This is a genomic window from Candidatus Nitrospira neomarina (assembly GCF_032051675.1).
Lineage (GTDB): Bacteria > Nitrospirota > Nitrospiria > Nitrospirales > UBA8639 > Nitrospira_E > Nitrospira_E neomarina.
On record NZ_CP116968.1, the window covers coordinates 1,671,291 to 1,728,961 of the forward strand.

Sequence of the window (57,671 nt, forward strand, 5' to 3'; positions counted from 1 at the left end):
TCCGCGACACGGCGGCTGAGTCGAAACCAGGACCCCACCCAACCGGTTATTGATAGCCTTCTCGCCAACCAGGGAGACGATGTGGTGTTTGAACCCATGGCCCACCTTATGAAATCTTTCTCGTTGATGGGTCGACCTACCGAATTGGGTGTCCGTGGACAAGGGTTTGTGTTTACCAACAATACCCGATTCAATCACGGATCATTGAGCGTGGAAGCTTCCCATAATCTGACCTCCACCACTGCACTCCTCATTCGCTATTTTTTCGGGCCCGATTTATTTTTAGGAAAAAATGAGGTGCGGCCGATTGAGGAGTCTGAGGGAAATTCCCCACAAGTAAAAAATGAAGAGCTCACCACCAATTATTGGGCTGGAGGGCTTGCTCAACAAATCCCCGGTGTCGACGATCTGCGGCTTATTCTCTTTGGCCGCTATGGATTGCGTGACTACGATCAACCCTTTCGACAACGGGATACTCGGTTTTGGACGATCGGGACGCACGTGGAATGGGCGCCCACGCAGAAGATCGAGTTGGCGCTGGGCTACCACTATGAACGAGGATTGGCTGATGGGCGAAAGCAGCCGGAGCTACAAGATGATATCTCTTACTTCAATCATTTCGTGACCGGAGAATTCGAATATGCGATCACAGAACGTCTTCGCTTAGAGATGGGACTTCATTATGAATTTAACGGTTGGACCACCGGTATCCAGGGGGATGAACGCAAGGGACAACATGAAAATGTGATCCAGGGCGACATGGCCTTTCGGTATCGGGTGAACGAGGTCCTTCAAGTAACGGCGGGGTTTCAGAGGTCACATCGAAAAGAGAGTTTTGAGAAAGGGTTAAAAAACCTGAACACGTGGCTGGGCGCCAGGTTGGCATTTTAATGTTTAACGATAGGAAGAATGATCCTCTCACCAACCCAGAAGATGGGTCCTTCAAAAACTTTGGTCCGTTTTTGTGTTCCGTGAGTGCACCCTGTCTAAATGAGTTTTATGCAAGAGGGTGCTATCTTGTGACGCACCCACTTCGTCAGGGCTGTCATTCCACAAAAGATGTCGGGCTGAAGAGACTTAAAGGTAGGGGCGGGTCACTGAGCATTGATATACCCACTTGCCGATTTCAAACGAAAAGACCACACCCCTCCCAACAGGAGAGGGAACTTTAGAACGATCAGCGACGGCAGATACCCAGGCTAATGTCGAACGAACCAAAAATTTAGAGTAGCCTCAAGCAGGGCTTCATACATCGTTTAGCTTCATGCGGATATGGTTCACCCACATCAGGAATGCCGGAACAGTCATGGCTCTATCTTTGTGTTGGATCCTGCTGACTGCATCCTTTTCGCAGAGCGAAGAACCCCACAAACAACCAACTCCTCCCATAGATGATCCTTTCTTGCTATGGCGATTGGATGCAGTCAGAAAAAAAACCAGAGAAATTCCTCAAAATATATGGGAGCGGATTCGAAACGGTCAGAAGTGGACCTGGAATGAATATCCTGATCAAGTGCTTATTCAGGAAGAAAACCTTATCAAATGGCCTCGGTATTTGTCCGCTGCCCTCAATACGCCCGAGTGGTTGGACCTGGGTTTTACCAATCGAGTTCGTCGAGAAGGATTTGATTACCCTTTTAAGGCCGACCAGAAAGGCAATACCTGGGCTTGGGATCAGCGAACCCGCTTTCGGGCCACCACAAAATGGAAGGTTTTCCGGGCGCAGCTAGAGTTTCAAGGAGCGAATTCCGGTGAAAAGGCCGATACAGACATCGTGGGTTCTTCCACGTTTAATGCGGCCAATATCCAACAATTGTTTGCGTCTATGACTCTCCAAAATTTCCTGGGGACCGGCCTTCGAACGGATCTTCACGTCGGGCGCATCAATATGGATATCGGGTCAAGACGTCTCGTCGCTCGTTCTCGTTTTCCAAATAACGCCCAATCCTTTGATGGTATTCATTGGAGAGTAGCTGAGACCAATCAGTGGTTTGTCCGCGCCTTTTTTTCGGAAGTTGTTTCCGATAACAACAACACGAATCGCTTTGGCTTGTTTACGAATGAGGGTGATTATTTCTGGGGACTTTCGTATGAAAACTCGCACTTTTCCTGGGCCAGGACCCAACTCTACTATTTTGGCAGAGATGAAGAGGAGAAGGACGGAGGAACCGAACGAAGGCATTCAACCTTAGGAATCCGGGTCTACCAACCACCGGAAATTGGAGAATATGATTATGAAGCGGAATCTGCCTGGCAATTCGGCACATTGGACAACATGGATCATTTTGCCTATTTTCAACATATCTCACTTGGTTATACCTTTGCCTTTCCATGGTCACCCAGGATTTTGGCCATGTACGATTACGCCAGTGGCACAGAAAATCCTAATGGGAACCAAAGCCATACATTCGATACCCTCTTTGGTGCGCGCAATTTTGAATATACTTCAACCAGTCTCTTCGGCCCTTTCTTTCGTTCCAATATCAGCTCGCCGGGCATCCGGCTGATCACTCACCCACTCCCAACCTTGGATATCAATGTGAAATACCGGGCCTGGTATTTGGCCCAATCCCGAGATCAGTGGGTCAACTCCGGCATGCAAGACCCAACGGGAGCCGCAGGAAATTTTCTGGGGCAGAATGTGCAAGTCAGAATTCAATGGCGTCCTTCCCCAAGCTTTACCCTAGATGCCGGCTATGAACACTTCTTTAAGGGCTCTTATATTACAAATCAGACTGATGTGCCAGGAAATCCTCCAGCCAATGATACCAATTATTTCTATGTTCAAACCGAAGTCAGATTTTAGGATCCTGGTAAGGACAATCGGAAAAAAAGCCATTTTGGGGAAGTCGAATTTTTTCCATTCCGGATCTTAATCCGGAACATTTACTTCATTGTCTGTAACCGGTCCTTGCCTTTCATTCCTACTCCTCACCCTCATCTCACAACCCCATTCACCAGTCAGGGCCCATCAGGCCATGGATAAATCGTTGGCATTTTCCCTTGAGTTCTGAGCTTGGACAATGGAAAATACCGTTCCTCTCGATTTCTCCTATCCGGGTACAACCCGGAAAATGGATAGAACATAAAACATAAATTGATGGATTTTTTTGTCATTTCTCTGTATAAACCCAGGAACGTTCGTCGTGAAAATGCGAGTACAACCCCCACATACCTCTTTCAGGAGAGGGTCAGAGCTGCTGCTATGCCTGATGTTGGCGATGATCTTTGGGTGCGATCGCCCCGAGGCGGAATCCACCGCAATGCCCCCAGAAGTGTTGGTTGCGGAGGTGATACAAAAGGACGTTCCGATTTATGGGGAGTGGGTCGGGACGACAGTTGGCTATGTGGATGCGCAGATTCGCGCCAGAATTCAGGGATATCTCCTGTCCCGGCATTACACGGAAGGATCAGTGGTCAAAGCCAACGATCTCCTGTTTAAAATCGATCCACGACCCTACAAGGCAACCCTGGATCAGTTGAAGGCCGAACTCATCAGGGCGGACGCGGCCTATCAAAAGAGCCTGCTTGACATCAAGCGGAACACCCCTCTTGCGGCGGAAGGGGCCATCAGCCAGAAGGAACTGGATGATGCCATACAAGCCGGCACGGCAAACCGGGCCTCGGTCGCCTCCGCGCGCGCCAAATTGGACAACGCGCAACTCAATCTTGATTGGACCAGTGTGACCTCTCCGATCAGCGGGATAGCGGGTATCGCTACCGCGCAAATCGGTGATCTCATCGTCGAAAATACGGTGATGACGACGGTCTCTCAAGTGGACCCGATTAAGGTCAATTTCCCCATTAGCGAGAGGGAATATTTACAATTTGCGGACCGGATCGCGAAAGCCGGGAGTAAGGCCGAAGCACAACGATCCAACAAACACCATCTTGAGCTGGTCCTTGCCGACGGAAGCGTCTACCCGCACAAGGGGAGAGCCGTACTCGCTGATCGCCAGGTTGATGGCAAAACCGGAACGATCACCATCGTCAGTTATTTCCCAAACCCTACCCATCTTCTACGCCCCGGCCTTTTTGCCAAAGTGCGTGCTTCTATCGAAACCCGGATAGGAGGACTCTTAGTTCCACAGCGGGCCGTCAAGGAACTTCAGGGTACATATCAGGTCGGAGTAATCGGAGCCGAGAACAAGGTGGCTTTTCGAAAAGTGATTCCCAGTCACAGGATCGGATCACTCTGGCTGATTGACGAAGGCCTGAAACCCGGCGAGATGGTCATCGTTGAAGGACTGCTCAAGGTTCGTGATGGAATGGAGGTCACACCCAAATTGATTCAGGCCGAAACACAACCCGGCTCCGAGAGTTCCCCCGAACAACACGGCACAACCCAATAAGTCTCATGGCCAAATTCTTTATCGACCGCCCGATTGTGGCCATCGTCATTTCGATCATCATGGTGGTGCTTGGCCTCGTCTCCATGGTGCAACTTCCCATCGCGCTGTTTCCCAACATTGCCCCTCCTGAAATCATGTTACAGGCCACGTATGTCGGCGCGGATGCCGTCACCCTGGAGCAGTCCGTGGCCACTCCCATCGAACAGCAGATGGCCGGAGTAGACAATTCCATTTATATGTATTCCATGAACGCCAACAACGGCCAGATGACGTTGCGCGTGGATTTTGACGTCGACACGATACCCAACGATGACCAGATCCTGACGCAGATGCGTTACATGCAGGCCGAATCGCAATTGCCTGCAGACGTGAGAAACTATGGGGTCACGATCAAAAAGGCCACCACCAGCCCTCTGGCGATTTTCAGCCTCTATTCTCCTGGCGGCACGTATGACGAAATCTTCCTGGCCAATTACGCCTACGTCAACATCAACGATTCCCTTGCGAGGGTTCCCGGTGTGGCGCAGGTCTTGATCTTCGGGGCGGGTCAATATGCCATGCGCTTCTGGGTAGACCCCGACCATCTGGCTAAACTGGAAATCACGGTAGCCGAGATTCTGGATGCCATCAAGAAACAGAACACAGTCAACCCTGCCGGTCAGATCGGTGGGCAGCCCGTTCCCCAGGGACAGGAATTCACCTATACGGTCCTCGCCCAGGGTCGTCTGGCCAACGAGGAGGAGTTCGGGCAGATCATCGTGCGTGCCAACCCGGACGGCTCCATCATCCGGTTAAAGGATGTGGCGCGTATCGAACTCGGTGCGCAAACCTACAGCCAGATCGGCCGTCTGGACGGACAGCCCAGTGCGGCCATTGCGATTTATCAACTTCCTGGCTCAAATGCCATCACCACTATGGATCAAGCCGAGAAACTGATGGCAGAGATGAAGCTGCGGTTTCCTGATGATCTGGAGTACAAGATCGCGCTCGACACAACCCTGGCGGTGCGAGAGGGCATTAAGGAAATCGTACATACCCTCTTCGAAGCGGTGATCCTCGTGATTATTGTGGTCTTCCTCTTCCTTCAGGGATGGCGGGCCACCCTCATTCCGCTCATTGCGGTTCCTGTTTCTCTTATCGGGACATTCACGGTATTCCCTCTATTGGACTTCTCGATCAACACGCTGTCATTGCTGGGGCTGGTCCTGGCCATCGGACTTGTCGTTGATGATGCCATCGTCGTGGTCGAGGCAGTCGAACACCATATCGAGAAGGGACTGTCCCCGAAGGATGCCACCCGGAAAGCCATGGATGAGGTCTCCGGACCGGTCATTGCGATCGCTCTAATCCTCTCGGCGGTTTTCATCCCGACGGCCTTCATTCCGGGGATTACCGGAAGCTTCTATCAGCAGTTTGCACTCACGATTGCTCTATCAGTCATTCTTTCCGCCTTTAATGCGTTAACACTCAGCCCGGCGCTCTCTGCCATGCTCCTGCGTCCCAAAACCCCTGCACGAGGACCATTGGGAGCCTTTTTTGAGTGGTTTAATAACCGGTTTGAACGGGCCACCACCGGATATGTTGGGTATTGCCACCATCTCATTCGCAAGGCCGGACGGTCCATGGTCATACTGCTTGTGTTCATTATTGCCGCAGGGTTTTTGGGAACACGCCTTCCCACCGGCTTCCTTCCGACGGAGGATCAGGGATATGTTTTCCTGAACCTCCAACTGCCGTTAGCGTCCTCCCTGCAACGGACAAATGAAGTCGCCAAGAAGGTCGAAGCTATTCTGCTCGAGACTCCCGGCATTCAACACGTAACCACCGTCGTGGGGTACAGTTTGTTGAGCAGTGTGACGACCACCTATAACGGATTCTTTTTTGTCACCCTCGCTCCATGGGAGGAACGCACCAAACCGGAGGAAAAACTTGCGGCTATTTTCAAGGATGTGAACCAGAAACTTGCGGCATTACCTGAAGCGATGGCCTTTCTTTTCCCTCCGCCGGCCATCCCTGGCGTGGGGACCTCGGGAGGCGTTTCCTTTGTCCTGGAGGATCGTTCCGGACAGGATGTGGCCTTTCTTGCCCACAACCTCGAAAATTTTATGGAGGCTGCCCGTCAACGACCGGAAGTCGCTTCCGTGAATACCACCTTTATCCCTGCCGTGCCTCAAGTGTTTGCCAAAGTTGATCGGGACAAAGCGCTCAAACAAGGGGTGCAACTGGAGGATGTCTATAAAACCCTCCAGGCCTTCATGGGGGGGGTGATGGTGAACTATTTCAATCGGTTCGGCCGGGTCTGGCAAGTGTATGTGCAGGCGGAAGGAGACTTTCGGACCAATGCCGAAAACGTCGGTCAATTTTACGTACGAAATACGTCCGGTGAAATGGTCCCACTCTCGACCCTTGTCACCATGGAAAAAGTTTCCGGGCCCGAATTCACCATGCGCTTCAACGGCTACCGGTCCGCACAAATTTTCGCGTCCGGGAAACCGGGGTATACCTCCGGTCAGGTCATGGAGGCCTTGGAGGAAGTCTTTACCGAAACCATGCCACGTGAAATGGGCTTCGATTACATGGGCATGTCATTCCAGGAAAAGGCCGCGGCTGAGGGAGTACCGGCCAGTGTGATTTTCGGCTTTTCCCTCCTCTTTGTCTTTCTTATTCTGGCAGCCCAGTATGAGAGTTGGGGTCTCCCCTTCAGTGTGCTTCTCTGCACGCCGATTGCCGTGTTCGGAGCGTTTGGAGCTCTGTGGGCACTTGGAATGGAAAACAACGTGTTCACGCAGATCGGCCTCATCATGCTCATCGGCCTGTCTGCAAAAAACGCGATCCTGATCGTGGAATTCGCAAAAATGGAATATGAAAAAGGTCGTTCTCTTGTGGAGGCCGCACTTACGGGAGCCCGGCTACGGCTACGGCCGATCCTGATGACCTCGCTGGCTTTTATCCTGGGAGTGGTTCCTCTGGTGCTCTCATCCGGATCAGGAGCACACGGGAGAATTCTTCTCGGGGTGGCCGTGATCGGGGGTATGATCGCCGCCAGCTTTATTGCCATTTTTCTTATCCCCGTTGCGTTTTATGTCGTGGAACGGCTCATGCACCGTCATGACGGGGAACTCCCGCCTGGACCTGAGGGACCGGAATCCGATGACTTCCGGTTCTTGGAAGATGAAAGTTCACTTTCAATAACTTCACCACACAAAACCGGACAGGCTCCAATTCATCTTCATGGAGAGCACTGATATGCAAAAATGCAGAGCGATGCTCCTGAGCCTCCTGGTCGCCTTCGGCTGCACCATGGGGCCGGATTACAAGCGGCCCGATGTTCCGACCTCCGATTCCTGGCGGCTCGCACCGGACACATCTGAATCCATCGCCAATATACCCTGGTGGGATTTGTTCAAGGATGAAGAACTTCAGAAACTCATCCATACCGCTTTAGAGGAGAACCTTGACCTGCGAGTTGCGGCCGCTGCGGTTGAGGAGTTTCACAATCAACTCGTCATCGCTCAATTCGACCTTGTCCCTTCCTTGGATTATTCCGGCGATGGCTTGTTCTATCACAACACCAATAATGGACTCTCCACTGGAGGCGGATCGATTCTCCCCGGGCAAGCCGCTGGAAGAAGCGGACGCGGGAACCTTGACTATTCGAGGGAATCCTTCATGGGAGGCATCAAATGGGAAGTCGATCTTTGGGGAAGGATCCGCCGGAACGTCGAAGCCACCAGAGCGGAATTACTGGCACGAGTAGAAAACCAGCGCGGGGTTGTCATTGCGCTGGTCAGTGACGTGGCCCAATCCTACTTCACCCTCCGTGCTCTCGATCTTCAGGTGCACATTGCCAAACGCACCCTCAAAGTCTGGGACGAAGCCGTGAGACTCAGTCGGTCGCAATATGAACACGGGTATGCTTCGAAGTTGGATCTGGATCGCTTCGAGGCCGAACAGGCCGGCACGAGAGCACAATTGGCTAATCTGGAGCAGCAGGGGGTTCAAGCAGAGAACCGGATCAGCGTCCTGTTAGGACACCGGCCGATGGCTATCCCCCGCGGGTTTGCGCTCACGGAACAACCTCTGCCACCTGACATACCGGTCGGATTGCCTTCCAGTCTCCTGAGTCAGCGCCCCGACATTCTGGAGGCGGAACAGAAACTCATCGCGTCCAACGCCAATATCGGTGTGGCCCAGGCTCTACGCTTTCCTCAATTCAGTATCAACGGCGGTGGTGGGGTGGCTGGTTTTCAAATAAACTCCATGGGAACCGGACCGTTCGCCACGGTTGGAGTGGCAGGCACCTTGACCGGTCCTCTTTTCAATGCGACAGCACTCGGCTACGGGGTGGGAATTGCGACCGCTCAAGAACAACAGGCCCTTGCCCGGTATGAGTTGGCCATTCTCAATGCGTTTAGAGAAGTTGAGGATTCATTGATCACGATCACGAAAACCCGCGAACAACGTGAGGCGCAGGAATCCCAGGTTGCATCCCTTAAGTCCGCGTTGAATTTCGCGGACAAACGATACCGTGGAGGGTTTGCCTCCTACCTGGATGTCTTATCGGCACAACGGGACCTCTTTCAGGCCGAACTAAGCCTGGTTTCAACCAGGCAGCAACACTTAAGTTCCATCGTCCGGCTTTACAAAGCCCTCGGTGGCGGTTGGACCCCTTCCGAAGGAGAACAACAAGGAAGAGAGCTCTCTCGTTCTGAAATGCCCAGTGCCCGTCCCCTCCAAACCGGCATAAACTAAACCTTGGACTGCTCCAGGAATCGGCACATGGTCAGAGAGGGTCCAGGGGAAAGAAAGGACTAAGGATAAGAACACGCAGTTTTTCCGCAAGGATCATTCTCCTGTTTTGTAAACAGGAAGCCACATTCAAGAGTTATTGAGATTCTCCACCTGCAACAACAGGATATAGCTTCTTCATTGCCTGAATAGGTGGAAGAGGTGACAGACCGTTCATACCGTTCCTTCGAAAAATTCTTGGGTTCTCAGCATCACCCACATACTGGTGTCGCCAGGTGCAGCGTGACGGCCACATATCGCGCATCGGCAATGGCTTTTTCTTGGGGAGAATTTTTACCATCCCGGGAAAATGCATTACGGACTGACTTCTATCATGTCGTATGGCTGTTCATTCCTGGCCTGGAACATAACTCATTGAAAGGGAGGTGAATGTTCAAACGGGTCTTCTTGTTTTTCATGCTGTCGATGGTAGGCTGGCTTTCCTCTGTCAGCCAGGCTCAGGAGGCCGGCTATGATTATCCTGATGTGAGTCCCTATGCCGCGACAGTGATTGGAACTCCGGTGGCGCTGAAAGCCGACCTTCCCAAACATATCCCCATTGAAGATCGGGAACTGACCGTCTTTCCAGATCGTGCTCTCCCCGATATTCTCTGGTATGGGGAGAATATGCGTTATTCATTGGTGTCCCAAGACAAACCCTCGCCGTTGATATTTGTCATCGCCGGGACCGGCGCAGGGTATAATTCTGAAAAAATGCAGGTTCTGCAGCGAGCATTTTTTCAGGCCGGCTTCCATGTTCTCTCCTTATCCTCGCCTACCCATCCCGACTTTATCGTCTCGGCCTCCAGAACCGGAATCCCCGGTCACCTCCTGGAGGATTCACAAGATCTGTACCGAGTCATGCGATTGGCCTGGCTGGACATTGAACACGAAATGGAGGTCACAGAGTTTTATCTTACGGGTTACAGTTTGGGCGCAGCCCAGGCGGCCTTTGTGTCCCGGCTTGACGGCGAACAGAAAGATTTCGATTTCACAAAAATTCTGCTGATCAATCCGCCGGTGAGCTTATACACCTCGACTACCATCCTTGATGACCTGTTGGCGAACAATATACCCGGCGGAATAGATAAATTACCGGATTTTTTCGACAACGTGTTTCATACCTTTTCGGAAGAATACCAGCATGGGGAATTCGTGAGCCTTAGCGGTGATTTTTTATATTCAGCCTATAAAAACCGGCATCTTCCTGATGGGCTCCTGGCTGCACTCATTGGCACCTCGTTTCGCCTCTCATCCGCCAATATGATTTTTACATCTGACGTCCTGACCAATTCGGGATATATCAAACCGAAAAATCTGGTGTTGTCGACGACCGACTCGGTGACGGACTATTTTAAAGTGTCCAATCATGTGACATTTTTGGATTATTTTCGTGAAATGTTTTACCCGTTTTTTCAAGCCAGATACCCCGGGATGACGGAACAGGGGCTCATCGCTAACCTGAGTTTGGCCACACTGGAGGAATATCTAAGACACACCCCGAAAATCGGACTGCTGCATAATGCGGATGACATCATCCTCGCGCCCGGGGAATTACATTATCTCAAGACAATATTCGGACCGCGGGCCAAAATTTATCCCCGCGGAGGACATTGCGGCAATCTGGATCACAGGACCACCCTGAATTATATCGTGGATTTCTTTCGGAACCCTCTCCCCCTACACATGGTCCAGCAACCTGAAACCATGCTCCCGACGCCAGGATCGATGGCTGGTGGCTACCCGGCCCATCAGGCAAGGGGACAGAACGATCTTTCTGTCCCTCGCATCCCACAGAGAATTTCGTACCCATCCTCTCTCGACTTCCAATCTCAACTCGATCAACAAATACAGGACTTAGAAAGCAGGCTTCAAGAATCTCATGCCTACCTTCAGGCCGCACAAGCCCAAGCGACAGCTTCAGAAAATAATCCTGACGCTGCGCTAATAATGGTTAATACCCGCAGCGCGCAGGTCGCTGAAGGTGGAAGGATTGAACCGGCGAAACGGCCAATAGAGGACGTCGTGCATCCTGATGCCAGATATCTCGTGGATATCTATGATCCCATTGAAGAGTTTAACCGGGGAACGTATAAGTTTAATGCACAGTTTGATGAATATATTTTTCTGCCTGTGGTGCATGGGTATGAAGCCGTCATGCCGGATTTTTTCGAGGATCGAATCTCCAATTTTTTCTCGAATATTGCCGACATCCGTAATTTGATCAACGCGATGCTTCAGCTCAAGGGGGAAGCCACACTCAACACCTTGGGACGCTTCCTCATCAATTGCACGTTCGGGTTAGGAGGATTTTTCGACCATGCCACTCCGTTAGGATTGCTTCAACAAACGGAGGATTTTGGCCAAACGCTCGGGCATTACGGACTGAACCCTGGCGCCTATGTCGTGCTTCCCATTTTTGGACCTTCATCCTTAAGAGATACGACCGGTCTGCTAACAGATTCCGCGGCCAGCATCTTCTATTTGTACACTCCCTTGCATTTAAATTATCATTATGAACGTAGTGTTCCCTTCAGTCTGACATGGGGAGTGGATATGAGGCATCAGTTGAGTTTTCGGTATTACCAAACCGGCTCTCCGTTCGAATATGATCTGATTCGGTTTCTCTACACCAAATATCGGGAGTTGGAAATTGCCAAATAGCCCGGTATGCGTCCCTTTGCAGGTTCATCACGTTCTTTGTAAGATGACGGCATGCTGATTCACTCGCTGCAAAGGAAGACCCTCACGAATCTTGGTCGAGCATGCCTGCTGCTGTTTCTTTTGGGTTATGAAGGAGGCAGTGAAAGAGCTTATGGAGATTCTTTGAATGATGATCTCGTCGATCTTACGGGAGGAGTCATTCCCTTGCTCTCCTATGATCCCGGAGGAAGTTTTTCTGGCGGCGGCGAATTGTTTTCGGGAGGAAGGCTCTCCTCTCGTGGCGATGTCCGGTATCTGGTCAAATTAAAAAATCAGACCGGCGATCCTATTGAGGCCGACTCCCTGATCCTCGTCGTGGACAAAATTCAAGAAATGGCACGGCTCCGTGATGTGACCACCAGCCTCGATATTCAAGGAACCGATGGGAATACTGCAGATGGGAAACCATATTTTCGGGTTCCTGTTGATGGCCAGGCAGAACTCTCCCCATACGGTGAAAGTGAATCCTTCCCCATCGAAATCAAGAATCCTGATCTTCTTCGCTTATACCCTCCGGTTTTACGGGTCCGGGGAATCCGGAAGACCGCCTCTCATGCGTATCAAGGTGCGTTACAGAACCTGGTTCAGGAAGGTGTCGTGACCCCCGAAGAAGCCAAACAATCGATAGATCAATCGCAATAGACGCAACGTGTAAAATCAGGCCCGTTGAAAATCCGCAGGACTCACGAGGGGATGAGAATAGTGGACCAACATATTCAAGTCTTGAGAATCAGCCTATTCGGTGTGGCGCTTTTCTTCCTGGTCAGCATCGGAACTGTGCCGGCCTCATACGGAGGAAGCCTGAATGAACCCAACCCCGTAAGCGGACATTCCATTTCTCTGGACGAAATCACGTCTGCGGATGTCCTGGCCCGGGTTCAGCTGCTTCGTGATACCCTGGAATTGATCCGGTTTGAAATGGGAAAACCGTTGGCAATCCAATCCGAAGCCATCGTCACCAATGTCCACCCCCATGAAGCCTATTTCCAGGCCCTTACGCTCTTTCATAAAGCCGACCGTCTCGCGCTGGAACTCACCGGGAGTACAGGAATTTCCCCGGAACCCACCTCCCTCTCCACTCTTGCACCCTTGCATATCTGGAAATTGGTGAACGCGAGCTACCTTCGTATTCTGGCCATCAAGGAGGAACTCGGTCTGAAGGAAATGATTTCAGAACGCCCCGAAGATCCCTCGACCAGTCTGACAGAAACCGGACGGGCCATTGTGCAAGCCAACCGCCAAATCAACTTACTGCAGGAGCGACACTTCTCACCCAGTGATGTGTCACAACAAGTGCTTCTGGCCAGTCAGTATGCAAAACGGTTGCTGGCCCGGTTTCCCCAATCAAAGGAGGCTTCGGAAACTCCCCCGCTCGAAAGGGGCAAGCAGCCGGTCGATGTCTTCCTCCGCCTGGTTGAATGCTATGCCATTCTGGAAACAATTGCGCATCAGTCCGGCATACCTGTTCTTCATCTTGATCTGCCGGCCGCAAAAAATGTCAGCCATTCCCGGCAATTGGAACCAAGCGACGTCTATGATATGGCTACCCTTCTGGTCTCGGATTTGGCCTATCTCCACGCGCAACTCAAACAAATTGATGTTCCAAGATCTATTCCATATCCAGGGCGCATGTTCCCTTCACATGTCTACCAACAAGCTACCGTGCTTCTGCATCAGTTGAAGACACTGGAACAATTAGTCGCAACCGATCCGGAATGGCTCTCCCGATAGAAAATTGATCGTTTCTTTCAATCATTACTTCCATCACCCGCTTGGGACCAAGGCGCACCAAACTCCAGAACTTCTTGCCAAAGGCGGTTGCCCGACAGACGGCACCAAGGTAGAAGAGTGCGGTCCCTTTAACAGGGGCCACGTTTTTTCCCGGAGAAAAACGGGCAGAGCCCCAACCGAAACCACTTCAGGGATCAAACGGTGACAGGCTCGGCACTACACCAAGTCGCTGTCCTCAAGGATTGCTCTCACAATGGCCGGGAGGTGAGTAGCATGGTCGTGCCCTTCCTATGCCTCTGACCCCGGATATTCAATTTCCGCAGAAAATGTTTCCTGCCCCTCAGCCCCGGCAGCCCCGGTTGACCACCACGTGGATGAAAACCGGACCGTACCCTTGGCAGCGTCACGTACCCGAACAAGAAAGCGATGGAACAAGCATAAAAGCTTGCGCAGGCCACCTCAAAAATCATCGCCCCTTATCAATCTCGAAACGAAAACAGAATTTCAACTAAATTTCGACATTCCCAACATCTCATAATGATAGATCATGTCGTTATAGGTGATCGGTTGGTTCGATCCTTATTCAGGCAAACAGTCTATTTAAGCCATTCGGGGTGAGATTGAACCTGCATTTGTAATACCTTCAATTGAGCCAGGAGCCCACCTACCTGTTGATACACATGGGAAGGCAAGATAGGACCATGAAGTCTGACCGGGGGCGGTGGAGGAATATGAGGAAGGTGGGCATGGAGATACGCAAGTTCGGATATGACCAGGGTTGCTAAATCGTAGACATCATTCGACTGAATATCGGGGCGATCCAGGTTCTGGGGGGCCAACGTTAACATTTTAATATTGGAGTCCTGAGCGATGTTTCCTAACACCATATAGCAATCAATGAGATGGTCATAGCTATTCCATGACTTACGCCCTCGCTCAAGGGAAGGGAGAGGAGCCGGGGCGGGAGCGGAAGGAAATTGACGCAACAGTTGTGTAGTGTATTCGATGCCCAGACCGACCAATTCTGCAGCATCTTTCGGAGAAAACTGATGCATCAGTAAAAGGTTGAGTTGGGTATTCGCCAATCCAATAATAAAAAAGACTTGATTGGGGGTAGTTTCACCATCGGCCAGAGCCTCACTGTTCGTCAGGGAAAGCCCTAATTGCTGTTTAAGAGACAGGATTCGACGCAAAGAGGTATCGATCATTTTCCAGACATGATAGGGACGGATATCGCCCGGATCCTCTTCTGTTCCCTCGACCACCGATTTCTCAGTGAGTTCTGTGACCAACCTGGCCACTTTTTGATTAAGAGTTTTGGCTTGAAAGAACACCTCGTGCGGAGTTGCATTTTCAACCAGGAGACCTATTTCACGACTTTTGGGTTTTCCCATTTCGAAACGAATGTCGTCCAGTTCTTTCCGCACCAATTGCACCCGTGCGAACACATCAGCCGGGGTGATGGATTCAATAGAAAGTTCATGACCACTCACGGGAGGAGGAGTGGTGATGTCCTTGGTCATTGCAAGGCTTATCATGGGAAAACTGTTTAAAACCGCTATAATCACTCCAACTTTGAGAATGGGTACTGGCTGAATTGTGAAATGCATGAGTTGTCGCCTTTTGTGAAAGCCCCGACCTCTTCCATTGAGTTTTCCCAAGGGATTCGGTAGGGGGCCGTGGTCCATGTTGCTTGCCTTAATTGATGATTCTTCTTTGAACACGCTCACCCCGGCATTGACGGCAATCCCTTTCAGCTTCAAGCCGCATCTGGGGATCACCCCGAGTATTTCAGCCCGGCCGTTGGCAGCCCCATCCATCCCAACACCGGTGGTCCCCTGTTACATTTTCGATGTTGCGTTGTTTCCTCTTTACCTCCATAGGACGATACCAAAAATCCAATTCTCTCCACATCATTTTTATTCGCCGGGGTTCAATGTGTGGTCACCAAATAGTCGACCCCATAGTTCTGTCCGCACTATTTTTGTCATACGGCTGCATTCCTTTATCGTGGTTTGTCGGAAGAGGATTTAGAAGATCCACTAAGATTGGTAAAGGCCTTCTTAATTTTTCCCCACCAACCCCCTTTGATATCTTCGAGAGCCTGAGCGGTTTCCTGTCGCCCCTTCAAGGCCTCAACGCAAGGGTTTTGTTTCATCGTCCCCATGGTGGTTCCGGCAATTTGCGGAATCGCAATCACCCATCCCACCGGAGTGACCAACCCCAACAGTCCCCATCCGCCGCTTTCGGCTATGCGGAATTTATCACTTGACACATCCGGATCTGAAAGCGGGCCGGTGATGCGAACCGTGTGAGCCAGACTGAATAAACTCGGGTCTTTGGGTCGTGGAGTCAGGAGGACGTCCAGGATTTCGTCCGCCAGATTCAATTTTCCAATCCCCGCGATCGTCAGGCGATGAGAGTCGATGAGGATATCATCACTTTTTACCACTCCCTCTTCAATATCAAAATACCCGACAGTACAATTTAATTTGGTGACCGATTCACTTTCCCATGCGGTGGTTAAGGCTGTCGTGATCAAATCGGCCGCCCACAAATCAATGTATTTTGTGGCCAGTTCAAGTGGACCATCGACCAGCTCAAATCGTCCACTGGCTTGTTCCAATACTTCATGTAACGTATCTCCACGACCCTGTAGTGCCAGCATGATGGATTGGGATTGTCCCTTCACCAGATCGGCGCCCTCGAATGATCTGGCGACACGTTCATAATCCAGGCCATGGATTTGCAGATTTATCTCAAGGGTCGGAACGTATTGGGTTCCGTCGAGGACCAGTTTCCCTTCAACTTCCCCTCCCCAAAGATTTCCGGTTACCGGTTGCAGGGCAAGCAAGCCCTCTTCAAGGGCAATCTGAAATGAGGCATGGCCCAGATCCTCTGTGCCCTTTCGAATGTGTTTGATTTCGACATCAAGTCCGAGATCAATGGCCCTGAGATCCTCAACCGGAAAAACCAAATCCGGAATCGACTTGAGCGTGGAAGCCTTTGGTTTTTTTCTCATGCCTATGGTATCGCGCAGGACATCAACCGCCGAGGATCCGATGCCTTTCACCGAATCCCCAATGGCTTTGAGCGTCGATCTTTTATTTGGTACAGAGGCCTCAACCGAAGGTGTTAATACGGCATCCAGGACAACATTCTCTGCGGTGAGTTTTCCCCTCACACGCGGGCGAGTACTATTCGTTAAGAGTGTCACATGGCCACTCACATCGCTTCCGGCTAGAGATCCTTCCAAATCGGTGACGTGGTATCCCACAGTAGACCTCGTGACCAGACCGGTTAGGTCCAAGGGACCGATATCGGGTAAGCTGGCTGCCGTCAGAAAGTCCAAATCCCTGAGATTATTTCCTTTCATGAGAATCTGCAGCGTAAATTCTTCGGTTGGATGAGGAAGAGTAAGGTGTCCGCTCAATTCAATTAAAGTCTCTGGGACATCCAACCGGACATTCAGGGGCCACACTCCCCTGTCTTTCAGAAGGTCCATCATCGAACCGGTTGACGATCGAAGGCGAAATGCTGTGCTGTCAAATACCCCCTCGGCATACAGGCGTAACGGTCCACCATCCCTCGTTTCAACTTTCAAATTTGAAATCACCTGCACCGGGGTGGGATGATCATCCTCTCGATGAAACCTGACCGAGAGTTTTTCCCCGTCTACTCGAACAGTAGAATGGTTCAGCATGTCCGAAACCGTGTGACCCACACTGGAAAATTCGGCATCCAAGTTCACGACATTCTCGGTGGGATCTACGAATCCCACCTCGGGGAAAAGATGTTCGTACCGCACATGGTCAAGGGCCACGTTGCCTGAAAGGGTCGGAATCGTCCGAGTGGTATCCAATTGAAATCCGCCATGAAATTTTCCGTATGCGGATTGCTGATCCAGGATCGTTCCTTGAACGGATTCCACCTTCAGCCGACCCGCCTGTAGTCCGGCCGTAAAGGTCAGACCGGCCACATTCAGTTTTCCAATTCGAACTTGGTTGATCACCATGTTCAGATCAACATCGATCGCGCGCATCCCCTCAGATGGAATGGCACTCTCACTCTCATCCTCCGGCCGGGAAAGTTCAGTCCAATCGATTTGCTTCGATGTGAAAATCCCCGTGAGATAAGGCCTGGACTTTTGAAAATTCATTTCCAGAATTCCCGACAAATCGCTGTTTCCAAACCGACTGCGGAAATCACTCACTTCGTACCGGTCACCTTTCTTAGTCAGCTGAGCCATGAGAGCAAACGGACCAACAGGAGGAAGATCGGGATCAAGCTCACTGAGCCGACGTCCTTTGAGGGAGACAGCCAATGCCCCGGTCAGATCAGGCCCGACAGTCTGCAAAAAGCCTTTGGCTTCCAGAAAAGCCCCGCCCGCTTGAGCGGATATCGACAGGGGCCAAGTCGTTCCCGGTGTAGCCAGGTCAATCAAAGAAGTAGCAGCCAGCTTCAGATTCACAGCCCTTTCCCGATACGCACCGTGAGCAACCATGGTGACCGGTCCGCCTTTCTTCACACGCAGGGATCCCTCTTGCAAGACAAGAGGCGTTCCGGCTTCAGGCGTTGGATCGGAAAACCCGAAGGTGGTGCGACGGTTTTGAAGATTCACCGTCAGCGACTTGAAGAGTTCCGGCAACTGGACACCACTCCCGCTAGCGGTGAGATCAAAGTCGGTAGAGCCTTCGATATTCATCGCTCCCCCAAGAGCCCGAAGAGCAGATCCATAGTTCAAGGATCTCACCTTCGCTTGAAGCGTGGATTGAGCCTGAGGCGGCTTGAGGTCGACCGTTAACCGGGCTTCCCCCATCCCTCCAAAACTTTTAATTTGAATAGGATCAAGCAGAATCTGATCTTCCCTCATACCGGCAGTAAGAGACAGCGAACCAAGATCCGTCTCGCCGAGTCTGAGCTTTGCGACAGTGACATCCAGATCGATATCCACAGACGGAGACGTGGGAGGAGCGGACACCGGTTCTTCCGGGTAAGGGGCCTGTTTGGATGAGTGTTGAGGTGTAAGAGAGGTCAAGTCATGTATCTGTAAGGCATTAGAGGTCAATCGACCGCTTATTTTCTGACCTTCATCTCCATTTTGTATCCGCAATTGTCCGGCAAGATCCGAGGCCCCCAACGTTCCACGGAGATCATTCAAGTTGATGACATCGGGATTCTTCTCGACATGAGCGGCGAGCATGACCGGGGGAGAATCGGGAAGGTCAATCTGCAGAAGTTCATTCAGCACACTCAAACGGTCCCCTTTAATCTGGACCTGAAGTTCAAACGCCTGGTCGGAGTTCGCTTCTCCAATACTTCCTTTTATCGATGCAGATGCTCCGGTTGTAGACAGAAGGCCTTCGACCGGCCAGGCGTCGGTCCAGGTAAACACATCCATGATCGGGCCGCCCATAAGCTCAATCCTGACAGGGCTGTCGTGGTAGGCTCCTTCAAAGGCAAATGTACTATGCTGATCGTCGGGAGCCATGATCAGCCCCCGCTGAATCCACACGTCAGTCGTTTCCTCAGCAGGGTATGGCCGGTACAAAATCCGGGAGCGTTCGATGATTATTTTCCCTCTTTCCGCGAAAGTCATGATGACGGAGGGAACGGCCCGTGAAAACGTGCCCGGTTGGGTGTCTTCCTGGAAGGTCCAGTTGTCCCGATCTTCGGCGCCTTCTTCCAAAAGAAGTTCCGCTCCTTCTAACGCGATATTCTCAACTTCCAAATGGCGCCGGAGAAGGGGTCCCAAGGACAGCCCAATTTCAAGTCGGTCGGCTCGAAATAGATGTGGTTGAGAAGACCAGGGAGGGTTAGCAACATGGACATCTTCGAGAGTTAAGATGGGTTGCAGCGAGAAGGTGAGTGAGATCGGTCCTTCAAGTTTTACGGGTCGCCCCATGGCTGCGGAAAAACCCGCTTCCAAAGACCCCCGATAGACGTCTTCTTCATAGAAGGGAAAAAGGATATAGGCGACGGCAATGAACACCCCAATCACCACAATACTCCCAAGCCCAAACCACAGAAAGCGACGACGCATGGGTTCCTTTAATGATTGCCTGTTTGACGTGCGCTCATTTTTCAGATCACAACAGCCTGCAACTCGAAAAGCATGGATCTCAACATGTTAAACAATTAAACTTCTTGGCATGAGTTTTTTCGGCTCATTTTGCTCCCATACCGTCACACATCTTCAAGAATTCCAGACAGGTCACAGGCAAAGAGACCCACAAGTGCGAAAGCGAACAAAGCCAGGGAGTTGGGTTGTCAGAGAAACAACGTCATACACGCAGCCCGCGAGAATAAGATGCCAGCAACCTCTTTTGGAAGGCAATCAGGGAGCACTGAACACGATGCGCCTCAAGGCCCCCTCTCCTAACCGCCGATCAATACCCCGATAAAGAAAAAATCCCATAAAGGCCAGCCCCACACATAAGACCTTAGCGAAAATGAGAGAAAGATCCTTATGTTCCCACACGTCCATGAAAGCCGCACCCAACGTACCACTCTCCCGAAACGCATGAAACAATTTTTCAGCAAATAAAACCAAAAAGGTGCATCCACTATACACCATGGTCCGATACAGAGCTGCCGCACCAAGGGAATACCGGGCATCAAACCTGCTGCCGGCCCGGGTTTTACCCAATAGCACCACAATCTTTGCCACGATGAGTGCACCGACCAGCGCGCTTGAAAAGGCATAAAACTCAATATGATAGCCTTCCAGCATCAGTTTCTTGAGGGTCAGGATGACACCGAAACAGAAGAAAAAATACAGGGTCACTAAACCGACTTCTTTCATTTCATGTTTGACCGTTGAAAGCATCCCCATGAATTATTCTCCGTGAAAGTACGCGTCTATGCCATCAAGTTGAATCGGACTCCCTACGATCATTCGAATGGCCATCAGAAAACTCGGATGAACAATGCCATTGAGTGGAGTGTTTTTGGCGGCCCATGACCACCACAGCTATTTTGAAGTGTGTCTCTGCACACAGCGAAAAATTACCCCTGCGAATGGCAACTTATGAAATTGAGCCAGGTGAGATTGTGGGGAGAAGCAACTTCATGGCCTCGGCTATCTCGCGACTGAGATCCTCAAGGTTCTGACTCATGGCCTCAACCAGCGCTTCATAATCCTGGCTTGTCGGATGATGGGTCACCCGCGTTTTCCTTGTGGTGAAGACTGTGGCTTCATCCCCACCCAAAAGGCTCCACCGTGCCGACAAGACGGCCTCCCCTCCCCTGGTACCATCGAACTGCAAGATATCCACGACAATTTGGAAATCCACGGGAGTTGTTCTTCTCCACGGAAACTGTTCGATTCGATCCGTCGAAAGAATGACTGAGAGATTTTCCGCCAGGACGTGAGACACATTTTCGCTCAACGGTTCAGCCCATTTATGGAATTCGGCCAACTCAACCTCATGCCCCCCGGATTGAGTCACAATTTGCGGCCGGTCCAAATATTTTGGAAGTGTGACCGGTCCCAACCCAAAGGACAGGCTTGAGCCTTTCGTGTCTGCTAGGATTGAATTGGAGGATGGCGACAGGGCTCGCAACAAATAAAAATGCGAAGGTTGACTGGTCCCACACCCGAGCACAGTCAGAAGGATTACGCAGGCCACGATGATACGGAAACCATGTATGATGCTGTTCATGTCCACCTCATTCAATGTTTCCCTTTGACTAATGCCTCAGGATGTTGTTCAAGATAATCGGCCAAAACCCGGATAGAGCGGGCGGCCGCAGACAGCTCCTTCAGGGCACTGTTCATATTCACTGCAGCAGGTGAATTGGGATCAGCGACCTGCAACGCTTTCCGAACGGTTACCAGCGTCTCATCTAAACTGGTTGCCAGAGTGTCAACTTGCCGATCAAGTCCCTCCGTAAGTCGTTCCACATTGCCCAATGCGGTATTGAGGTTGCGGACGGCATTTTGGGTCTCAGAGGAATTGACCAGACGGTTGCCGCCTTCGACGGTTTCCAGGATTTCCTGGGCAATTTTATCAAGAGGCAACCGTCGGACTTCTGCCATCACATCGGTAACCGTTCGTCGCAATTCATCCATCGCTGCGGGTATGGCCGGAATCTCCGGATATTTTCCGGACATAATCAGCTCTTTCTCGGGAAGATTCTTGTGAAAATCGAGCCCGACGAACAACTGCCCGGTCAAGAGGCTCCCGGTCACCAGTTGAGCTCTTAAGCCGCGTTTCACCATATGCTTCATGATCGCGTAGTTATCCTCTAATACGTGTGCCTGCACGAGCTGTGGGGCGGTAATGCGTTCCGGCTGGATATCGATGAGCACGGGAATTTTAATGTCAAGCGTCTTGGGGTCCAGCTTAACCGCGATATCGGAGACGACCCCGATTTTAATTCCCCGGAATTCCACAGGAGCCCCGACGCTCAAGCCTCTCACTGATCCATCGAAATTGATCACAAACGGACGCGTCATGACATACTTCTCGTCCTGGATACTGGAATAATTCTTGAAAAGTTTAAAGGCCGTTCCGGGTCGACTGGGTTCACCCGACCCACCTGCGGTGGCCGGAGTATCGAACGCGATTCCACCCGTGAGAAGGGAGGAGAGCGACTCCACTTTCACATCAAGACCTTCTGCCCCCAGTGATACCTCAAATCCGCTTAACTGCCAGAATCGGCTGGTATCCCGTACCCGCAGATGATGCGGGGCTTGAATGAAAATATCGATCAAGACACCCTCGCCTTCGGTGTCCAAGACATAGTCAAGAACACGGCCAACCTCTATATCGTGATAAAAGACCGGGGCGCCAGGTGCACTCGATCCCAGATTTTCCGCCTGCAATTGGAATTGGGCCCCTTTGTCTTCTCGTGTCACTCCAGGTGGTTTCTCCAGTCCCGTGAAAGTCCGAGCCGAAGGTCCTGGCCTGGGATCCATGGCAATATAGGCTCCGGACACTAATGTCTCAAGCCCCGAAATACCTCCCAATCCCAGGCGGGGACGGACCACCCAGAACTGGGCATTTTCCGTGAGGTGGGGCTCAGCCTGTTTGCTGAGTTCTGCGGTCACAACCACGTGAGAGAGGTCATGACTGATTTGCACGGTTTTAACGGTTCCGACCTCAATGGACTTGTATTTAATTTTGGTTTTTCCGGCTTCCAACCCGGCCCCATCTTGAAAGGTGATAGTGACCGTGGGACCCTTTTCGGAGATCGTTTTGTAAGTCAGCCACCCTCCGATAAGAGCCGCAACGATAGGAATAATCCACACAATGGAAATCCCACGCTTTTTTTGTACTGTGGCTTTGGGCAAATCCTCGAAATCGCCAGGATTGGATTCCTTGTCCTTCATGATTTCTCCTCTATGTTGTCCCAGATCAATCGGGGATCGAAGCTCATGGCGGCAAACATGGTCAGAATCACGACTGCGGCGAATGAGATCGCTCCCGGCCCGGGTTCTATTGTCGCCAAGGCATCAAGTTTTACCAGGGCAATTAAAATCGAAATCATAAAAATATCAATCATGGACCAGCGGCCGACCACCTCGGTCATCCGGTATAACTTGGTCCGTTCCCTTGGACGCCATTGAGATTTATATTGGACAGACAGCAACAGATACGTCAGCGCCAGGAGCTTTAAAACCGGCACGGTGATGCTGGCGAAAAATACCAGCAAGGCAATCGGCATCATTCCGGCATGAATGAGTTCCTTGACCCCGCTCAGGATTGTATCCGCTTCGCCTTTCCCGAACGAAATCACCGTCATCACGGGAAGCAGGTTGGCCGGGATATAGAGAATGTAGGCCGCAATCAAGAGTGCCCACGTGCGCGAAATACTATTGGGTTTCCTCAGATGCAGATGGGCCCCACATCGAGGGCAGATGGCCTCACCCTCACTCAACAGCGGGGATATTCGACTGAGTTCATGGCAGGCATGACAACTCATAAGCCCGGACCGGGCTGCGGTAGGGTAAGAGCCGCTCATGAAACCTTCTCCATTTTTTCCCAAACCGTATGAGTATCCAGTGCAGAGTCGGCGGCAGCCAAGGTCAGGATTAAGGCGACGAATGAATAAATCGCCACACCGGGAACCAGATTGGCCAAATCCGACAACTTCACCACGGCAACAATCACTCCCAGCAAATATACGTCCATCATGGCCCAGGTCCGGCAGTGCTCAACCATCCGAAAGACCAGAGCGGCGTGCCACGGTCGCTTGTTGAATTCCAACGGTCCAAGAACGTACAACATGCCAAGAATTTTCAGGGCAGGGAAAATGATACTCGCACACAACACCAGAACCCCTAACGCCCACATTTCCCGTTCAAAGAACTCCCTCACCCCTGTCGAGAGAAGACTCTCCTGAACACGGCCATTAAGCTCGAATGTCATAAACGGGAAAACATTCGCCAGGGTAAAGAAAATGAGGCTGGCCAGGGTCAGTACAATGGTATGTTCGAAACTATCCCGTTTTTTCGCATACAACGATGCTCCACATCTCGAACACTTGGCCCGCTCACCATAATGGAGCGGGTGAATACGATGAAGGAGATCGCATTCATGGCAGGCGATTAAGGTATGGGGGGCGGCCATGTCATTCCCGTTCGATCCGACTGGAAACACATCATCTCCACGGTGTGTCCTCGATGGAATGTTCCACCGTGTCGCTGGTGTTCTTAACACATTCGAGAAATTTTTTCACCAACAACGAGCCAAAACATGCGACACCAGACATGGATTGGGCCCGTTGCGGATGAAGAAATCGCCTGATTTGAGGGCATCGAGGATCTTCCATGAGCGAAGCAGGTTGTTCAAAAAGGCCCGTCCAGTCCTGTCCTGTTGTTTCTCGAATACAAGGCCGCCATCGCCTTGACGCGCAGAGCGGACAGAGAACTAGGTGAGCACGGCCAAGGGGCGAACGGTCTTCCCGCTTATGCGTCGAAACGCCTCAGCGCATACACGAAAAGCCGCCTGTAAGATCGCTCCGGAAAGTTGCCATCCACTAAAAAGATGGCCCATGAGGTTTAACAGGCTGGACAGAAACCCGCCAGATCAACGGATCAATTTTCTTAAATTTTAGTAATTGAAAAATACGGTTGGAGATACAATTGAACGGCCGCGTCAGGAACAAAGGATCCACCTTCTAACATAGTTTTCCAATCCTTCGTTAAAGCGGGCCTCTGGTGACACTTTGGACCACAAAGGTTTTATCATCAAAGGTGATAGTCAGCGATTCCCCCTTGTCCCCTGAGGTGCTCTGAAGATCCATATACGAATAGGTCCAGATGTGAATATGTCCCTCATGTGTCTTGGTTTTGAGGCGGGCGACGGGCTCTCCAAGAAGAGTTAACACCTCATCCTGAGTGGTGCTATGCGGAATGATTTCATTTTCGATTCCTATGGGTATCGGCCTCTCACCCATCTCATAAAGATAGGCAGGGTTTTGCGCACAGGCGGCGAGGAGAATCGTGAGAACGAATGGCCATGTTTTTTGTAGCCCATACCTTTGTCTGTTCTTACAATCAGGTTTTTCTCCTAGCGTCATGAAATGCCTCCCACAAGTATAAAAATCTCATCAATCCTTTCCTACCAGGGCAATGCGGCTCTCTCAACAGGATTCGGCCCGGGGCTCAACCCTTCTCAACAAATTCGCCCTCATCCTGTCATAGGGCACCAGGAAGAGGAACCCCACAAACAGCCGACTTCTCAGTGGACGCTCTTGAATCCTCTCTCCATTATTCAGCGGGCTGTATTATGGAGCATCCCTTTGAGTTTTGCATCCTAAATCGGGGACCCTATCCTTTTCCTATGATAGACTCTGCAAAATGTCTCAGATTCGGAAGAAAGGGTTTTGCGCACCGTCCGCATCATTTACCCCGCGCAACAATTGGGGAGAAAGTTTTTCATAAATGCCCATACCGCAAATCTTTGCAGATCGGACGAAGAACTCTTGAGACCGCCACCTCCCTTAAATTCCGGACTGTTGCCCTTGGACCAATGGCGTCGATTTTGTGGCCATGCCTGCCACAGTGGAAAGGCTCCTTTGCGGGACCAATCTCTTTATCAAAAAAAACTGAACTGAAGGAGCGCTATTCTTACCTTGCCGACCATTGGAGCGCCAGAAGAAACAGGGCTGGCAATACTAATGAAGCCAGCCTGTTTCGCCATTCGGAGAAGACACCGATGCCTATCAAAAGGATGAACTTTGGGTATTTGCTAGGAGGTCTGTTGTTCCTGTTGCTCTCGGTTGCCATCGCACGAGAAGTAGGGGTCACGAGTGAGACCCGGCGTTTGTTCCTTGAGCCTGCTCTTTGCCTCATGCTCCTGATGGGGATATGGAGCCATGTGAGTGAAAAAACATGGTGAATGGTGGGAGGAGGAATTCTCACCGTAAGTGGAATCGCAACTGCCACCATCGACTACTTCCTGGACATTCCTGAGCTTCAGTTTGTCAACATGGCCATACTATTTGTGTTCTCCCTGGTCAGTACCTGGATTGCTTCCCGGCATTTGCTCCTTTCAGGCCCAATCACCCTGAATAAAATCATTGGCGCCATCTGCATTTATCTCCTGATTGGTCTCAACTGGTCGGTGTGTTATCTCATCATCAACATCGCCAACCCGAATTCGTTTCACGGCCTGACATCCACCGCGGTAGGAGTCCAGTTTGCAGAATTGCTGTATTACAGCTATGTCACCATTACGACCTTAGGCTACGGCGACGTGACCCCCATTAAGCCGATCGCCCGCACTCTCTCCTATCTCGAGGCGATCGTCGGACAATTTTATGTTGCCGTCTTGGTGGCATGGCTCGTGGGCATGTATCTTTCCGAGAAAAACCAGACCGGCACAAAGCCCTAGAGCCGATTTCGATACGGAACGGCCTTTTCGTCGTATCCTCTCCTGAGTACTTGTCAGACTGGGGCTTAGGTAATCACACATCCGATGGCCGTGACGACATAGCCACGACTCCACGTTTTATCACTCCTTTATCAAATACAAAACCGGTCTATGCGCGTCCGATCTGCTCTCGAACCCATTCGTGTACGACCTTGATCATGTCCGGCATGTGCTCGGAGAACACATGGTCTGCACCTTCAATCTGGACGAGCTGCTTGGGTGTATTGGCTCTTTCGAAAATGTCGAGCGAGTCCTGGAGAGGAACAACGTCATCCTCAGTTCCGTGAACGAGCAGCCAGGGGATCCGGATCGAGGGAGCACGGGTGACGACGGTGCCGATGGCCACGGTGTCGTCGATGAAAGTCTGCGACAGCGGGCACGCCGGCTCATCCCACATGAAGCCCACACCCGCGGTGACGTTGCCGAACTCGCGCTGCGCGAACGCTTCCGTATGAACCATGCCGGCTAATGAAACGAGTCCGACAAGACGTGTGTCTTTGCCAGCCAGCAGCACGCCGACAGCTCCACCCATGCTGTGGCCGACATACAGGATGTTCCATCCGTCGAGCGCGTCGAGCACGCAGCGAAGGTCTTCTACTTCCTTGGAAATTGTGGAGTCCTCGAAGCGACCTTCCGAATCACCGTTACCGGAAAACGACAGCCTGATCGTCGGAATTCCGTCGTGTGACAGGGCTTCTGCCAGCGCGACGGCAAACGGACGATCCTTATTGCCCGTGACCCCGTGCCCGAGGACAACGATGACCTTCCGACTGTTATCTCCCGGATGGAAGGTGTAGTCGATCTTTTCACCTTCGAGGTTGCGAATGGTTCCGAACATGATTCCTCCTGTAATGCGTGAACATTGTGATGATCACCTCCGGCGTCAGCTCGAGCCCCGCCTGCTCAGAGCAGCAGGGCTCGGGAACCGCCGATAGGTCGAGCAAAATGACGTATGGGCCTTGTTATCGACAAGACGGGACGCTCGACGTCAACCTCCCTTGAGATGGTTGGATCCCGGTGACGCTCATCCCCTATCCCGTCGCCGTGCAGATCGACGACGATCCACTTTGTGGACCGTCCATTCTCTCACTGACCTTTGCCGCGATACAGCTTGTAACCTCTGTAGAGAAGCGCGCCGGCGATCCAGGTGAAGACTAGGACGAGCGGATAGGCTAACAGGCGCGGGAAGAACGCGAAGAGAATCCCCGACATCAGGAGCATCACCCCCGCCGTTACCGTGATACGCGCTTCGAGGGGTTCGAGGATACGCCGGTTGGTGAACGCCGCGCCCACCGTGTTGGCGAGGCGGAGAGCGCCTGCAGCGGCACGCCCGCCGCTCCCGCCGCCGCTGGAGAGTTTTGGATGCGGATGGCGAGGTTGATTCGGCGCGCGCAATTTCCGCTGAGCATCTAAGACCACCTCGGTCGCGTTCTCCAAGTCCTGCAGATACGTCTGCTCCATAAGGCGCGCGAAAGGTTCGTCTTCAACGACGACGTCCATCTCGCAATTGCCTAACCAACTGGCGAGGTTGAGATTCGTCGAACCGACGCGCGCCCAATGTCCATCAGCAACGGCCGTCTTCGCGTGCAGCATCGTCCCGTTCCACTCGAAGATTCGCACACCGGCTTCCAACAAAGGACGATATCCCGCTCTGGATAAGAGCCTAAGAAGCGGAATGTCGGTTGCGTCCGGCACGAGCAGGCGCACATCAACACCGTCGCTTGCGGCTGCACGCAACGCTTGCACATAGGAGGTCGTCCCAGCGTAATACGCATCGACCAACCAGAGGCGTTTCCTCACAAGGGCCGCCATCAGGAGATCGACGCGAAACATCCCCGCCGTCGCCGGCACACTCGCCACAACGCGAAGGGCCGTTTCGCCTTTCTGCGCCTGCCCGTCTGGTTTGAACAGGTCGTGCTCAGGAATCGGCTCTCCCATCATCGCCCAGACATCTGCGAACGCCTGCTCAATGACAGCCACCGACGGTCCGCGCACTTCCACGCCGGTATCGCGCCACGGTTCAACCTTCTTTTCAGGCACACCGACCCACATCTGACCAACGCACAAGCCGGTGACAAAACCCACCTCGCCATCCACCGAGATCGTCTTTCGATGGTCACGACTGAGCCAGCCAAAAGGTGAGTCCCACCGCGGCGGGTTGTAGCAACGCACTTCCACACCGCCCGCGCGCAAACGGTTCCAAAAAGCCCGCGACGCTCTACCGAATCCGCCCATCCAGTCGTAAATGAGACGCACGCGCATGCCCTCCTGCGCTTTACCAACAAGCACGTCGGCAAACATTCGACCCACATCATCTTCGCGAATGATGTAGTTTTCGAAGTGAATGTACCGTTTCGCCCCGCGGATGGCATCGAGCCACGCCGGGTAGTTCTCGGACGCGTCTTGGAGCAGTCGGATAGTGTTGCCTTCGATCAGGGGTGCGCCTGCGGCGCGCGAAAAAGCCTGGTTTCCAAGTGAGCGGATGGGTAATATCGCGGCCCGCTCACGGTTTTGGAGTTGGACAGTGGCGCTCAAGGTTATTGTCCCTTCACGTCATCGCCATTGACGGCGGAGTACGCAATATAGGTGGAAGCTTCTTCCCAATATTCCTCGATGGTCCCGTTGAATTAGTCACCCAAAGCAAAGTTCTGACGGCCACAACGCATTAACTGCGCCGACATATATCCATCCTGCGTGTACATGATGATGCTCATCGGAGGCTCTCCCATGTGGAATACCGGCACAGATCCGGCCACAGGATTTCCCAAACGGGATTCGAGCTTCCATGTCCCAATCAGTTGCTCACCCAATGTGTCTTTCATAGAATTGCTCCCTGTGATGTCTAAAAAAAATCCAGGGAGGATCAGGTTTTAATTCCCAAGTTGAGTCAACTTCTCTTCAGACCCCTATCAGGGACGGAAGGATGTCCTTAGGGCATCGGCCATAGACAGCTCACCATAGGAGAGTGTGAGGAGGACACTCAGATCAATCCCATTACGAAATGACTCAACCGTGCCTTCCCTCATGGTGACCGAGGAAAGACCTCTTTCGTTGCCCGCCAATCACGAAACCGTTGGGACAATCTGGTGGCCCAGTACTGAAAGGCCTGCTGAACATCATCCCATGAATCCATTGAGCCATCCAGCGTTCGACCTCCCATTCGACGATCGACGGCTGCCGCCAGCAGGGTGCCGGTATCTCCATCGGTTAATTTTCCTTCAACAGTGGCCCGCCCCACAAAAGCCTGTGTGCCCGTGGCAAGTTCCGTGGCGGCCGATATCACACCAGCCGGTGGGACAAGAGTGGTGAAAATATCCATGCCGACATCGGCTGGTACGGCTTCGGTCAAGGCCAGCTCTAAACGTAATGCTCCGGGTACTAATTTAGGAACGACAAGAAAATCTTCTTTGAGTGCCCAGATCATCTTTGAACGAAGATCTCCACCCAGTTTGTGTAATTGTTCTTGGGGAACCGAAGATTGCTTTGACAATAAGACGGTCACCGGGTCCACGTATAACGTGCGATAGGTGGAAAAATCAGCCTGAGGATTCTTGTACACGAGAAGCGCTTCCCCCTCTTCTCCCTTTTGGAGAAGGGAATAATCTCTGATAAATCCTGAAGTCTGCACGTTTCCAGCCTGTTCGGTCTGCGCGCATCCTGCAACAACGAGTACGATCGTGAGGACGATTGGAAATCCGAGTCTTTTAAGCCGGACAACCTGCCTGAATCCCGGCTTTCCGCTGCGGCAATCGGAGGCTTTTATGTCGTCACCCATTCATGAATTCCTTTCATTCCTCTATCTATAGGTCTTAAGAAAAACGGATCGGGGATGCAAAGGGAAATCCGCGAAGCATTGTGATCACGCTTCCAGACCCTAGCCTGGCAAGTCATGGTATTTCTTGCAAACTCAGCTTTTTCTCAAAATACGTTAACTGTTTCCTTTAGTCGCCTTCTTGACCACTTCGAGCAAAGGATTGGCCTGGGGATTACTCACACTACGCCGCACCAGGATATCGATCGTTTTGGTTGGTGTTGTGTAATAATTGGTATTTAACGCGTCCCGTGCGGCGACAACGGCCCCTTCGAGTGAAATGCCGGCAAACAATCCCTTTGCCTTGGAAAAGGATAAGAGATCCGCACTCAAATTCGGCGCCGTCGATCCCTCAACCCCTCTCCCGATTGGACCAACCGCTACGGAAGCATCGGCACCCAATTTTAGGGTCGTACTCATCAGGGAATCGATGCCCTTTTGCGTCATGACCAACAACACGACTTCCGAAGCCTGTCCGCCGAATTGGAATCCGAAACTGGCACCACCCAGGGTAAAAAAGGCAGGATAGCTCCATTCGTTGGTTTTTTCATCACGAGCGATCAACACACCGGTTCCCCCCGACCCGCCGATAAAAAAGGCCCCTTTGATAAATTGGGGAACAATTAAAATGCCCCGGGCGTCCTTCATATAATCCCGGAACCACTGCATGTCGGGATCCGCAAGAAAATTCTCCAGGGTAAAACGAGCTTTATCCACCAGGAACTCTTCTTCAGAAGCATTCTGTGCCCAACCCGAAGTCGGAATGACTAATGCCAGACATAACATGCCCCAGACAAGAATTATCGGGAACAGCCGCGAAGAATGACTCATGGATCTTACGTGGGTAAACATAATAGACGCCTCTCTCATGCTAGAAGGGTTTCCGGAAATGTCCCGTGAAAACTTTTGCGAGGAAAGTTATATATCGAGGTTAGCAATTTTCACCCTATCCTCGATATAGTGGTCTCGATCAAACAAGGAAAAATGGTTTTTAGTCATAAAAGATCACCTCTATGGAGATCCGATGAACACTCGACCGTATGCCCAAATAATGTCCACCCTGCTTCTCACGATCATCGGCGGCGGGTGTACCCTCCTGGTCGGGCTACATCTCGATCAACAATTCGGGGAGTCCTCACCTCAAAACCGGTTGAACACCACACCAGGGGTCGAAATACGAACAGTGCAATATGTGGAGGATGTGAAACCCATTCTTGAGGCCCGGTGTATCGTGTGTCATGGCTGTTACGATGCTCCTTGCCAACTCGATCTCAGTGCACCGGAAGGAATCGAACGCGGTGCCAATAAGAATCTGGTGTATCATGCCGGAAGATTATTGGCCATGGAACCGACGCGGCTTTTTGTCGATGCCCAATCACCCGCTGAATGGCGGGAGAAACAATTTTATCCGGTATTAAACGAACGTGTGCAGACAAAAGAAGCCAACCTCAATGGGGGTTTGATGGCCAAAATGTTAGAACTGAAGCGTCAGCACCCCCTTCCCACGGTCAGTCCCCTACCAGCCGGTTTTGATTTTTCTCTTGAGCGTGCCCAATATTGCCCGACGGTTGAAGAGTTCGATGACTTCGCCGAGACTCATCCCTTATGGGGTATGCCCTATGGTTTACCGGATTTATCAGATCGGGAATACGGGACATTGAGGACGTGGTTGGAAGAAGGCGCAACCTATGAGGCTCCACCTCCAATAGGAGCAAGCCTTCTGGAATACATCTCGAAGTGGGAAACGTTTTTCAATGGGAATAGTCGTAAAGAACAGTTAATGAGTCGTTACCTCTATGAGCATTTATTCCTGGCCCATCTGTATTTTGAAAATGACAGCTCCGGATTATTTTTTCGTCTCGTTCGATCGACCACCCCACCAGGGAGACCCATCGACAGCATTGCCACGCGTCGTCCCTACGATGATCCGGAAGTTGCGCGCATTTATTATCGTTTTGAGCCGGTTCGGACGACCATTTTGGCCAAAACCCATATGCCCTATGTGCTCAACACGCAACGCATGGAGCGTTATCACACGCTCTTCTTAGCACCGGAATACGACGTTCCCACTCTCCCGTCTTATGACCCGGAGGCTTCGGCCAATCCCTTCGAAACGTTTGTACGCCTCCCGGTCAAATCCCGGTATCAGTTTCTGCTTGATGAAGCCGAGTTTACCATTATGAGTTTCATCAAAGGGCCCGTGTGTCGAGGACAAATCGCTCTCAACGTGATAAACGAGCACTTCTGGATTGTCTTCGGCAATCCTGAGAGTCCGGCTCTAGCCCAAAATTCCAAATTTCTCGAGAAGGAACAGCGGAATCTTCGGATGCCGACAGAACAGCAGAGTAATGCCGGAGCCCTGAAAAACTGGTTGGAGTATTCTCAATTAGAAAAGAATTATTTCGCAGGAAAAGTGGAGTATCTGCGACAACATCTCTCCACACCGGAAGAAATTTCTCTCGACCTCATTTGGGATGGCGACGGCCGGAATGCCAATGCAGCCCTCACGGTGTTTCGGCATTTAGATAATGCGACCGTCGTCAAGGGCTTTGTCGGCGATGAACCCAAAACACTGGTAGTCCTCGACTATGCGTTGCTTGAGCGCATTCACTACCTGCTGGTCGCGGGGTATGACATTTATGGCAATATCGGTCACCAGTTAAACTCCCGGCTTTATATGGATTTTTTGCGGATGGAAGGTGAACTGGGTTTTCTCACCTTCCTTCCCGAGCGCACGCGGGCAGACGAATGGAAATTCTGGTATCGAGACGCCAGTGCTGAAATAGAAAAATTTGGTGAAATGTACAACCAACGAGTGAATCGCCAAACAGGCATTCACTTTACCACCGCCCACCCCAAATCCGAATTGGTCGGGATGTTACGCCAACACCTCAAGCCCGTCTTATTCCCCTCTTATGCCATCGAGAAAATCAACAATTCGCACGTCCGTCAACAATTGACAAGACTCTCGCGCATCCAGGGTGTCGCCGTTTCCTGGTTACCACAAAACATCATTGTCTCAATCAGTGACAGCGGATCAACAGATCCCGGCGATTCGAGTCATCAGGTGGTGACCCTCATCCATAACAATGGCTTAAGCAATGTCTCCCATCTGCTCTTTGAACAGGAAAGGCGGATTCCCGCAGAAGATACCTTAACCGTGGTGCCGGGATTTTTGGGTGCCTATCCCAACGCCCTCTACCATGTCGAAGCATCACAATTACAAGATTTTGTCAGCGCCGTGGAAACCCTCAGCAGTGAGGAGGATTATCAAGCCCTGGTGCGTCATTTTGGTGTCAGCCGAAGCCATCCCGATTTCTGGAAACATAGTGATGCCTTACGGATTGCCTATCAAAAGGAGTCTTCGATTGAGGCAGGATTGTTGGACTATAATCGTCTGGAAAACCGGTAAGACGACGCGCGACACAACCTCACCCACATTGATTACAGTTGTTTTGGTTCTTCCGGGTTTAGTCGGGGTTTAGTCGGGGTTGTACGGACCACACGGATCTGCGAAGAGAGCTCCCTCCTTTGTAAGCCACGGTCGCGCCCTGCGGGACACACCAGGCAATAGCGAGGGGAGATAGAAACGCCAGATGGCAACTTGCTGCGAGAACTGTGGGCGCAATCCCAAGTGCACACAGCTGAATCTCTACCCCGCCTTACCTCCCCTTACAAAGGGGAGGAATGTGTGGCACTTGAATTTCTAGGTTTATGGTCTCAAACATTGGCAGATAGATGTACCCACGCTAAACTTTGTAAAGCCACTTTTTTGAATAGATAGCAATTGGACATCCAATCACTGATACCTTTGGGTCCTACTGGAAAAGTCCTTATCCCCATTTTGATCCCCTATCCCGACTTGACGAAGGAAAGGTAAACCGGTTGGCAAAAATATCGAACAGGTTGACCACCAATTGAATCACGTCACCGGCGAGCGTGGTGTGTCACCCATAAATTGCCACGTCCTTTAAGGATCACGACTCCATACTCAAGTATCAGGAGAAGGATGAGACCAATATGGCGAATCAAACGACTCCCCCAAGAAATGAAGAGTTTACGAAAAACGCGGTGGAGGCTGCGATCCGGATCGGCCTGGTCGTCATTTGGGTTGGATGGTGTTTTCTCATCCTGCGCCCTTTTGTCATCCCCATTGTCTGGGGTCTCATCATCGCCGTGGCCATCTATCCGGTGTATGGGTCTCTACGAAATCTGTTACATGATTCTCCTCGTGTGTCAGCCATATTGGTAACGGCCGGTATGTTGGTGATCCTGGTTTGGCCTGCAGTCCTGCTAGGAGGACTTCTCGTTAAAAATGGGGAAATGATTGTGAATCATTTGAGGGATGGGACACTCACAGTCCCCCCACCACCGCAGGGCCTTGAGACTTGGCCGTTGATTGGAAAACCTTTAGCCAATATCTGGAATCTGGCTTCCGTGAATATTGAGGGAGCCTTTGTCCAACTTGAACCCCAGATCAGGATGTTGGCAAGCTGGCTTCTGTCTATGGTCACAGGGACAGGTCTGGCAATCTTGCAATTTTTTGTGGCGGTATTGATTGCCGGGGTGCTCCTGGCTTACTCCAGGTCCGGCCATCAGCTCGCACATAGTATAGGTAGACGCCTGGCTGGAGACCGGGGAACCGAGCTTGCGACCCTTGCAGAAGCGACCGTGCGAAGCGTGGCGCGAGGCGTATTGGGGGTGGCCCTGATTCAGTCACTATTTGCAGGGTTGGGATTCTTCATTGCGGGAATCCCTGCAGCAGGATTCTGGGCATTTTTGTGTCTCATTCTTGGCATCGTGCAAATCGGCGTCTGGCCTATCATGATTCCGGTGGTCATTTACGTGTTTTTAACACAGGATACCCTGACATCTGTCCTATTTCTGATATGGTCAATTTTTGTCAGTCTGCTTGATAATATCCTCAAACCTATCTTTTTGGGACGCGGACTGGATGTCCCAATGGTGGTGATTTTCATGGGTGCCATCGGGGGATTACTCTTGTCAGGTATTATTGGCTTATTCATTGGAGCCGTGGTTTTAACGTTGGGGTATAAATTGTTCCTGGCATGGCTGGAAGTAGACGCGCCTACCCACGAGGACAAGGCGGGCAAATTATAAAACGGTAACATTCCACACCCATACCGGAGTGTAATCAAATTAGTAAAAATGAGATGCTAGGAGACGGAATGTATTCTATGTATGAAGATCGATCAGGGCGACAAAGCTGTGTTTGTAGTTTTGCCGGCACTGTCCCCTGTCCTCTCATGAAGATTGAGATATTTGGAGGATAAAGCCGAGCAACCATTGATCGCGCCCGAAAGAGAAGTGGCCATGAATCAAGAGAGAAAAACACATTGGGAAGACGTGTACCAGGCCACGGCTGCAGAAGAGTTAGGCTGGTATCAGGCCCATCCGACCATGTCGTTGAACCTGATCGAGTCGACAGGCGTTCAGAAGACCGACAGCCTCATCGATGTGGGAGGAGGCGATTCGACATTGGTAGACCATCTCCTCGACCACGGCTTCATGGACGTCACCGTCCTCGATATTTCTCCCACCGCCTTGGAAAGAGCCAAAGCCAGGCTGGGTGATCGCGCGGATCTCGTGACTTGGATCGAAACCGATATCACTGATTTTCGTTCATCCAAGACGTATTATGTCTGGCACGATCGAGCCGTGTTTCATTTTCTGACGGAAGCGGAGGATCGAGGAAAATACTGCGAGACCATGAACCAGTCCGTGAGCGCACTAGGCCACGTAATCATGGCAACGTTTGGTTATGAGGCTCCACCAACATGCAGCGAATTACCGGTCGTTCGGTACTCCCCTGAATTTTTGACCTTAGCCATCGGAAGTAACTTTACCTTTATTGAGTCGTTCGAAGAGCTTCACATGACACCAGGGGGCAATAAGCAACCCTTTATCTATTGCCGCTTTACGAGACAGAAGCCTTGATATCTCTGGGTCTAAAGGAGAATTTTGTAATGGCTATTTTTAGGGAGGACAACAGACCCCATCATGGACCATCCAACTATCGAGGGCAATCCTTTCCGGCATCTTGCTAGTGCTCGTGTCGATGGTGCAGGTCCGACATATGTCCATGATCATGTTGCAACGGCAGATGCCGATGCCAATGGGCGTGCGGCCCGACGACGTCCTCCTGGTGATCATGTTGATGATGCGGGTCGGTGTGGGTGTGGACATGGTCGTGTTCCATGCCTGGATGGACGTGAAGGTGGCTGTGATGTTCTCGCAGAAGAAACCCGACCCCTATAGCCATAGCGGCACCTGCCAGATACTCCGCAAGTCCCCACTGTTCTCCGAGTATAGGCACGGCAGCCAAGGCCCCGACAAACGGCGCCGTGGCGAAGAACGCGGCTTCCCGGGCGGCGCCGAGAATGCGGAGAGCATAGATGTCCAGCACGACACTGACTCCATATCCCACAAATCCTACAACCATGATCAGGGCGATTGCCGTCATATCCTGAAGTTCATAGCCCAGTATCCATGACAGTCCCAGGGAAAATCCTCCTGCACTCAACCCCTTGATCCTCGCCACAGCCAGCGGGCTTCGAAGTGACAGCCGCTGGGTAAGATTATTATCCACGGCCCAACACAGACAGGCCCCACTGATGCTAATGACGCCTAACCAGTCATAATAGACCGCTCCAGGGCCATAACTGAGAAGTCCTGCACCGACAAAAATACACATGGCTGCACCAACCTCTCGTTTCCCCATATGTTCCCGAAAAAGAGTGACGGCCAGAAGAATGGTGAGAGGAGCTTCCAGGTTGAGCAGGAGCGATCCGACCACGGCAGGAATCCTTTCCAGCCCATAGAGCATGAGAAGGGGGCCCACAATTCCGCCTGTCAGAATGATACCCAGTAACAGCCCGGTATCGCCTTTTTGAATGGGAGTTTCGGCCTGGGACGGGGCCGAAAACCCCGTAGACGACAAAATTATTTCAAAAAGACCAAGTCCGAGGCCCGCTCCTACATATAACAGGCCAGCTACAGGGAGCAGGTCATACACGGGAAGGAACAGCTTGAGAAGAGGGGTCGTCACTCCAAAGAGCACCGCGGCGCTCAACCCATACACCGCACCCAAACCCTTTGGACTATGCAATACGACCCTCCTATTTATAATAGGCGTTTTTCTGCAAACAGCGATTCAATAATCGGACAGTCCGAAACCAAACCACCTTCGCATTGGGAGGAAATCGAACGAAGTATTTTTTGAAGCCTTCGCAGATCTGCGATTTTCTTACTGACTTCCCTGAGATGTTGCTCCGTCACCCCCTTCACTTCCTGACATGTATACCGCTCACCGTCAACCAGCCTGAACAGTGTGCGAATCTCCTCAAGCGAAAAACCCAGTTCCCGGCTGCGACGGATAAAGACCAACCGTTTGAGTTGGTCCTTGCCATAGAGACGGTGTCCGCCTTCGGTTCTCGGTGGTTTCGACAGCAAACCAATACGCTCGTAATAGCGGATGGTCTCGATGTGGCATCCGGACTTTTTGGACAGGACTCCAATGGTATCCATGCTCCCTCACTCCGTGAGACACCTTCTTGCATCTGTAGTTGCTACAGGTTGTACCATGAGAATCAGGAAGGAGGAAACTGGTCTTATCAAGTATGAAAACTTTCATGAGTTCCACCAACATGGAGAATGGGATGGTACGAACTGTCATACAGAAAAATTTGGAGATTAATCAATGGGAGTACACGCACAACGACAATCCGTCATACGCTGCCCGCAATGCGGTTTTCAAAAGGCCGAAACCATGTCATCTGATTCCTGCCAAGTGAGGTATGAGTGCCGGAAGTGCGCGACAATTCTCAAACCCAAGGCAGGAGATTGTTGCGTCTTTTGTTCCTATGGAACGGTGCCTTGCCCGCCTCAGCAGACCCAGCATTTGGACATGTAAACCCACGCCTTGAAACGATCACTCAGGAGGTTGTGTATGACAAATATGAAATTTGGACTGGGTCTATGCATCGTCTTCTTGACCCTTCTTACCGGAAATAGGGCCGTTGAGGCAGAGCAAATTCAGCCTCAACATTTCCTCATTCATATGAAAACGTCTCTGGCCGAGGATGACGCCCAGATTTGTGCCGTTCCCAACGTGGCGTGGGCTCTGGTGAAAGCCGGACACCAGGTTACGATTCTAGTGGATGCCAGTGCCGTCACCTCCGTCACCAAGGGATTTGGTTGGTTCGGGCGTCTGGTGCATTCGGACACCACCGCTCTCGATCGGGCCAGGCTACCGGAACGCGAGCGGGTCAGCCTGTCCGAACAAATGGGGGTGTCGCTGGAAAAGATTCCTCATCAGTATGGAGAATACTTGGGGTTCTTGAAGGAGATGGGTGTGACCATCTATGGCAATCAAACCATGATGCTCCTGTATAATATTGACCTTGATGACGTCGCCCCTGAAGTCACTCCCATCGCCTTGAATCGGATGGTCGAACTTTTTCAATCTGCAGACCGCATCATTGTATATTAAAAAGAAGTTGAAAGAGGGAGGGGGAAACACATTGGGAAGACGTGTATCGGACCACCGCTGCCGATTGTTTGGGCTGGCACCAAGGTCATCCGACCATGTCGTTTTATCTTATCGAATCGACAGGGGGTTCACAAAACCGCAAACATCATCGACGTGGGAGGAGGCGATTCGACACCGGTTGATAACCTTCTCGATCAGGGATTCGAGTACCTCACTGTGCTTGATATTTCTTCCACCGCCCTGGAAAGAGCAAAAGCCAGGCTTGGCGCTCACGCGCTCCAGGTCACCTGGATTGAAGGCGATATCACCGTCTTTCCTTCTTCTATGACATATGATGTGTAGCATGACCGGGCGGTGTTTCATTTTCTGACCAATGAGGAGGATCGTGAACAATACCGGGAGACCATGAACACCGTCGTCAGTCCACAAGGCCACTGGCCGTGGGAAATGACTTCGAACTTATTGAGTCGTTTGAAGAGCTTCACCTCACTCCGGGAGGCCACAAACAACCGTTTATCTATTGCCGCTTTACGAGACGCAAACTGTGAGACCCTGGTGGGGCATAACTTTCTTGAGAGATCGAGCACCCGGTGTGTGGATGGTATAAGAATTCGGGAAGGAGGTTACTTCACTACCGATAGTCGGAGATCATCAAAAAATGTGACCGCATCTGCTTTCGTCCACAACCCGATGTGACCGGATTGAAACGTCTCGTCCCGAACATCGAACACCGTCTGCCCGTCGAAGATGATCTGAAGACGATCACCTCGGGCCTTCACCTGCAGAGTGTGCCAGGTTTCGACTGAAATGATGTGGTCAAAGTTCGACAGCTTGTAGCGAACCCCCTTCACCACCCGGTACAACCGAATATTCTGCTCCAGCGGATTGGCTCGGGTTATGTAGTAGTTCTGAGCATCCTGGGCTCGCCAAATTAACCCTCCTCCCATATCCCCTTTTCCCGCAACAGGGAGAAGCGACACGCTGAGGTCTGAATCGGTGACTGTGGTTCCCTCAACCAAGATCACATGATAATCCTGCTCGAAGCCACGATTCTTGAGTTGGGCCAGCACATGGGGAGGACTTGCTGCCTCAAGCGTTTGAAGAACCTTTTCGATTCGTTTGTGTTCCCTTCGATCAAGATCATCCAGCCAGCTCATGGCATCGTTCATGTCGATGACTTTCCACTCCCCGGCTGTTCGACCATCCAATGTGGTTCCAACCACAAAGTTCCGAGGAAGGGTTCCTGCCTGATCGGTGTCGAAGCTCCAAGTCTGATGAGAGTTCATTTCATCCCCAATCGTTGGGAAAGCCCATAAGGAGCCTGGACCGTACAACAGCAGGACAAGCAAGGCCATCACCAACTCAAACAGCAAAAAGCGCCCGAATAGCATCACAACTGGTTCCTTACCATTGAGAACACCCATCGTTCACCTCCTCGGCTTACCGGCTTACTTCCAAATGACTTCTTCCCAAAACAGATGAATAAATGTTTCAAATGGTGGGAAATTTTTGGTATTGGCCTCTGCGGACCGCACCCAGAGATCGATTTCCATTCCAGCCGGATCCGTTTCTCCTCCGGGAAGGGTGCGCTTCGTGGGATATGGCACCTCATGGGTGTGAGGATCCCGGGAACGTTCCATCACCATAAAGTGGGCGGCATAGTCCTTAAAGAGAAGTTGATCGTTTTTGAAGACATCGGCCTTTCCCCAGCCTGCGAGATAGAGCCATGTCTTGGGATAGAGGGAATCCCCGTTTCCCGAATCGCCATGTTCATACACCCTCGTGGCCAGGCCTCCATCCTGATAGGGAGCTTTTCCCGCAAAATGGGTAAAGACCAACCGGTAGCGGTCATCGCCTTCAACAAACGTTCCTTGTACCTGACCCGTGTTGGCTCGCTCATCGACCTCAATTTCAATCGTCCCCATGACCGGGTTCAGATGTATGCCAGCGTAATCCATATGGTCCCACGGGGATTTCTCTCCCATGGTGCCTACCAATGTGCCTTTCCGGCCGGTCACGCGGAAATGCCCGCTATAATTGGGGTGTTCGGTGCCGTTGAATATTCGTGTTCCTTCGTCACCCTTAGGAGTCCCAAACTGACCGGCGGTAGCTTTGCCCAAAAAGATTATGACCAGAAGAAACCAGGTGAGGTTTGCGAATGTGGGTTTATGAAGAACTGAACGTTTGTTCATGGATCCCCTCCCTCTCTGTCGGTAATCGGCTTTTCACTTACTGTACGGAACGACTAGCGAGGATCAGGTCTGAGAACGTTCTCGGGTAATTCACCTCAGACCTCACCTCACAGGATGAAGGTTTTCAGGATCAGACCGATCAACGCGCAGGCGGCGATAACCTCGATGACATTCCGCCGGTACCGGAAGAGGGCCACTGCAGCGGCCAGCGCGATCAATGCCGATACCCAGTCGAAGACGCCGGCGAAACCTTGGGGCCATAGAACGTGGTAGCCGAAGAACAGCGCCAGATTGAGGATGACCCCGACAACGGCGGCCGTGATGGCGGTGAGCGGTGCGGTAAACGTGATGTCGCCGTGGGTTGATTCGACCAGGGGTCCTCCCGCCAGAATGAACAGGAATGAGGGCAGAAAGGTGAACCACGTCACCAGTGTGGCAGCCACCGCCCCGGCGAGGAACATGGACTCGGGACCGAAGAGGGCTTTCATGTACCCGCCGACGAACCCGACAAAGGCTACGACCATGATGAGTGGCCCCGGAGTGGTTTCACCGAGCGCCAAACCGTCGATCATTTGTGTGGGCGTGAGCCAACCGTAATGTCCGACCGCGCCCTGGTAGACATAGGGCAACACGGCGTAGGCCCCGCCGAAAGTTACCATGGCCGCTTTGGTGAAGAACCAGCCCATTTGTGTCAGCGTGTGCTGCCAGCCAAAAGTGGCCATCAGCAACGCCATCGGGACAGCCCACAGGAAACTTCCGACGACGGCCACCTTGAGCAATTTCGTCCAACGAAAGCAGGCATGCTCGGGTGTCGGAGTGTGGTCATCGACAAGTGTCGGGCCAAGCGACATGTCGGCTTTAGCGTGGCTGCCACCGGCCCTGAACGTGTCAGGTGCGATCCGACCGCCGAAGTGTCCGATAAGGGCAGCAACGATAATGATCGCGGGAAACGGCACATTGAGCGCGAAGATTGCAATAAAGGAAGCGGCGGCAATGACCCACAGCACGTTGTTCTTGAGCGCCCGGGAACCGATCCTCTGAGCGGCTTGCCCCACAATGGCCGTCACGGCTGGCTTGATGCCGTAAAACAGACCCGCGACCAGCGGCACGTCACCGAACGCGATATAGATCCACGACAAGGCAATCAGAATCAGAAGTGACGGCAGGACGAATAGCGCACCGGCCACGATTCCGCCCCATGTTCGATGCATCAGCCATCCGATATAAGTGGCCAGTTGCTGGGCTTCCGGGCCTGGTAAGACCATGCAATAGTTCAGCGCGTGGAGGAACCGCCGCTCGGAAATCCAGCGCCTGCGCTCGACCAGTTCCTGGTGCATGATAGCAATCTGCCCGGCAGGCCCGCCAAAGCTGATGAACCCGAGTTTGAGCCAGAAGGCCACGGCCTGCCGGAAGCTCACCGGCAATGGTGGGGATGCGGTACGTGCGACAGGAGGTGCTTCAGGCTTATTCATCGGATGGGGAATACGTGTTCGGCGGCCACGGGCAGGCCGTCTACAATGGCGCAAGCCTTCGCCACAAGGAGAGTGTGGTGGGTGCCAGGGGAAGGTTTACCATATTCGTATTTGCAGCACCCGTTTGTCAGATTCCAATGATTCGAATTCTAGCAGAACCTCTATGGCCCTGCGAATAAATTGCAATAGGCGTCCGGAAGATTTCCTGAGTCAAATGCCCACTTCCTTGCGATCGACCCACTCAGCACGGATTACAATAAGAAATATCAGTTCATTCCTCCTCCGTCGGGTTATGCCATCCACCAATATGTGCCACGGCCGCCTGAGCTTCATTAGGACCCCAGGTCCCCGGCGCATATTCAAAGACAGGGGTGGGCATCTTCACAATCGGGTCCACAATGCGCCAAGCCTCCTCGACGCCGTCTTCCCTCGCAAACAAGGACGTGTCCCCTTCCATGGCATCGCTCATGAGGCGTTCATACGCCCCCTGTTCATCCCCTTTTTGGCGACACACGTACAGCTCGATATCCTCACCGGTCATACCTTCACCGGGTTGCTTCGCCTGAGCTCCCAACGCAATCGCCACTCGATCAGGGCCCAGCCGGAAACGGACATGATTCGGTGACTCAGACCGTGAGCTGTCGAAGAGCCGTTGCGGCGGTTGTTTCAGCCTGACCAACACTTCCGTTGCGGTCACCGGCAGGCATTTCCCTGTGCGAATAAAAAAGGGCACCCCTTCCCAACGCCACGAATCAATGTGAATCTGCATCGAGGCAAAGGTTTCGGTCTTTGAGTCCGGCCTCACCCCGGCCTCCTCGCGATACCCTCGAAACTGTCCGCGTACCAAAGATGTTCCGGTGAGTGGCCGAATGCCCTTGAATGCCTTAACCCGTTCATCGCGGACAGCTTCTCCGCCCGCACTGACGGGTGGCTCCATAGCCAGATTGGCTACGACCTGCAGCAGGTGATTCTGAACGACATCACGGATCGCACCGGTTTCCTCATAAAACTTTCCCCGGCCCTCAACCCCGAACTTTTCGGCCATCGTGATCTGCACACTTTCCACGTAGTTACGATTCCAGATGGGTTCAAGAAATGAATTGGCAAATCGAAAAAAGAGTAGATTTCGAATGGATTCCTTTCCGAGATAATGATCGATACGGAAAATAGCCGACTCCTCAAAGACGCCACGCAGGGTGTGATTGAGATCTTGAGCGGAAGCCAGATCACGTCCGAATGGTTTTTCCACGACGACCCGTCCGCCAGAAGCACAACCTGACTTTCCTAAACTTTCCACCACGGCGGGAAACAGGGTCGGAGGAATGGCCAAATAAAAGAGGGGGCGCTTCGCGGTGTCCAGGACCTGACGGAGGCGAGTGAATGTGTTTTCCTCCTGATAATCCCCATCAACATTTCTGAGCAAATGAGAAAGCTTTGCAAAGGCGGTCTCATCGACCCCATCGCCGAAATTCTCCAGACTGTCCCGGATTCGTTCCCGGAGATATTCCACGTCCTTGCCACTTCGAGTGACACCGATAATCGGCACATCGATTTTCCCATGTTGAATCATGGCTTGAAGCGCCGGGTAAATTTTTTTATACGCGAGATCGCCTGTGGCTCCGAACAACACAAGCGCATCTGAACGAGCATTCTCCATCATGTTCTCCCAAAACGATTTATGAAAATAATTTAATGGGCATGCGTAGACAACGATTTATCTCACACATCCTGCTGCACACCTGTATTGGCGATGTATACAGCTGGTGTCCAGGATGTCAAGCACCTCCCTATCCCACCGTTAGGAGTTCGAGGATGTGCCCATTCGGGTCACAAAAGTACACGCCCCGTCCCCCACCCCGGTGGTTGATGGTCATATCCTCCCGCGCAGTCGGCCCGCTCCCATATGGTATGTCTTCAGCCTGAATACGACTAAAGATTCGGTCGAAATCATGTTCACCGACCTTGAATGCATAGTGATGGATATCGAACTTGTCACCATAATCATCATCGAAATCAAACGTGAGTGTCTCATTGATCCGCAGCGGCGCGAAATAGCCGACTTCTCCTTCATCGAACACGAGACCGAACATTTTTGCATAAAATTTTGCCGAGGCCACTTTGTCATACGCCGGGACGATGGTGTGATTAAGTTCAATCGACATGGCACTCCTCCTTACCGTCGCGATGATCGTGAATCGCCGGCTTTAGCAGGAGCAGAACCGGATGACGAGGAACCGCGCTAAAGACAATGTCCGGTCTCTCACACTTTATCGCAACACTCACTTGTCCGTGTCTCATAAATACGGTCATCATTAGGAAAATCTAGCTGTTTCGGCGAAGGCCGGGCAAGCGAAGATCCAATCCCCTTCGGGAACGGATATAGGGGGATGGTGACCAGGGTCCTACACGCCAAAGCCAGGGAATCTCCTAGTTCTCTTAAAGGAGAATTGAGTGTAAAAGCATGATAAACTCGGGAGTATTTTGGTCGAAGTACAGCAAGCAATCAATGATAATGATAAGGATGCTGAGGTTCATCATACGGCTGTAATTCTTACTTCTGATCGAAGCGGAAAAAGATCATAAGCGGTATGAACACGAAGTGGGAAGTCGTAATTCTTGGTGGAGGATTTGCGGGCCTGGCCTGCGCCAAGCGGTTCGAGAAACTCTGGGGTCGGGAAACCGTCAAGCGGGTCCTTCTGATCAGCGCTGAAAATTATTTTGTGTATCAACCGTTTCTTTCCGAGGTGATCGGGGCGGGAATCGAGCCACGCCACGTCATGAACCCTATCCGGTTGGCCTTGCGCCATTGCATGGTCCAACGGGCCGAAGTGGCAAAAATTGACCTGCAACACCGGCGTGTCCATTTCAGCGCCGATGAGGGAATGAGGCTTGAACCGGTCGAAGCCGATCATCTGATCCTCGCGTTGGGCAGCACGACCAATCTGCGGGCGGTGCCCGGCATGATGGAGCACGGCTTATTCTTAAAGACGCTGGCCGATGCCCTGGGTATACGGGAACATATCATCAAACGGCTCGAAGACGCGGACCTTGAATCAGATCCTGATCTCAGACGAGCTCTCCTGCACTTCGTGGTGGTGGGCGGAGGATACAGCGGAGTCGAAACGGCCGGTGAAATTCTCGACCTGCTGCATGACGCCAGGCGGTTTTACCCCTCGTTTGATCCATCCGAGTTGCGCGTCACCCTCGTCCATTCCGGACCGTATTTGCTCCCGGAACTAGGAGAGGATTTGGGGAGTTTCGCACAGCAGTCTCTCGAATCGCGAGGCATGACGATCATGTTGAACAGGCGGGCCTCCTCGGTGAGTCCTTCCTATATTCGCCTGAGCGATGGAACCCGGCTCGATTCTCTTAATCCGATTTGTACGATTGGCAACGCCCCGAATCCGGTACTCGCTGATCTCGCGGCGGAGTACGATAAAGGATGGCTGGTCACTGACGAATATTTACGTCTCAAAGGCTATACCCATGTTTGGGGCATCGGAGATGGCGCGTCCAACCCCGACGGATACGGACATCAGGCCCCGCCGACCGCTCAATTCGCCATACAACTCGGCCGGCATGCGTCGGAAAACATCGCTTCCTCAATTTCAGGGAACAGCCTCCGTCCGTTCCGATATAAAATGATGGGGCAGATGGCGACCATCGGCCACCATAAAGGCGTCTGCTCGATTTTCGGGTTCCGGTTCAGCGGTTTTTTTGCATGGTGGTTGACCCGGACCATTCATTTGCTGAAATTGCCGGGACTCGACCGCAAACTGCGGGTCATGATGGACTGGACCTTTGAACTTTTTTTCCCACCCGACCTCAATTATCTGGATCTGAAAAAAACGCAAAAAATCGCACGCATGCATGTGGAGCCCGGCGATGTGATCTTTCGCCAGGGGGAACAAGGCTCCGCCTTCTATGTGGTGGAAGAAGGATCACTGGAAGCCGTCAGGCGTAATAAGGAGGGTGATGTCTTATGGCGTGACGAGTTGATTCCGGGGGATCATTTTGGAGAGGGATCCTTTCTCTATGGTGTCGTCCGGCAGGTGACCATTACCGCCAAGACCCCCGCCACGCTCATGGTGTTTAATTCGAAGGAGTTTAAGTCGTTTGTGGGAAGTTTCCAAAGTCTCAGTCAGATGCTCCGCTACACCGCTCAACGGGGACCTCAGGAGGAAGTCTTGGGAGAGTCACGATGGTCGACAGATTTGCTCTCGTCTCCGGTCGAATCCGTGATGAAAATACCCGCGCCGTGTCTTCCCTCCTCCGCCTGTATCAATGATGCCATCATCGCATTTGGAAAATGTGCACATACCCTGCTCTGCATCATAGACGGTGAAAGAAAGCTTCTGAGCATCGTGACCAAAACGGATGTCTATCGGGCCATGACGCATGGTCAGGATTTTCGCGGACCCATCCACACGATTGCGAAACGCGAGGTGGCCGCGGTTCATGAGGGGCAGAACGTCCGCGAAGCCTTAGGGGTGCTCTACATGAAAGATGTAAAACAGGCCCCGGTGCTGGATGATCAATCCAGGCCGGTTGGGATATTGAGTCACATGGACATTGCCAAGGCGAGAATTCATCTCGAAAACCGGGCATCAGATAGACGGCATGCTTCCTCTGTAGACCAACCTGAATAGTGAGAATTCTTCAATTAATAATTGCCAAAATGAAGCCGATTCCTCTTTGATAGACATAATATTCAACGCTAAAATTCTTCGGAACGTTGCTTCCTGTATGAAAAGGAGACGAATCATGAATCAAGCATATACGGCTGTGATAAAAAAAGACGCTGAATGGTGGATCGGGTGGATCGAAGAAATTCCTGGCGTCAACTGCCAAGAGAGCACCCGTGAGGAATTACTTGCAACCCTCAAGATCACTCTAAAGGAAGCGCTAGAGTTTAATCGACAAGAAGCCCTGGGAGCGGCTGGCTCCAATTTCGAAGAAGAGCCTATTGGAGTATGAAACGGGAGGAACTGGTTCGTCACCTTCGAGCACACACATGTGAGCTGTTGAGGGAAGGTGGTCGGCATTCCCGGTGGCATAATCCTCAACTCAATAAACGGTTGGCTGTCCAAAGACATAAAGAAATTCGTGACCAACTCGCAAAGAAAATCTGCAAAGATCTCGGAGTGCCTTCCATAAAATAATTCTTTTCAGCCCTACTCCAGGTTCCCATCGCCCGCCTAAGGTCCTTCATTCCGTGACAAATCTAAACCATTGACTCTTAAGCAACGGACTGTAGGCGCGACCGCTACCCTACCTACCAATAAAATTAATGCCTTCGGTCCTCCGGGCCGGAATCCCATTCGGGGTAAATTCCTTCAACCTGTTTCTGGAATTCTGGCTGGACTCTTTTCTTCGTTTATCCTACTGTAACCGAATACGATATTCTGCTGTATAGCGTGAGTAAAGACGGGGTTGAGGAATGCCAAGCCATTTTGGGGAAGTCTAGTGATTCATTTAGTTGGGCGTCATCGTAGAACTTTCAGTTAACCGTCCGCTTACGACGGTGAGTTCAACTGGTCGCTGCAACACAGGCCTGAAATCTCTCCGCTGGTGTTTCATAGTGTAAAGTTTTTCTCGGACGTTCGTTCAACTGCCGTGCCACTTTGTTGAGCTGGACTTGCGTATACCTGGATAAGTCAGTTCCCTTTGGAAGATACTGCCTGAGCAGCCGATTCGTATTCTCATTAGAGCCCCGCTGTAGATTGGTTCCTGGCGACCCCACGGGAAATCTCTTCGCGTTCCGACAGACTCAGGGCGAATTGAGATCGTGTTCGCTTAGGAGGACGAATACCCCCACTGGGCGAAAGAATCGGATAAATTGAGGAGGACTCTCGCTCAAAAAGGCGGCCAATGGAACTCATGGACTCGCCACGCTGCCAGCGATCCCAAATGTCGGCTCCTTGTTCAGTGATAAAGTGCATGCGGGTTCGGTGTTTCATCGTCACACTCCAGCTCTAGAAGATAAGGTAAAGTGTTGCGTTGATCAATTGAACTCACCACCCCAAGCGGACATTTGGGGTAGGACGCAAATTGGCCGAATCCGGACATAATTTGCAGTAATCAAGATGCACCTAACCTGTCGATGCAGCGAACCCCAGTAAGTGGCCGTTTAGGTAAAACGTTGGAAGGCTACCGGCGTATTGATACTCCGGAGAATCAGGGGGATCATGTGATTGGCAGGATGATCTAAACACTTGAACTGATAAGACGATTCTGTTGAATGAAAGCCTGACTCCTTTGCGGGTTTGGGCTTTGGTGTTTTTGGGGGGTGAACGGAAGGTTGCTTTATTTCAGCGAAAGACGTAGGGTTGGGCCACGTAAAAGATAGAGACGGAGAGCATGGTGGTTTACGGATGAACCTTCTTGGCCGGTAAAGGGTTGAGGAGGTTTTTTGTTTTGGAATGTCGATTCGCAAAACGGGTGTTTAAATTCCCTATACCCTATACGTCGAAAGGAGAAATACCATGATGAAGCAGACAAAACACATGATTGGGATTGTTTCGGCTGCGGCCGTCGTCACCTTGGTCCTCGGCGTGGGGACAACTGTTGTCACAGCCACTGAGCCGTGCGGCGACTTCGGTGAATGCAAAGCGCTGATCGAGATCAACGCAACGGACGGGGACATCGGTTTTCACTTCTTAATGGACGGCGACGACTTAAACTCAGCGCAAATCAACGACCCCAACGGCGCGAAGGTCTTCGAGGATCAGGCCAAGGGCCCTCTGCGGGAGCAGAAGTTGACGGAGACGTTTGCCGAGAGCGCTGAACCGCTCTGCTGGGACGCTCCTGATGCGGAGCCCGACGACGAGATCGTCACCCTCGAGGAGTTCCTGGAGCGCTGGACGGCAGGCACCTATGTCTTCACCGGAATGGGAGACCAAGGCGAGAAGTCGAGGGGTCAAACGGAACTCACGTACGAGCTGCCGGCGGCTCCTGGGGCCGTGATGTTTGACGGCAGCGTGATCACATGGATGGCCGGAGATGACTTAGGGAATTGCGCGTCGAACGCTGACCTCGACGACCTGGTCACAGCCGGCGTTCTTCCAAAACACCCGGAGGACGTGGATGTCGACGCCTTTGAGATCGTTCTTGAGCCCGACGTCGAGGATGGTGACCCGACGGGCTCGCTCAAGTTCAGCGTCCGAGTGCCCGGGGATATCGCCATAAAGGCCGTCACTGTACCCGCCGATTACCTCGCGTCCCTTCCTGACGATACACCGGTGAAGATCGAGGTCGGCGCGATCGGCGGCGACGACAACGCGACCTTCAGCGAGGCGGACGGCTTCTGCGTCAACGATACGGGGCCAGGGGGGTGCGATTAGACCCCCTTGCTGTCCAGATACTCGGCCGATCGGCGGTTGGGGTGAACGAGCGTCCCGTGAGCCGCTCTCGGCCCCTCGACGATATAGAGTTATTCAACCATTGAGCCTCACACCGTCGGGTGTGGGGCTTTTTGTTTTAGGAATCTTCCCATAATTTCGCATTCCCCTTATTCTCCAAATTTTGTATGGTTAATAATCCGAGGGCCGAGAGCGCGGAATGTGAAAAGGACCGATCTGAAACTGCCTTTAAGATCATCGGATGACGACTATTTCAGTTAAACTCTTCCAACTACCAATCCGAAACAAAAAAGTGAGTGGGGAAGGGTTAAGGTTATTCGATGAAAATTTCATTCATCGTCTTCTGGAAAGAGATCATCAGGAATGGCCTTTACGATCATTCGCCCCCATGAATTCATGAAGGGCCGACCAACATAGCCAACGGCTCCTTGATGCAAACGCTATTTACTGAGAAGACATTGAAGAGTTAAGATAACTTTGATGAGATCCTTCCCGAAATTGTTAGCCCTCTTCCTCATTGGTCTGTTCCTTGCGTTCAGCTTTAACGCCTATGCCTGCGTGGTGCCGGTCTTTGACAAAATCCCGGTAACTCAAGTGAGTGATTGCACCATGCCGGGGGAAGAGCCTGTTACTCAGTTCTGTGACGGGTTTAAAACTCTTGCGGTCCAATCGAGTATCGATACCCCTTCAAACAGCCAGGCGCATGCCCCCTTCATTGGCGAAATGGCCCTGCTTCTCCCTGACCTTGTCCCCTCCTCCAGAACATTTATCTTTCCACCCGGTACCGGCCATGTGGCCGTACCAGAAGATCTTCTCCTCCTCATCTCGGTTTTTCGTATTTGATCCCCTCCCCGTTTCTCCGTTCATCACCAATTCCCTGAATTCACGACCTTACTGATCCCGGTCTGACGCCTTCAGGCCTGATCGACAGGACTTTTTCTCCTTCCTGCTTCTTTGGATTTTAGGCAGAACCGGTGAGGAGTCCATGGTCACCACATAACAAGCGGAGTTAACCATGCACCAGATAATTTTCAGATACATGGTGATAGTGGCATTCGGAATGGTATGGCTTGGGCCGCCAGGTTCACTCGCGGCTCAACCACCCGGCACGACTGAACCGGTCTTGGAGCTCGTGCCCCTGATCCAGGAAGCCATTCAAAAGAATCCTGAGATCGCCTCAACACAAGAGCAGGTCTTGGCCATGAAGGAGCGCGCCCCTCAAGTGGGAGCTCTGGCCGACCCCGAATTAAAGGTTCAGTTGTGGAATACGCCTGATTCGCTGAATGTCACCAAAACGCAAACGGTTATCTACGGGGTTGCGCAACAATTCCCCTTCCCGGGATTGCTCTCGAAGAAAGCCGAGGTGGCGACACGGGAAGCCGACCAGGCGGAACAACGCGTGGCCGCCAAAGTCCGCGAAATCACCGCCGCGGTCAAGATGGCCTTTTTTGAGCTGTTGTTCGCGCACAAAGCCATTGAGGTTCATCATGAACAGCAAAAATTGCTCCGGCAGTTCTTTGATATTGCCAATGCCAAATACGGAGTGGGAACCCGAACACAGGTAGATGTCCTGCGAGCTCAGGTAGAGCTGTCAAAGATTTCCCAACAATTACCCGTCCTCAATCAACGACGGGAAACCGCTCAAGCTCATCTCAATACCATTCTGGATCGTGATCCCCATGCTCCGCTTGGTATCCCGCGAGCACCACGTCCTCAACCGCTGACTCGCTCGCTTGAAGAACTCCAGGAGCATGCGCTTCGACTCCGCCCGGAACTTCAAGAAGCTGATCTGGCGGTGACGCGATTTCAGTCGGCCACACAACTGGCCAAATTGCGGTACTACCCACACCTTCGGGTGGAACTCCAGCGCTGGCAAAATTACCACACCGACGACGGATTCGGGGGGAATCTGATGGTGAACATTCCCTTCGCGTTCTGGACTAAACCGAAGTATGACGCAGGTGTCAGGGAAGCTGCAGCGCAGGTCAGATCCGCACAAGCCAAGCAACAGACCCTTGTCACCCTCACGCGCTTTCAGGTCAAAGATCTGGTGGTGCAAATTGAGGCCACGCAAGAGGTTCTGGAACTCTATCGCACCACCATCCTTCCTCAGGCACAGCAGGTTCTCCAAGCCGCCCATGCGGGCTATCGGACGGATCGCACGGATTTTTTGGATCTGATCGAGGCGGAACGCGCGCTCATCGCCTTTCGGCTTGAATATATCCGGGCGCTCGTGAACCGGGAACAGCAAGTCGCCCAACTTGAACGCGTGCTGGGCGGAGACTTGTAAGAAGGAGACGCACGATGCTCACGCACAAATCACCACCACGCTGGATCATCTTCGGAGTTGTGCTCTGTATCCTGATGGCAGGCCTGTTCTTTTTCAAAGAATCCTGGTGGCATGTCTTTCAATCAGCGGGAAAGACCACGAACGATGCCACGCCTACCGACCAACCCATGCCGGACATGGATACCATGAGCGACCGTTCTTCCATGGAAATGGAAACTCGCCAGGCCTATGCCATGGTGACTCCGGCACGGCAACAATTGATTGGCGTCACCACAGAGCGGGTCAGCATGCAATCGCTCCAGACGGTGATCCGTGCCGTGGGGAAGGTGGCCTATGACGAGGAACGTCTCACCCATATCAATCTTCGCATTTCGGGTTGGATTGAGGATCTCTTTGTGGATACCACAGGCCAGCTTGTTCGAAAAGGGCAGCCCTTGTTCACCCTCTACAGCCAGGAACTTGTGTCGGCGCAGGAGGAATATCTGCTTGCGATGAAAGCCAACCAGCAGATTCAGGATAGCCCTCTTCTCGAAACCCGGCATCAGACGGCACAAATGGTCCAGTCTGCACGCGACCGTCTCCGGCATTGGACATTGACGGATGGGCAGGTTGATGACTTAGCGCGTCGTGGCAAACCGCAGACCTATGTCACAATCTATTCCCCTGTCGCCGGGTACGTGATTGACAAGCAGGTCTTTAAAGGCACGTTGGTGAAACCCGAGATGACCCTCTATGCCATTGCCGACCTGTCTACCGTGTGGGTGGAGGCGGAAGTCTTTGAGTATGAAATGCCTTTCGTCCACGTGGGGCAAGAGGGAATCCTGACCCTGGCGGCCTATCCTGGAGAAACCTTTCGAGGAGAAATTACCTTTATCTATCCCTACCTCAACCAGGAGGCCCGAACCAACACCGTTCGGCTGGTGTTCAAGAATCCGAAGCTGCGGCTGAAACCGGACATGTATGGGACTGTTCAGATTCAGGTGAATCGCGGAAGCAAGCTTGCTGTTCCTGAGGAAGCGGTGCTCGACTCCGGGATACGACAGATCGTCTATGTAGTCCGGGGAGAGGGCATGTTTGAACCACGGCAAGTCACCCTTGGTCCGAAAGTCGGCGGCTACTATGAAGTCGTCGAGGGTCTGGCTCTGGACGAACGGATCGCCACGTCCGGCACGTTTCTCCTCGATTCGGAAAGCAAGCTCATGGCGAGCTCGAACATGATGGGCGCGCTTGGGATGGGAGGAATACAAATGGAGCAGGCGCACATGGGCAAGATGGATATGGGAATGGATAAGGCCATGACAGGATCAGGAATGACGCCGGAGAATAAAACACCGGCAGGAAAGAGTCAGAAGCAGGCCGCTGATCTCACGCTGGGCTTTACAACCCATCCCTCGCCCGTACACATAGGGCAAAACCGGATACAGGTGACGGTCTCCAATCAACAAGGCACACCGGTCTCCCCTGCGCAGGTTCAACTCACCTTCACCATGCCGATGCCCGGCATGCTACCGGCTACGGTTCCGATGACAGCAAAAGCGGAAGGCACCTATGAAGCCACGGTCAATCTTGGAATGGCGGGCCAATGGGATCTGACGATCCTGATCCAACGTGCAGGGCAGCCCGATATTCAGGAAACATTTTCGGTGATTGCCGGAGGCGGAGGAATGTCCGGGATGCCGGGCATGTCCGGAATGTGAGTGATCCAACATGATTGAACGAATCATTGACTGGAGTGCGCGTCACGGCTTTTTGGTAGGAATCCTGACCCTGTTTCTGATGGGTTGGGGAATCTGGGCCGTTTATCACACCTCCCTGGATGCCCTGCCCGATCTATCCGATGTGCAAGTGATCGTCTTGACGGAGTGGCCTGGCCGAAGTCCGGATTTGATTGAGGATCAAATCACCTATCCCATTGTCACCTCGATGTTAGGCGCCCCACGCACCAAATATGTTCGAGGCCAATCGCTTCTGGGTTTGTCGTTTGTCTATATTGTGTTTCAGGACGGAACCGACATGTATTGGGCCCGAAGCCGGGTGGTGGAATACCTGCAGGGGCTTGTAGGAAAACTGCCGGAAGGGATCTCTCCAACCTTAGGACCGGATGCGACAGGGGTCGGGTGGGTCTATCAATATGCGCTGGTGGACGAAAGCGGAAACCATAGTTTGGCCGATCTTCGCTCGTTTCAAGATTGGTATTTGCGCTATTGGTTGCAAAGTGTGCCCGGCGTGGCGGAAGTGGCGACCATCGGCGGGTTCGTGAAACAGTATCAGGTCCAGGTGGACCCCGTGAAATTACAAGGATATGGTATCGCCCTTCCCCAGGTCATACAGGCTATCCGACGCAGTAACAATGAAGTAGGAGGGCGGGTTATTGAGGCCAGTGAACGGGAATATATGGTACGGGGCCGCGGCTACATCCAATCGCTTGACGACTTTCGAACCATTCCAATCGGAACGGACGGAAAGGGGACGCCCATTACCGTTCACGATATCGCGACCGTGACGTTCGGGCCGGATCTCAGACGTGGCATTGCTGAATTAAATGGACAAGGAGAAACCGTCGGTGGCATCGTGGTCATGCGTTATGGCGAAAATGCGCTTGACGTCATTCAACAGGTCAAAGAACGCATAGCCACCATCACGCCCTCCATTCCCGAAGGCATTCGAATCGTTCCGGTGTATGATCGCTCAGAATTAATTCTTCGGGCCATCGCCACGCTCAAAGAAAAAGTATTGGAAATCACCATCGTCGTCAGCGTGATTAGCCTCCTTTTTTTATTTCACGTTCGCTCCGCACTGGTTCCCGTCCTCTTACTACCCGTCGCGATTCTTCTATCATTTATTGCGATGTATTATCTGGGCGTCTCCTCGAACATCATGGCACTCTCCGGCATCGCCATCGCCATCGGAACCATGGTCGATGCGGTCATTGTCATGGTGGAAAACGCGCACCGTCGTTTGGAGGAATGGGAACAAGGAGGACGTTCAGGCCCACGAGATGACGTCATTATTCAAGCCGCCCGGGAAGTCGGCAAGCCCCTCTTCTTTTCTTTGCTCATCATCACCGTCTCGTTTCTGCCTATCTTTACATTAGAAGCGCAGGAAGGCCGTCTGTTCAAGCCGCTGGCCTACACCAAAACCTTCGCCATGTTCTTTGCGGCATTGTTGTCCATCGGGTTGGCCCCCCTTTTGATGAAATGGTTCATTCGCGGCCGGATGATGACTGAACGACGAAATCCGCTGAACCGGTTTCTTGTATGGATCTATGCCCCTCTCCTGAAAGTTGTTCTGAAAGCCCGATGGCTGGTCGTCGGTTTAGCCATACTCGGCATGATCGTCGTCATTCCCGTCTACCAACAGTTAGGCTCTGAATTTATGCCTCCCCTGAACGAAGGCACGATTCTGTTTATGCCCACCAGCATACCGGGCATGTCCATCAAACAAGCCTCCACCATTCTCCAAACACAAGACCGGCTATTAAAAGAATTCCCGGAAGTGGATCAAGTGATGGGCAAAATGGGGCGGGCGCGCACCGCAACCGATCCGGCACCCTTGCATATGGGCGAGACCATCGTGACCCTGAAGCCTCAAGAAGATTGGCGGCCCGGCATGACGTGGGACACGCTCATTACCGAAATGGACAAAAAAGTGAAATTGCCGGGCATGCCGAATATTTGGTGGATGCCGATTCAAACACGAACCGAAATGCTCGCCACCGGCATTCGCAGCAGTGTAGGCATAAGAATCCTGGGGCCCGAATTAGAAGAACTGGAACGAATCGGGCTACACATTGAAAGCCTGCTTCACACACTTCAGGGCACCCGGAATGCCTACGCCGAACGGGTCACGGGAGGGTACTATGTCGATATCGACGTGAACCGCACCGCCGCTGCCCGTTATGGCCTCACCGTTGGAGACGTGCAGGATGTCATTGAATCCGCTATTGGCGGGAAGAATATTGCATGGACCGTGGAAGGCCGTGAACGCTATCCGATTAATGTTCGATACCCACGTGATCTGCGACAGGATGTGGAAGCGCTCAAGCGCGTGCTCGTCAGCACGCCACACGGCGAACAGATCCCTCTCGCCCAACTTTCTCACATTTCCACTACCACGGGTCCGCCTTCTGTGCGAGATGAAAATGGATCATTAGCGAGTATGGTGTTTGTCGATATTGCAGGCGAGGATCTCGGCACCTATGTTCACAAGGCCAAAGACCTGGTTCAGAAGCACATAACCCTTCCATCCGGGTATACCTTACAATGGGCAGGTCAATATCAGTATCTGGAACGGGCACAAGAAAAACTCAAAATGGTGATTCCCCTCACGTTGTTTCTCATATTCCTCCTTCTGTATCTCAATTTTCAGTCCATCCCCCGATGTCTGCTTGTATTGCTCTCGGTTCCATTCTCCTTGGTCGGGGCTATCTGGTATGTGGATGTCCTGAACTATCCTCTCAGCATTGCCGTGTGGGTCGGACTGATCGCCTTGGCAGGAGTGGCCGCAGAAACGGGGGTGATCATGGTGATGTTTTTGGACGAGGCTTGCTCCCGCCGGCAACGGGAGAATCGACTGCACTCGTTGGCGGACCTTCGTGATGCCATCATCGAAGGTGCCGTCTTACGAGTCCGTCCGAAAATCATGACCGCCTCGGCCATCATCCTGGGTTTGCTCCCCATCATGTGGTCCCAAGGAACGGGTGCCGATGTGATGAAACGCATCGCGGCGCCGATGATCGGCGGAATGGTCACGGCAACCGTGCTCACGCTGTTGGTCATTCCTGCCATCTATTTCATCTGGCGTCAGCGGCAATTACAATGAGGTCATTGAAATTTTCTGATACGGGACATGTCAACAATACACCAAATCGTAAAAGCTCCGTCCTATGGCCGGAATATAATGGAAGTTCAACCATGAGCAATAACAAGGATCGTCATGACGCTCGAATGACGCGTCGCTCGTTACTAAAAGGGGTCGGTGCGCTGGGAATCATGACGGCTGTGGGTCGCCTCCTTCCTTCCTATGTTCTGGCCGGCACAACCATGGCAAAAGCGGGATCTCCTTCAGACCTACAGGGAAAGACCATTGATTTACGTATTGCCGAATCTCCGTTTCAAATCGGAGAATTGACCGGAATAGCCAAGACCATTAACGGCACGTTACCCGGTCCTTTAATTCGTTTGAAGGAAGGGGACAATGTGACACTCAATGTCACGAACCGGTTAATGGAAGATACGTCCATTCACTGGCATGGCTTGCTTCTTCCGCCGGACATGGATGGTGTGCCCGGCGTCAGCTTTGCCGGCATCAAGCCGGCCTCAACCTTCAGCTACCGCTACCCCATCCGGCAAAGCGGAACCTATTGGTACCACAGTCATTCCGGCTTCCAGGAACAATCGGGTGTGTACGGACCGCTCATCATCGTTCCGATTGAGCCGGAACCGTTTCACTACGATCGGGAGTATGTTGTGGTGCTTTCGGATTGGACCTTCGAGTCGCCGGAATCGGTTTTTGCCAACCTCAAAAAGCAAAGTGATTACTATAATTTCCAGAAGCGCGCCGCTCCCGAGTTCTT

General features: G+C 52.1%; 45 protein-coding genes and 2 pseudogenes (2 of these 47 cut by a window edge). 25 read left to right on the forward strand and 22 right to left on the reverse strand.

All coding sequences use genetic code 11. The features are described 5' to 3' along the window. The 8 genes from PQG83_RS07515 to PQG83_RS07550 form a co-directional block, all read left to right on the forward strand. Window positions 1-891: the 3' portion of a TonB-dependent receptor gene (locus tag PQG83_RS07515; RefSeq protein WP_312748283.1), read on the forward strand. 192 nt of this gene lie to the left of the window's left edge; 891 of the gene's 1,083 nt are visible here — the last part of the coding sequence; the start codon falls outside the window, past its left edge; the stop codon is at window positions 889-891. 415 nt (window positions 892-1,306) lie between these two features. Further along, window positions 1,307-2,806: an alginate export family protein gene (locus tag PQG83_RS07520; protein ID WP_312748284.1), complete on the forward strand. Its 1,500-nt coding sequence runs from the start codon at window positions 1,307-1,309 to the stop codon at window positions 2,804-2,806. Between the two features lie 346 nt (window positions 2,807-3,152). Next, window positions 3,153-4,352 carry an efflux RND transporter periplasmic adaptor subunit gene (locus tag PQG83_RS07525; protein ID WP_312749124.1) on the forward strand — a complete coding sequence of 400 codons (1,200 nt, stop codon included), beginning with the start codon at window positions 3,153-3,155 and terminating at the stop codon, window positions 4,350-4,352. 5 nt (window positions 4,353-4,357) lie between these two features. Continuing rightward, on the forward strand, window positions 4,358-7,597 hold the full coding sequence (locus PQG83_RS07530) for an efflux RND transporter permease subunit (RefSeq protein WP_312748285.1): 3,240 nt from the start codon (window positions 4,358-4,360) through the stop codon (window positions 7,595-7,597). Window position 7,598: 1 nt separating this feature from the next. Then, a complete protein-coding gene (locus PQG83_RS07535; RefSeq protein ID WP_312748286.1) occupies window positions 7,599-9,104 on the forward strand; it encodes an efflux transporter outer membrane subunit in 1,506 nt (501 codons plus the stop codon). A 426-nt stretch (window positions 9,105-9,530) separates the two neighbouring features. Further along, window positions 9,531-11,804 (forward strand): MlaA family lipoprotein, encoded by a 2,274-nt coding sequence (locus PQG83_RS07540; protein ID WP_312748287.1) that lies wholly within the window; start codon window positions 9,531-9,533, stop codon window positions 11,802-11,804. Window positions 11,805-11,855: 51 nt separating this feature from the next. Beyond that, window positions 11,856-12,485 (forward strand): hypothetical protein, encoded by a 630-nt coding sequence (locus PQG83_RS07545; protein WP_312748288.1) that lies wholly within the window; start codon window positions 11,856-11,858, stop codon window positions 12,483-12,485. Between the two features lie 51 nt (window positions 12,486-12,536). Further along, window positions 12,537-13,574 carry a hypothetical protein gene (locus tag PQG83_RS07550; RefSeq protein WP_312748289.1) on the forward strand — a complete coding sequence of 346 codons (1,038 nt, stop codon included), beginning with the start codon at window positions 12,537-12,539 and terminating at the stop codon, window positions 13,572-13,574. A 596-nt stretch (window positions 13,575-14,170) separates the two neighbouring features. Here PQG83_RS07550 and PQG83_RS07555 read toward each other — a convergent pair. The 8 genes from PQG83_RS07555 to PQG83_RS07590 all read right to left on the reverse strand — a co-directional run bounded on the left by PQG83_RS07555 (window position 14,171) and on the right by PQG83_RS07590 (window position 25,103). Then, on the reverse strand, window positions 14,171-15,184 hold the full coding sequence (locus tag PQG83_RS07555; protein WP_312748290.1) for a hypothetical protein: 1,014 nt from the start codon (window positions 15,182-15,184) through the stop codon (window positions 14,171-14,173). Between the two features lie 395 nt (window positions 15,185-15,579). Then, window positions 15,580-19,617, reverse strand: coding sequence for an AsmA family protein (locus tag PQG83_RS07560; protein WP_312748291.1), 4,038 nt, complete (start codon window positions 19,615-19,617; stop codon window positions 15,580-15,582). Window positions 19,618-19,911: 294 nt separating this feature from the next. Next, entirely contained in the window at window positions 19,912-20,409 is a 498-nt protein-coding gene (locus PQG83_RS07565) for a hypothetical protein (RefSeq protein WP_312748292.1), read from the reverse strand. A 193-nt stretch (window positions 20,410-20,602) separates the two neighbouring features. After that, entirely contained in the window at window positions 20,603-21,238 is a 636-nt protein-coding gene (locus PQG83_RS07570; protein ID WP_312748293.1) for a PqiC family protein, read from the reverse strand. An 11-nt stretch (window positions 21,239-21,249) separates the two neighbouring features. After that, window positions 21,250-22,911 carry a PqiB family protein gene (locus PQG83_RS07575; protein WP_312748294.1) on the reverse strand — a complete coding sequence of 554 codons (1,662 nt, stop codon included), beginning with the start codon at window positions 22,909-22,911 and terminating at the stop codon, window positions 21,250-21,252. Further along, window positions 22,908-23,543 carry a paraquat-inducible protein A gene (locus tag PQG83_RS07580; RefSeq protein WP_312748295.1) on the reverse strand — a complete coding sequence of 212 codons (636 nt, stop codon included), beginning with the start codon at window positions 23,541-23,543 and terminating at the stop codon, window positions 22,908-22,910. Before PQG83_RS07580 ends, PQG83_RS07575 begins: the two co-directional genes overlap by 4 nt. Continuing rightward, complete coding sequence (locus tag PQG83_RS07585; protein ID WP_312748296.1) at window positions 23,540-24,181, reverse strand: paraquat-inducible protein A; 642 nt, start codon at window positions 24,179-24,181, stop codon at window positions 23,540-23,542. The genes PQG83_RS07580 and PQG83_RS07585 overlap by 4 nt, the downstream gene beginning before the upstream one ends. A gap of 544 nt (window positions 24,182-24,725) precedes the next feature. Then, window positions 24,726-25,103, reverse strand: coding sequence for a hypothetical protein (locus tag PQG83_RS07590; RefSeq protein ID WP_312748297.1), 378 nt, complete (start codon window positions 25,101-25,103; stop codon window positions 24,726-24,728). Window positions 25,104-25,741: 638 nt separating this feature from the next. Here PQG83_RS07590 and PQG83_RS07595 point away from each other — a divergent pair. Together PQG83_RS07595 and PQG83_RS07600 are read left to right on the forward strand one after the other, a co-directional pair. Further along, a complete protein-coding gene (locus PQG83_RS07595; RefSeq protein ID WP_312748298.1) occupies window positions 25,742-25,924 on the forward strand; it encodes a hypothetical protein in 183 nt (60 codons plus the stop codon). After that, entirely contained in the window at window positions 25,925-26,419 is a 495-nt protein-coding gene (locus PQG83_RS07600) for an ion channel (RefSeq protein WP_312748299.1), read from the forward strand. It begins immediately after the preceding gene. Between the two features lie 148 nt (window positions 26,420-26,567). Here PQG83_RS07600 and PQG83_RS07605 read toward each other — a convergent pair whose 3' ends face one another. The 5 genes from PQG83_RS07605 to PQG83_RS07625 all read right to left on the reverse strand — a co-directional run bounded on the left by PQG83_RS07605 (window position 26,568) and on the right by PQG83_RS07625 (window position 31,100). Continuing rightward, window positions 26,568-27,296: an alpha/beta hydrolase gene (locus PQG83_RS07605; protein WP_312748300.1), complete on the reverse strand. Its 729-nt coding sequence runs from the start codon at window positions 27,294-27,296 to the stop codon at window positions 26,568-26,570. Between the two features lie 248 nt (window positions 27,297-27,544). Further along, window positions 27,545-28,993: a phospholipase D-like domain-containing protein gene (locus PQG83_RS07610; protein ID WP_312748301.1), complete on the reverse strand. Its 1,449-nt coding sequence runs from the start codon at window positions 28,991-28,993 to the stop codon at window positions 27,545-27,547. 92 nt (window positions 28,994-29,085) lie between these two features. After that, complete coding sequence (locus PQG83_RS07615; RefSeq protein ID WP_312748302.1) at window positions 29,086-29,280, reverse strand: lipocalin-like domain-containing protein; 195 nt, start codon at window positions 29,278-29,280, stop codon at window positions 29,086-29,088. 200 nt (window positions 29,281-29,480) lie between these two features. After that, window positions 29,481-30,233: a DUF3313 domain-containing protein gene (locus PQG83_RS07620; RefSeq protein ID WP_312748303.1), complete on the reverse strand. Its 753-nt coding sequence runs from the start codon at window positions 30,231-30,233 to the stop codon at window positions 29,481-29,483. 153 nt (window positions 30,234-30,386) lie between these two features. Beyond that, window positions 30,387-31,100 (reverse strand): lipid-binding SYLF domain-containing protein, encoded by a 714-nt coding sequence (locus tag PQG83_RS07625; protein WP_312748304.1) that lies wholly within the window; start codon window positions 31,098-31,100, stop codon window positions 30,387-30,389. A gap of 193 nt (window positions 31,101-31,293) precedes the next feature. Here PQG83_RS07625 and PQG83_RS07630 point away from each other — a divergent pair, with 193 nt between their 5' ends. The 3 genes from PQG83_RS07630 (at window position 31,294) to PQG83_RS07640 (ending at window position 36,227) form a co-directional block, all read left to right on the forward strand. Then, window positions 31,294-33,681 (forward strand): fatty acid cis/trans isomerase, encoded by a 2,388-nt coding sequence (locus PQG83_RS07630; protein ID WP_312748305.1) that lies wholly within the window; start codon window positions 31,294-31,296, stop codon window positions 33,679-33,681. Between the two features lie 608 nt (window positions 33,682-34,289). Next, window positions 34,290-35,390, forward strand: coding sequence for an AI-2E family transporter (locus tag PQG83_RS07635; protein ID WP_312748306.1), 1,101 nt, complete (start codon window positions 34,290-34,292; stop codon window positions 35,388-35,390). A gap of 213 nt (window positions 35,391-35,603) precedes the next feature. Further along, complete coding sequence (locus PQG83_RS07640; RefSeq protein ID WP_312748307.1) at window positions 35,604-36,227, forward strand: class I SAM-dependent methyltransferase; 624 nt, start codon at window positions 35,604-35,606, stop codon at window positions 36,225-36,227. A 106-nt stretch (window positions 36,228-36,333) separates the two neighbouring features. On the opposite strand, the gene PQG83_RS07645 is transcribed toward PQG83_RS07640, so the two are convergent. Next, window positions 36,334-37,398, reverse strand: a complete 1,065-nt coding sequence (locus PQG83_RS07645; protein WP_312748308.1) for a DMT family transporter — start codon at window positions 37,396-37,398, stop codon at window positions 36,334-36,336. A 14-nt stretch (window positions 37,399-37,412) separates the two neighbouring features. After that, window positions 37,413-37,817: a MerR family transcriptional regulator gene (locus tag PQG83_RS07650; protein ID WP_312748309.1), complete on the reverse strand. Its 405-nt coding sequence runs from the start codon at window positions 37,815-37,817 to the stop codon at window positions 37,413-37,415. A 172-nt stretch (window positions 37,818-37,989) separates the two neighbouring features. Here PQG83_RS07650 and PQG83_RS07655 point away from each other — a divergent pair, with 172 nt between their 5' ends. The 3 genes from PQG83_RS07655 (at window position 37,990) to PQG83_RS07665 (ending at window position 39,123) form a co-directional block, all read left to right on the forward strand. Next, entirely contained in the window at window positions 37,990-38,202 is a 213-nt protein-coding gene (locus PQG83_RS07655; protein ID WP_312748310.1) for a GDCCVxC domain-containing (seleno)protein, read from the forward strand. Window positions 38,203-38,238: 36 nt separating this feature from the next. Then, on the forward strand, window positions 38,239-38,781 hold the full coding sequence (locus tag PQG83_RS07660) for a hypothetical protein (protein ID WP_312748311.1): 543 nt from the start codon (window positions 38,239-38,241) through the stop codon (window positions 38,779-38,781). Window positions 38,782-38,934: 153 nt separating this feature from the next. Further along, window positions 38,935-39,123 (forward strand): class I SAM-dependent methyltransferase, encoded by a 189-nt coding sequence (locus PQG83_RS07665; protein WP_312748312.1) that lies wholly within the window; start codon window positions 38,935-38,937, stop codon window positions 39,121-39,123. 281 nt (window positions 39,124-39,404) lie between these two features. Here PQG83_RS07665 and PQG83_RS07670 read toward each other — a convergent pair whose 3' ends face one another. From PQG83_RS07670 to PQG83_RS07690, 5 genes are all read right to left on the reverse strand, one after another. Beyond that, window positions 39,405-40,205 (reverse strand): 3-keto-alpha-glucoside-1,2-lyase-like domain-containing protein, encoded by an 801-nt coding sequence (locus tag PQG83_RS07670; protein ID WP_312748313.1) that lies wholly within the window; start codon window positions 40,203-40,205, stop codon window positions 39,405-39,407. A 24-nt stretch (window positions 40,206-40,229) separates the two neighbouring features. Beyond that, window positions 40,230-40,973, reverse strand: a complete 744-nt coding sequence (locus PQG83_RS07675) for a hypothetical protein (RefSeq protein ID WP_312748314.1) — start codon at window positions 40,971-40,973, stop codon at window positions 40,230-40,232. A 107-nt stretch (window positions 40,974-41,080) separates the two neighbouring features. Next, window positions 41,081-42,445 (reverse strand): chromate efflux transporter, encoded by a 1,365-nt coding sequence (gene chrA, locus PQG83_RS07680; protein ID WP_312748315.1) that lies wholly within the window; start codon window positions 42,443-42,445, stop codon window positions 41,081-41,083. A gap of 271 nt (window positions 42,446-42,716) precedes the next feature. Next, on the reverse strand, window positions 42,717-44,105 hold the full coding sequence (gene zwf / locus PQG83_RS07685; RefSeq protein WP_312748316.1) for a glucose-6-phosphate dehydrogenase: 1,389 nt from the start codon (window positions 44,103-44,105) through the stop codon (window positions 42,717-42,719). 127 nt (window positions 44,106-44,232) lie between these two features. Continuing rightward, on the reverse strand, window positions 44,233-44,607 hold the full coding sequence (locus PQG83_RS07690) for a VOC family protein (protein WP_312748317.1): 375 nt from the start codon (window positions 44,605-44,607) through the stop codon (window positions 44,233-44,235). A 426-nt stretch (window positions 44,608-45,033) separates the two neighbouring features. Between PQG83_RS07690 and PQG83_RS07695 the strand changes: the two genes are divergently transcribed. From PQG83_RS07695 to PQG83_RS20905, 3 genes are all read left to right on the forward strand, one after another. Then, on the forward strand, window positions 45,034-47,094 hold the full coding sequence (locus tag PQG83_RS07695; RefSeq protein WP_312748318.1) for an FAD-dependent oxidoreductase: 2,061 nt from the start codon (window positions 45,034-45,036) through the stop codon (window positions 47,092-47,094). A 115-nt stretch (window positions 47,095-47,209) separates the two neighbouring features. Further along, window positions 47,210-47,422: a type II toxin-antitoxin system HicB family antitoxin gene (locus PQG83_RS07700; RefSeq protein ID WP_312748319.1), complete on the forward strand. Its 213-nt coding sequence runs from the start codon at window positions 47,210-47,212 to the stop codon at window positions 47,420-47,422. Continuing rightward, a complete protein-coding gene (locus PQG83_RS20905) occupies window positions 47,419-47,607 on the forward strand; it encodes a type II toxin-antitoxin system HicA family toxin (protein ID WP_376753555.1) in 189 nt (62 codons plus the stop codon). Before PQG83_RS07700 ends, PQG83_RS20905 begins: the two co-directional genes overlap by 4 nt. A gap of 368 nt (window positions 47,608-47,975) precedes the next feature. Here PQG83_RS20905 and PQG83_RS07705 read toward each other — a convergent pair. Together PQG83_RS07705 and PQG83_RS07710 are read right to left on the reverse strand one after the other, a co-directional pair. Continuing rightward, window positions 47,976-48,179, reverse strand: a pseudogene (locus PQG83_RS07705) (transposase); the annotation flags it as partial. Beyond that, window positions 48,166-48,405: pseudogene (locus PQG83_RS07710) on the reverse strand (IS30 family transposase); the annotation flags it as partial. The pseudogenes PQG83_RS07710 and PQG83_RS07705, both read right to left, overlap by 14 nt. 525 nt (window positions 48,406-48,930) lie before the next feature. On the opposite strand from PQG83_RS07710, the gene PQG83_RS07715 reads away from it, so the two are divergent. From PQG83_RS07715 to PQG83_RS07740, 6 genes are all read left to right on the forward strand, one after another. After that, window positions 48,931-49,788: a hypothetical protein gene (locus PQG83_RS07715; protein ID WP_312748321.1), complete on the forward strand. Its 858-nt coding sequence runs from the start codon at window positions 48,931-48,933 to the stop codon at window positions 49,786-49,788. Window positions 49,789-50,286: 498 nt separating this feature from the next. Beyond that, the gene (locus tag PQG83_RS07720) at window positions 50,287-50,649 is read left to right on the forward strand and encodes a hypothetical protein (RefSeq protein ID WP_312748322.1); all 363 of its coding nucleotides are present in this window, start codon (window positions 50,287-50,289) and stop codon (window positions 50,647-50,649) included. A 172-nt stretch (window positions 50,650-50,821) separates the two neighbouring features. Beyond that, window positions 50,822-52,096, forward strand: a complete 1,275-nt coding sequence (locus PQG83_RS07725; protein ID WP_312748323.1) for a TolC family protein — start codon at window positions 50,822-50,824, stop codon at window positions 52,094-52,096. A 14-nt stretch (window positions 52,097-52,110) separates the two neighbouring features. Beyond that, window positions 52,111-53,793: a FixH family protein gene (locus PQG83_RS07730; RefSeq protein WP_312748324.1), complete on the forward strand. Its 1,683-nt coding sequence runs from the start codon at window positions 52,111-52,113 to the stop codon at window positions 53,791-53,793. Window positions 53,794-53,803: 10 nt separating this feature from the next. Next, a complete protein-coding gene (locus PQG83_RS07735) occupies window positions 53,804-56,917 on the forward strand; it encodes an efflux RND transporter permease subunit (protein WP_312748325.1) in 3,114 nt (1,037 codons plus the stop codon). Window positions 56,918-57,009: 92 nt separating this feature from the next. Then, on the forward strand, window positions 57,010-57,671 hold the 5' end (the start) of the coding sequence (locus PQG83_RS07740; protein WP_312748326.1) for a copper resistance system multicopper oxidase. The gene runs 1,219 nt beyond the window's last position; 662 of the gene's 1,881 nt are visible here — the first part of the coding sequence; its start codon is at window positions 57,010-57,012; its stop codon lies off the right edge, out of view.

Excerpts from the sequence above, each read along its gene's own strand:
- PQG83_RS07630 (WP_312748305.1), top strand. The coding sequence starts at position 31,294 with ATGAACACTCGACCGTATGCCCAAATAATGTCCACCCTGCTTCTCACG.
- PQG83_RS07650 (WP_312748309.1), bottom strand. The coding sequence starts at position 37,817 with ATGGATACCATTGGAGTCCTGTCCAAAAAGTCCGGATGCCACATCGAG.
- PQG83_RS07700 (WP_312748319.1), top strand. The coding sequence starts at position 47,210 with ATGAATCAAGCATATACGGCTGTGATAAAAAAAGACGCTGAATGGTGG.
- zwf (WP_312748316.1), bottom strand. The coding sequence starts at position 44,105 with ATGATGGAGAATGCTCGTTCAGATGCGCTTGTGTTGTTCGGAGCCACA.
- PQG83_RS07715 (WP_312748321.1), top strand. The coding sequence starts at position 48,931 with ATGATGAAGCAGACAAAACACATGATTGGGATTGTTTCGGCTGCGGCC.
- PQG83_RS07730 (WP_312748324.1), top strand. The coding sequence starts at position 52,111 with ATGCTCACGCACAAATCACCACCACGCTGGATCATCTTCGGAGTTGTG.
- PQG83_RS07605 (WP_312748300.1), bottom strand. The coding sequence starts at position 27,296 with ATGTTCGGAACCATTCGCAACCTCGAAGGTGAAAAGATCGACTACACC.
- PQG83_RS07550 (WP_312748289.1), top strand. The coding sequence starts at position 12,537 with ATGAGAATAGTGGACCAACATATTCAAGTCTTGAGAATCAGCCTATTC.
- PQG83_RS07545 (WP_312748288.1), top strand. The coding sequence starts at position 11,856 with ATGCTGATTCACTCGCTGCAAAGGAAGACCCTCACGAATCTTGGTCGA.
- PQG83_RS07690 (WP_312748317.1), bottom strand. The coding sequence starts at position 44,607 with ATGTCGATTGAACTTAATCACACCATCGTCCCGGCGTATGACAAAGTG.
- PQG83_RS07625 (WP_312748304.1), bottom strand. The coding sequence starts at position 31,100 with ATGAGTCATTCTTCGCGGCTGTTCCCGATAATTCTTGTCTGGGGCATG.
- PQG83_RS20905 (WP_376753555.1), top strand. The coding sequence starts at position 47,419 with ATGAAACGGGAGGAACTGGTTCGTCACCTTCGAGCACACACATGTGAG.
- PQG83_RS07565 (WP_312748292.1), bottom strand. The coding sequence starts at position 20,409 with ATGGGGATGCTTTCAACGGTCAAACATGAAATGAAAGAAGTCGGTTTA.
- chrA (WP_312748315.1), bottom strand. The coding sequence starts at position 42,445 with ATGAATAAGCCTGAAGCACCTCCTGTCGCACGTACCGCATCCCCACCA.
- PQG83_RS07580 (WP_312748295.1), bottom strand. The coding sequence starts at position 23,543 with ATGAGCGGCTCTTACCCTACCGCAGCCCGGTCCGGGCTTATGAGTTGT.
- PQG83_RS07725 (WP_312748323.1), top strand. The coding sequence starts at position 50,822 with ATGCACCAGATAATTTTCAGATACATGGTGATAGTGGCATTCGGAATG.
- PQG83_RS07525 (WP_312749124.1), top strand. The coding sequence starts at position 3,153 with ATGCGAGTACAACCCCCACATACCTCTTTCAGGAGAGGGTCAGAGCTG.
- PQG83_RS07570 (WP_312748293.1), bottom strand. The coding sequence starts at position 21,238 with ATGAACAGCATCATACATGGTTTCCGTATCATCGTGGCCTGCGTAATC.
- PQG83_RS07555 (WP_312748290.1), bottom strand. The coding sequence starts at position 15,184 with ATGCATTTCACAATTCAGCCAGTACCCATTCTCAAAGTTGGAGTGATT.
- PQG83_RS07530 (WP_312748285.1), top strand. The coding sequence starts at position 4,358 with ATGGCCAAATTCTTTATCGACCGCCCGATTGTGGCCATCGTCATTTCG.
- PQG83_RS07615 (WP_312748302.1), bottom strand. The coding sequence starts at position 29,280 with ATGAAAGACACATTGGGTGAGCAACTGATTGGGACATGGAAGCTCGAA.
- PQG83_RS07595 (WP_312748298.1), top strand. The coding sequence starts at position 25,742 with ATGCCTATCAAAAGGATGAACTTTGGGTATTTGCTAGGAGGTCTGTTG.
- PQG83_RS07660 (WP_312748311.1), top strand. The coding sequence starts at position 38,239 with ATGACAAATATGAAATTTGGACTGGGTCTATGCATCGTCTTCTTGACC.
- PQG83_RS07655 (WP_312748310.1), top strand. The coding sequence starts at position 37,990 with ATGGGAGTACACGCACAACGACAATCCGTCATACGCTGCCCGCAATGC.
- PQG83_RS07670 (WP_312748313.1), bottom strand. The coding sequence starts at position 40,205 with ATGGGTGTTCTCAATGGTAAGGAACCAGTTGTGATGCTATTCGGGCGC.
- PQG83_RS07735 (WP_312748325.1), top strand. The coding sequence starts at position 53,804 with ATGATTGAACGAATCATTGACTGGAGTGCGCGTCACGGCTTTTTGGTA.
- PQG83_RS07540 (WP_312748287.1), top strand. The coding sequence starts at position 9,531 with ATGTTCAAACGGGTCTTCTTGTTTTTCATGCTGTCGATGGTAGGCTGG.
- PQG83_RS07635 (WP_312748306.1), top strand. The coding sequence starts at position 34,290 with ATGGCGAATCAAACGACTCCCCCAAGAAATGAAGAGTTTACGAAAAAC.
- PQG83_RS07695 (WP_312748318.1), top strand. The coding sequence starts at position 45,034 with ATGAACACGAAGTGGGAAGTCGTAATTCTTGGTGGAGGATTTGCGGGC.
- PQG83_RS07590 (WP_312748297.1), bottom strand. The coding sequence starts at position 25,103 with ATGACGCTAGGAGAAAAACCTGATTGTAAGAACAGACAAAGGTATGGG.
- PQG83_RS07535 (WP_312748286.1), top strand. The coding sequence starts at position 7,599 with ATGCAAAAATGCAGAGCGATGCTCCTGAGCCTCCTGGTCGCCTTCGGC.
- PQG83_RS07575 (WP_312748294.1), bottom strand. The coding sequence starts at position 22,911 with ATGAAGGACAAGGAATCCAATCCTGGCGATTTCGAGGATTTGCCCAAA.
- PQG83_RS07620 (WP_312748303.1), bottom strand. The coding sequence starts at position 30,233 with ATGGGTGACGACATAAAAGCCTCCGATTGCCGCAGCGGAAAGCCGGGA.
- PQG83_RS07560 (WP_312748291.1), bottom strand. The coding sequence starts at position 19,617 with ATGCGTCGTCGCTTTCTGTGGTTTGGGCTTGGGAGTATTGTGGTGATT.
- PQG83_RS07675 (WP_312748314.1), bottom strand. The coding sequence starts at position 40,973 with ATGAACAAACGTTCAGTTCTTCATAAACCCACATTCGCAAACCTCACC.
- PQG83_RS07600 (WP_312748299.1), top strand. The coding sequence starts at position 25,925 with ATGGTGGGAGGAGGAATTCTCACCGTAAGTGGAATCGCAACTGCCACC.
- PQG83_RS07520 (WP_312748284.1), top strand. The coding sequence starts at position 1,307 with ATGGCTCTATCTTTGTGTTGGATCCTGCTGACTGCATCCTTTTCGCAG.
- PQG83_RS07640 (WP_312748307.1), top strand. The coding sequence starts at position 35,604 with ATGAATCAAGAGAGAAAAACACATTGGGAAGACGTGTACCAGGCCACG.
- PQG83_RS07720 (WP_312748322.1), top strand. The coding sequence starts at position 50,287 with ATGAGATCCTTCCCGAAATTGTTAGCCCTCTTCCTCATTGGTCTGTTC.